Genomic DNA, 55,637 nt, shown 5'->3' with positions numbered 1-55,637 from the left:
CGAAGCCGGCGAGCGCCTGCTGCCGCATGCCGAACGCTTGCTGGATGTGCAACGCGATGCTGCCGATGAGCTGGCAGCGCTCAGCGGCAGCGCCCAGGGCTGGATCCGCTTCGCGGTGCCGCAGCTGCTCGCCGAGCATGTGCTGCCCGGCATGCTGGCGGCCTTTTCCCAGCGCCACCCGCAGGTGACGCTGGACGTGCAGTACCGTGACGAGGCCATCGACCCGTTGCAGGGCAAGCTCGATTTCGTGGTGCGCGGCGCATTCCCGCAGTCGAGCGAGTTGATCGGCTACCCCTTGTGGCGCTACCGCCGGCATCTCTACGCCAGCCCCGGCTACCTGGCCCGCACCGGCATACCCCAGGAACCGGAGCAGCTGGCGGACCACGCGCTGATCCTGCACACCGCGCCGCGCATCCTCAAGGCCTGGCACTTCAGCCGTGACGGGCGCATCACCAGCTTGCGCCCGCACCCACGCCTGCGCCTGAACTCGGGCGTTGCGGTCTACCACAGCGCCCTGGCCGGGGCCGGCATTGCGCGCCTGGCGGATTGGGTGGGCGAAGCCCAGGTAAAGGCCGGGCGCCTGGTACGGGTGTGCGCCGATTACCGGCTGACCTCCAGCACCGGGCAAGACCCACAGATGCACGCGGTGTACCCCGCCGGCGAGCTGCCGGCGCGCGTGCGTGAACTGTTGCTGGCCCTGCGCCAGGCCGGTGAGGCGGCCAGTGAACAGCCCTGATATTGGCTGTTCAAATTCTGTTCAATTTAACAGAGCCCGCCGCCCGCCTGGCCTACAGCGTTTTATCCACAGACCTACCCACGTTTTTTGTGGACAGATTTCCTCATGCAAAGAAGGACTTATCTCACCGCCAGCAACGCCGCATTCGCAGCCCGCACCAGCTCGATCCAATCACCCGCGCTGATCACCCCCGCATGCTCCAGCGCTTCGGCGCTGCGCAAGGCCTGATCGTACTCATCCTCGTCGAGAATGCCGTTGGCGAGAAAACGGCTACGCCACTCCAGCATGGCTGAAGTGGCCTTCTTGCATTCCATCTATGTATTGGCTCCCAGGCAAATGGCCGGCTCGCTGTCGCGACCCATTGTGACGCGGGAGACTACACGAGCCATTTGCACTTGAGAACGACTTGCAGCGACCACCGGTCCAGTGGTGCAACCGGGTAGCACTGCCCTCAGCTTGGCGGAATGGTGCCGAGCAAGCCAATCAGAATGGTCAGCAGCAGAAAGCCACCCAGAAACAGTGCGAGCTTGCCCATCGGAACCTCTTCAAAGTGATGTTGGGACAAGCACATTGTCGACGTCAGGCTGATACGGTTACAGATTCAGGTTCGACGAAAAAAAGCGGATCAGATGGGTTGGCGAGCCAACGGATCGGGGCCTGGGCATTGGCCGCACGGCGGGGGACACTGGGGCGGATGCCGGAGCAATTGCTACATAAGGTTTCCATCAGCAATGAAACACCTGTTTGGCCAACGCCAGCGCGCCGGCCTGCCACTGCACGCCTGCAACCCCCGCCCTGCACGGGCCGGGCCTGCAAGTACGCATTAACGATCAGAAACATCTGCCGTGCAGATTTGTAGGAAAGTTTTCTCGTGACTGTAGGAAAAAGGCAGGTAACTGCCTTCTCCTGTATGAACGCCCAGTTTGATCAGGGTTTTCGAGCTGCTACGGTCCTTTTTCCTACAACGGCAAGGACGCCTACCGCGCTTGAGAAACATATGGATACGTACACAGCCGCTGCCCTGAAACTGCAAAAGACCCTCCTCACCCTGCGCCAGACCCGTGACCGGCTGCGAGCCGCAGGCAACGACGAAGAAGCCGACGAGCTTGCACTGAAAATCGCCCGCGTCGAGGAAACCCTGGCGCAGCTCCCGGCCGCGCTGCAATCGCCCACCCTGCAGTGAAAGCCTGCAGGGGCTTGCGCAGCCAGCCCCTGCTCTGCTGACGATGAAGGCCCTTCAGCTCACCCGACGCGCAGGCGCGTGGCTGCGTTGCTTCTGCTCCCAGTCACCCACCAGCCCTATCGCGACCTCGGCAGCTGCCAGTGGCGTGCGCCCGCGCACCAGGTCTGCGGCGCGTTCGGCGAGCATGATGGTCGGTGCGTTGAGGTTGCCGTTGGGTTCGCTGGGGAACACCGACGAATCGATCACCCGCAGGCCTTGCAGCCCATGCACGCGCAACTGCGAATCGACCACCGCCATGTCGTCCTCGCCCATGCGGCAGGAGCCGCACGGGTGCATGGTGCTTTCCATGTTGGCGCGCACGAAGGCGTCGATCTGCTCGTCGGTCTGCACATGCGCCCCTGGCGCCAGCTCCTCGCCACGGAACCGGTCCATGGCCGGCTGGCCGATGATTTCGCGGGTCAGGTGCACGCAGCGGCGGAAGCCTTCGCGGTCTTCTTCGCGCTCCAGGTAGTTGAAGCGGATTTCCGGGTGCTGGTACGGGTCGCCCGACAGCGCCCGCACGTGGCCGCGGCTCTTGGGCTTGTTGGGCCCGGTGAGCACCATGAAGCCATGCCCCTTGAACGGTTTGTTGCCGTCATAGCGCATGGCCGCCGGCAGGAAGTGGAACTGGATATCAGGCCAGCGCAGGCCCTTGGCCGAGCGGATGAACCCCCCCGCCTCGAAATGGTTGCTGGCGCCCAGGCCGTCCTTGAACAACAGCCAGCGCAGGCCGATCAGCGCCTTGCCCAGCAGGCTCATCTTGCCATTGAGGGTGACCGGCTCCTTGCAGGCGTACTGGATGTAGATTTCCGAATGGTCCTGCAGGTTTTCACCCACCCCCGGCAGGTCGTGGCGCACCTCGATGCCGGCCTTGCGCAATACCGCCTCGGGGCCTATGCCTGAGCGCTGCAGCAGGTGCGGCGAGCCGATCGGGCCGGACGCCACCAGCACCTCGCGGTTGCAGTACACCTTGTGGGTCTGCCCGCCTTCGTCGTATTCCACCCCCACCGCACGCTTGCCCTCGAGCAGGATGCGCCGGGTCATGGCGTGGGTGACCACGGTCAGGTTGGGCCGGCTCATGGCCGGGCGCAGGTAGGCGTTGGCCGTGGACCAGCGCACGCCGTCCTTGACCGTCATGTGCATGGCGCCGAAGCCTTCCTGCATGTAGCCGTTGCAGTCGTCGGTCTTGATGTAGCCGGCCTCGGCGCCGGCCTCGATCCAGGCGCCATACAGCGGGTTCTGCATGTTGTTGCCGTTGTTGGTGGCCAGCGGGCCGTTGGCGCCGCGGTAGTCGTCGCCGCCGAACTTGTACTGCTCGGCACGCTTGAAATACGGCAGGCAGTTGCGATAGCCCCAGCCCTTGGCTCCCAGGCTTTCCCACTCGTCGAAGTCATGGGCATGGCCGCGGATGTACACCAGGCCATTGATCGACGACGAGCCACCCAGCACCTTGCCCCGCGGGCAATGCAGGCGGCGGCCGTCCAGGTGCTGCTCGGAGGCGGTCTCGTAGTGCCAGTTGTACTTCTTGGTGTTCATCGGCAAGGAGAAGGCGCTGGGCATCTGGATCAGCACGCTGCGGTCGCTGCCGCCGTATTCGAGCACCAGCACCGAGGTGCTGGCATCCTCGCTCAGCCGGCTGGCCAGGACACAACCGGCAGACCCGGCACCGATGATGATGTAGTCGTATTTTTTAGTCATTGCTGTAGCCCTTGGCACCCAGGCCCGCTGCCTCGACGGTGCGTTCATTGCGCGGTGGATAGCCGCCCCAGCCCAGGCGAGCGGCCACCGCACGGGTCAACCCGTAGTGGACCAACCCGGCCAGCAGGCAGGACGGCAAGGAAGCGGTGATGAAGCTGAAGTAAGGGGTATGGGCCAGCGTCTGCGGGTTGAACACCACCACGTAGATGGCAAAGCCCGCCACCAGCGCGAGCAGCGCGATGGGGTTGAAGCCCTTGAAGAAGCGCAGCGGCGAAGCGTGCTGCGCGGCGTACAAGTGGCGCAGGTTCAGGCGCTGGCGGCGCAGGAAGAAGTAGTCGGCAATGCCGATGCCGGCCAGGGCGCTGTTGAGCGCGGAGGTCCACACCAAAAAGATGAAGAAGCCGTCGTAGATGCCCGGCAGCAACAGCACGATGCCCACCGGGATCACGCAGAACAGCGCGATCAGCAAACCCCAGCGCATCGCCCGCATCCGCTCACCGGCCAGTTGGCGCAAGCCGATTACCGCGGTGTAGAGGATATTGACCATGCCGGTGAGGTTGGCCAGCGCCAGGAAACTCAGCGCTACCACGCCAAAACCAAGGCCGCCGGCCAGGCGCATCCAGGTGGTGGGGTCGCTGCTGCCCAGGGTCGAGGCGGCGAACAGGCTGACCGTCTCGCCCAGCGAGGCTGCGCCGAAGATGCCGACCAGGTTGGGCCAGAAGGCGGTGCGCTGGTTGCGGCACAAGCGCGACAAATTGCCCAGGTAAGGCCACCAGGAAAAGCCCGCGGCGATGTTGATTTCCACCGCGATCATGAAGTTGACGTGGGGGTCTTCGAACGGCGGCTGCAAGGGCGGCATGGCCAGCAGCTCAGCGATGCTGAAGCGCTGGGCGATCAGGTACATCAGCGCCAGCATGATCAGGATCAGGCTGGGCGCGATCACCGCGCTCAGGCGCCGGATCATGTCCGGCCCGCGCATGGCCACCGCCGCTGCCAGCACGATCGCCAGCAGGCCGCCAGCGGTGACGATCCAGCCATCGCCCGCAGCGGCCGGGCGCTGTTGCACCAGGGTGTCGAGGTTGTCCAGGGCACGCCCGCACATCAGGCCCAGCACCGCCAGCCAGCCCATGGTCAGCACCACCACCGACAGCACATACACCAGCCGGCTGCCATTGATGCCGAACATGCTGCGCAGGAAGGTGAACTGCTCCAGCCCATACTTGCCGCACGGCAGGCTGGTGGAACTGGCCGCGAGGATCACCCCGATGATGTTGCCGATGACCACCGCGCAGATGCCCTGGCGCGGCCCGACGAACAACGCGGTGGCGCCGCCGATGAGAAACACCCAGGTGGCCACGGCCAGCGCCGAATTGGCGTAGGCGAACCCCCAAAAACCCCAGACCCGCTCGCTGGGCAACAAGGGCGTGTCGCCACGCTCGGCGCCCAGGCGAAATTCCGCTTCACGGGAGCTGCTCATGGCCGGCCTCCCCACAGGTAGAAGCCGATGATCACGGCCAGTGCCAGCAAGGCCACCAGCAGGGCGTCGGTCGCGGTCAACGCCCCCGGCCAGCGCGGGCCGGCCTGCAGTTCTTCATAGGCGCGCAGGCGCCTGTCCAGGTCTTGCGCACGCTCCACATCGACTTCGCTGCTCATGGGCATCACCTCGTAGGTTCTTGTTCTTGGAATATGATGCAAGCCGATTCGGCCGCGCCGCCGCCTCAAGGCAACGGCGCTGGCCGCCCTGTCGCTAGGGCAAGGTGATCCACACGGCTTTGGTTTCCAGCAGGAACTCCAGCTGCTCGGCGCCCATGTCCTTGCCGTAGCCCGATTGCTTGTAGCCACCGAACGGCATGGACGGGTCCAGGGTGCTGTGCGCGTTGACGTACACGGTGCCGGCGCGCAGTTGCGGGATCAGGCCATGGACGCGGCCCAGGTCATTGGAATACAGCGCCGCCGCCAGGCCGAACGCCGAGTCGTTGGCCAGGGCCAGCGCCTCTTCCTGGCTGTCGAACGCCTGGGTGACCAGCACCGGGCCGAAGATTTCTTCCTGCACCACGCGCATGTCGTTGCGGCAGTTGGCGAAGATGGTCGGCTGCACATAGAACCCCGGGCCCGCGACAGGCTCGCCGCCGTAGTACAGCTGCGCACCCTCGGCCTGGCCCAGGGAAATGTAGCCGAGCACGCTTTGCTGCTGCTTGCGCGACACCATCGGGCTGATGAAGCAGTCCGGATCGAGGCCGGGGGCGATCTTCAGGGTGGCGGTGTAGTCGGCCAACGCCTGCAAAAATTGTGGGTAGATGCTGCGCTCGATGTAGGCACGGGTGCCGGCATCACAGACCTGCCCGGAGTTGAAGAACACGCCGTTGGCCACCGCCTGCGCCGCCGCCGGGATATCGGCATCGGCGAACACGATCACCGGCGATTTGCCGCCCAGCTCCAGGGTCAGGCGCTTCATCTGGTCCATCGACGCCTTGCCCACCGAGCAGCCGACCGGGGTCGAGCCGGTGAAGCTCAGCTTGTCGATGCCCGGGTGGCTGGTCATCGCCGTGCCGACCACGCTGCCGCGCCCGGTGACGATGTTGATCACACCGGCGGGGATGCCGGCCTCCTCCACCAGCTCGGCGAAGCGCAAGGCCGACAGGGAGGTCAGCTCGGCCGGCTTCACCACCACGGTGCAGCCGGTCGCCAGCGCGGCGCCGAGCTTCCAGGCCATGGTCTGCAGCGGGAAGTTCCAGGGCACGATCACGCCCACCACGCCGACCGGCTCTTTGCGGGTGTAGGCCAGGTAGTTGCCCGGCAGCGACGGCTCCACGGTGCGCCCGTGGATCTTGCTGGCCCAGCCGGCGAAGTAGCGGAAGGTGTCGAGGGTGCCCTGGATGTCCACGGCCCGCGCCTGCTCCACCGACTTGCCCATGTCGATCGATTCGATCTGCGCCAGCTCGTCGCCATTGCGTTCGACCAGGTCCGCCAGGCGATGCAGCAGGCGTTCGCGTTCCAGGGGCTTGAGCTGGCTCCAGGGGCCGCCGTCGAACTGTGCACGGGCGGCCTGCACTGCGCGGTCCAGGTCTTCGACGGTGCCCATGGGAATGTGGGTAAGTACCCCTTCGGTCGAGGGCTCGATCACCTCGCTGGTGGCGCCGTCGCTGGCCGCAAGCCAGGCGCCGCCGATGAACTGGCGCTGGGGTTTGGAAAGGAAGCGCTGGGTCGCCTCCAGCACACCGAATGCCTGCAGATAGTCTTTAACCTTGTTGTCCACGGTGTGTCCCCGGTCAGCGAGCGCGGGCGCGCTCATGGAAGATGAAGCCGATGCTGTTCATCAGCAGTTGCGCGGCGAGGATCGAGGTGACACCGGCCGGGTCGTAGGCCGGGGCCACTTCCACCAGGTCCATGCCGACCACCCTGCCCTGGCTGCGGCGTGCCAGCGCCTGGATGATCTCCAGCACCTCGTAGTAGAGGAAACCGCCGTGGCTCGGGGTGCCGGTGCCGGGGGCGATGGAGGGGTCGAAGCCGTCGATGTCGATGGTGATGTAGTAGTCGCGGCCTTGCGGGATCTTCGCCAGCACACCTTCCGGGCCGAGGCGGCGCACGTCGCGCACCGAGAGGATCTGCGAACCGGCGTCGCGGGCAGCGTCGTAGTCGTCGCGGTTGGACGAGGACACGTTGCGGATGCCCATCTGGGTCATGCCGACGATGTGGTCCAGCTCCGAGGCGCGGCGCAGCGGGCTGCCGTGGCCGTAGCGCACGCCGTGGCGCTCGTCGACGAAATCAAGGTGGGCGTCGAAGTGAATGATGTGGATCGGCCCGCGCCCTTCGAAGGCCTTGATCACCGGGGCGTGGATCGAGTGGTCGCCGCCCAGCACCACCGGCATGGCGCCCGAGGCGAGGATCTGGCGCACGGCCGCTTCGATGTTGGCGTTGCTGCTGGCCATGTCGGTGTGGACGATGTCGGCATCGCCCACATCGACCATGCGCACCTGCTCCTGGGTCAGGTAGGTGACGTCATCTTCGTGGTCGTAGGCGCCACTGTGGCCGAAGGAGAACAGCGTGGATGCCTCGCGAATGCCCCGCGGCCCGAAGCGTGCGCCAGAGCGCCACTGGGTGCCCATGTCGTTGGGCGCGCCGAGGATCGCGACATCGGCGTCGATGGCGTCCCAGTCGGTGCAGATGGGCGATTTGGCGAAAGTGCAATGCCCCACGAAGGGCAGGTTCAGGCGGCCGGATTCATAACCGTGCTTTGCCATGTTCGGGCTTCTCCACTTCTTGTTCTATTCAGGAGACGGCGCCCGCACAGGGCCGCCGTTGCAGCCACTATGGGCGCAGCCCGGCAGTGGAAAAATGCGCAACTGCAGATGCATAGATCGGCGAACCCGAAGTATTCGAAGCTTTTGAAAGCCGCAGGAACCCGGCGTTGCGGGAAAGCGCCCTGGCGTGCTTACCTTGGCAAAAAACAATCGATCGGCTGCTCATATCAGCTTCACCGATGTGACGCACCGACAGGAGGCCAGGCGTGATCCAGCTCCACGATGTCGATCTCAAGCTGCTCAGGGTATTTGCCACCATCGTGCGCTGCGGCGGCTTTTCTGCGGCGCAGGCCGCGCTCAATGCCGGCCAGTCGACCATCAGCGAACAGATGACCCACCTGGAAACGCGGCTGGGCGTGAAGCTGTGCCAGCGCGGGCGCAGCGGCTTTCGCCTGACCGAACAAGGGGTGGCGATCCATGAAGCGGCGCTGCGCCTGCTGGGCGCGGTAGAAAGCTTCTGCCTTGACGCCGACGTGCTCAAGCAGCACATCAGCGGCAAGCTCAACCTGGGCATCATCGACTCCACCCTCACCGACCCCGACTCGCCGGTGCCGCGCACCACCCAGCGCTTCGTTTCGCGCGGCCACGACGCCCACCTCAACGTCTACATCGGCACACCTGCCGAGCTTGAAGAACGCGTGCTCGACGGCCGCCTGCACCTGGCCATCGGGCACTTCCCCCTGCGAGTGCCGGGGCTGTCCTACCTGCCCCTGTACGACGAGGCGCTGGGCCTGTACTGCGGCCGCCGCCACCCCTTGTTCGCCAGCAAGGCCAGCAACGGCCGCCTGCTGGAGGAGGTGCGCGCCTGCCGCCTGGTCGCCCGCGGCTACATGCAGCAGTACGACCTCGACCAGTTGGGCATGAGCAAGGCCGCCGCCACGGTCGAGAACATCGAGGCGGCGGCGATCCTGATCATTTCCGGGGCGTATGTCGGTTTCTTGCCGGTGCACTTCACCGAGCAGTGGGTCAAGAGCGGCGAGATGTGCCGGTTGGGGGCGAACACGCTGGACCTGAGTTCGCCGTTTGATGTGATTACCCGCCGCGGGGTGGCGGCGCCGCCGATATTGCAGGCGTTTCTCGAGGATCTAGGGGCGTGCATGCAGCCGGTGGGGCTGCCTTGAGCCCCGGGAACAGGCTCAATTCGGTGCCGGCAACACGCTCATCGGATCCACCGGCTTGCCGTTCTGGCGGATCTCGAAGTACAGCTGCGTGCGGTCGGTATCCAGGTCGCCAGCCTCGGCGATCTTCTGGCCCTTGCTGACGGTCTGGCCTTCCTTGACCAGCAGCTTGCTGTTGTGGCCGTAGACACTGGCGTGCGCAGGCCCGTGCTGGAGGATGATCAGGTTGCCGTAGCCGCGAATGTTGGTGGCGAAAGCCACCTTGCCGCCGAGGCTGGCGAACACCGGCTGGCCTGGGCTTGCGGCGATGCGGATGCCCTTGCTGAGCTTGTCGGCCGGTGCGTAGCGGCCGATGACCACGGGGTTCTTGATCGGCCAGTCCCAGCCACGCAGGGTCACCTTGGTGGTTGGCGCGGCGGCGCCTTTAGCCGTCGTGGCGGTGCCGTTGCCTGGGCCGAAGCGAATGCTCTGGCCCACGTTCACCGCGTAAGGGGCGCTGATGTTGTTGTAGCGCGCCAGCGCCTTGAAGTCCCAGCCGTGGCGCGTGGCGATCGAATAGAGGGTATCGCCGCGCTTTACCTTGTAGACGCCACTGACGACCTTGTTGGCAGAAGCGCTGGAGCTTGGGGGTTGGGAACTGCACGCGGAGATCGACAGCAGGACAGCGATCAGAATGAACCTGAGAAACACACCACATCCTTTGAGCGGAGACGCGATTGATTGAGGCGGCCACTATAAAGCACTGCGCGCGGCGTGCATGCCTGGGCATGGCAAGAAATCAGCGCTATTTCTTTATCTGGCAGATGCCGTTGGCGCGGTTCTTACCGGTGTAGGACACGTCAGGGGAGCCATCGGGGTTGATCGACAACGAGATCGTCACGTTGCTGCCTTTGGCTTCGAAGTAGTTGTCGTTGAATTTCTTCAGCTTCGCTTCCTTGCCGTTGATGTAGATCGGGCCGCCCTTGTCGGCATGGACCTCGATGTTGCCGGGGCAGGTGGCGTTCAGAAGAGGGATCTGGGCTTGGGCCAGGCTGGAAAAGGCGACCAGAAGGCCTGATAGTAGTTTCTTCATCTCACGCGCCTTGATGGAGTTGTTCAGGAAGGGAGCGCAATAGTTTAGGCCGGCTCGTCGTCGAGCGCTCGTTGTGGGTTGAGCATTTCAAGGAGAGCAAGGAATGAGTATTCGCAGCTTGGCGAAAAACCTTCCGCCTGACCCTGATAACGAGGGCTGGGTGCTAGGGTGGGGCGTGCTGCGGGATCGACATCCGTGGCACTTTGTCGACGTGTATGCGGACCGTAATACCGCCAAGGTAGAGGCAGAGCGCCGTGGTGAAGGGTACGTGGTGGAGTACGGCTCGCACCGGCTGGGATCGGATGAATTCGTCAGCGGTGCAGCGCTGCCGGAAGGCTAGCAGCAGGTGGTATTCCCAAAATGTTCCCATTAGGCTTTTTTTTGGGACCTCAGAAACGCAAAAAGCCCTGAATAATCAGGGCTTTGAATATGGCGGAAGCGTAGAGATTCGAACTCTAGGATAGTTGCCCATCGACGGTTTTCAAGACCGTTGCCTTAAACCACTCGGCCACGCTTCCAGCTCGTTTTGCGGCGGCCATAATACCGTAATGAAACACGCTGTCAAACTCTCTATGACGCCGGTTACAGAACCTCTGATAGACTCCTTTGAATCAGAACGTTTCAAAACCACAGGTTTACCAAGGAGTGTCGCCATGCGCGAACAGGATTATGCCGTACACAACGGCCAGCAGGTCGAGCAGCGCGAGGTCAGCAAGGTCCTGCGCAACACGTACAGCCTGCTGGCACTCACCCTCGCCTTCAGCGGTGTGATGGCCTACATCTCCCAGCAGATGGGCGTGCGCTACCCCAACGTATTCGTGGTGCTGATCGGCTTCTACGGCCTGTTCTTCCTCACCGCCAAACTGCGTGATTCGGTCTGGGGCCTGGTGTCCACCTTCGCCCTCACCGGTTTCATGGGCTTCATTCTCGGCCCGATCCTCAACCGTTACCTGGGCATGAGCGGCGGCGCCGAAGTGGTCAGCTCGGCCTTTGCCATGACCGCGCTGGTGTTCGGTGGTCTGTCGGCCTATGTGCTGATCACCCGCAAGGACATGAGCTTCCTCAGCGGCTTCATCACCGCAGGCTTCTTCGTGCTGCTGGGCGCCGTGGTGGCCAGCTTCTTCTTCCAGATCAGCGGGCTGCAACTGGCGATCAGCGCGGGCTTCGTGCTGTTCTCTTCGGTCTGCATCCTGTTCCAGACCAGCGCGATCATCCATGGCGGTGAGCGTAACTACATCATGGCTACCATCAGCCTGTATGTATCGATCTACAACCTGTTCATCAGCTTGCTGCAGCTGTTCGGCATCATGGGCCGCGACGACTGATTCGATCGGTAAGAGAAAACCCGCTTCGGCGGGTTTTTTCATGGGCGGAAATTGACTTAAAGGTCAGCTTATTCAGCGATTCACCGCCGATCGTGCAGGTATCGTGCTTGCCACTACCCCAATCCCGCTTCATTCCGTAGAATGCGCTCCTTTTTTCATCCGGGGCAGCAACCTGCAATGAGCACACACGAACACAGCCCAGACGCGGCAGCGCCTGCCAACGAACTGGTGCTTGGCCTCGAAGACAAGCCGCGGCTGCTGATCGGCCTGCTGGCAGCGCTGCAGCATTTGCTGGCGATCATCGTACCGATCGTCACCCCAGGCCTGCTGATCTGCCAGGCGCTGGGCGTGTCGGCGCGCGACACCAACCTGATCGTGTCCATGTCGCTGGTGATTTCCGGCATCGCCACCTTCGTCCAGTGCAAACGCTTCGGCCCGTTCGGCGCCGGGCTGCTGATCGTGCAGGGCACCAGCTTCAACTTCGTCGGGCCGCTGATTGCCGGTGGCGCTTTGATGGTCAAGCAGGGTACGCCAGTGGAAAGCGTGATGGCGGCGATCTTCGGCGTGGTCATCGCCGGCTCGTTCGTGGAGATGGGTGTGTCGCGCATCCTGCCGTTCGTCAAACGGCTGATCACCCCGCTGGTAACCGGCATCGTCGTGCTGATGATCGGCCTGACCTTGATCAAGGTCGGCCTGATCAGCATGGGCGGCGGCTTCGGCGCGATGGCCGATGGCACCTTCGCCAATGGCGAGAACCTGCTGCTGTCGGGCGTGGTGCTGGCGATCATCGTGATCCTCAACCGCATCCCGGTGGTGTGGATGCGCAGCTGCGCCATCGTCATCGCCCTGGCCGTGGGCTATGCCCTGGCCGGCTACCTGGGCCGCCTGGACTTCACCGGCATGCACCAGGCCGCATTGTTCCAGGTGCCGACGCCGCTGCACTTTGGCCTGAGCTTCTCCTGGGCGCTGTTCATTCCAATGCTGGTGATCTACCTGGTGACCTCGCTGGAAGCCATCGGTGATGTCACCGCCACCAGCAAGGTCTCGCGCCAGCCGGTCGAAGGCCCGGTGTGGATGCAAAGGATCAAGGGTGGCGTGCTGGTCAACGGCGCCAACTCGCTGCTGGCTGGCCTGTTCAACACCTTCCCCAGCTCGATCTTCGCCCAGAACAACGGCGTGATTCAGCTGACCGGCATCGCCAGCCGCCATATCGGCATCTGGATTGCCGTGATGCTGGTGCTGCTGGGCCTGTTCCCAAGCGTTGCCGGGGTGATTCAGGCGGTGCCGGAGCCGGTGCTGGGTGGTGCGGCGATGGTCATGTTCGGCGCCGTAGCGGCATCGGGCATCAACATCCTGGCCAGCACCCGCCTCGACCGCCGCGCCTTGCTGATCATCTCGGTGTCGCTGGCGCTGGGCCTGGGCGTGGCCCAGGTACCCGAGTTCCTCGCACACATGCCCGCGGCGATTCGCCATGTGCTGGAGTCGGGCGTGGCCACCGGTGGCATCTGCGCCCTGCTGCTCAACTGGTTCCTGCCGGAGAGCAAGGAACACGCCTGACGCAGCCTGCTTCAGCCGACAAAGCCCGCGCCTGCCTGCGCGGGCTTTTTGCTTTATCATGGCCGCATTCCTTTGCATGAGTTGTCCATGAAATTCGCCATCGCGGTTTTTTCCCCGGCCCATGCGCCCTCCTCGCGCCGCGCCTTGCGCTTCGCCGAGGCGGTGCTGGCCGACGGGCATGAGATTGCCCGGCTGTTCTTCTACCAGGACGGGGTTCACAGCGCCTCGGCCAACATCGTCGCCCCCCAGGACGAGCTGGACGTGGCCGCGCAATGGCGCGCCTTCATCGAAAACCAGAAGCTCGACGCCGTGGTGTGCATTGCCGCCGCCTTGCGCCGTGGCGTGCTCGACCAGGCCGAAGCCGCGCGCTATCAGCGCCCGGCGGTGAACCTGCCCCAGCCCTGGGAGCTTTCGGGCCTCGGGCAGTTGCATGAGGCCGCGCAGGTTGCCGACCGCCTGGTCTGCTTTGGAGGCGATTGAAATGGCCAAGTCCTTGTTGATCATCAGCCGCCAGGCGCCGTGGAACGGCCCCGGCGCACGCGAAGCGCTGGACATCGCCCTTGCCGGCGGCGCCTTCGACCTGCCGCTGGGCATGCTGTTTCTCGATGACGGCGTCTTCCAGCTGGCGCCCGGCCAGCAACCTGCGGCCGTGCAGCAGAAAAACCTCGGCGCCAACCTGCAGGCACTGCCGATGTTCGGCGTCGAAGCCCTGTACGCCTGCCAGCACAGCCTGGCCCGCCGCGGCTTGCCCGCCGACACCCTGGAACTGGCGGTGGAGGTGCTGGACGATTCGGCGCTCAAGGCGCTGATTGCCCGTTACGACCAAGTGGTGACGCTCTGATGCCGACCTTGCACGTGATTTCCCATTCCCCGTTCGGCGATGAGCGCCTGGGCAGCTGCCTGCGCCTGCTGGGCAACGACGATGCCTTGCTGCTGTGCGGCGATGCGGTGTACGCCCTGCGCGAGGGCAGCGACAGCCTGCGCCAGCTGCAGGCCACCGGCCTGGAGCAGCGCCTGTTCGCCCTCGACGAAGACCTGCAAGCCCGCGCCATCACCAGCGAGCTGGCCAAGGCGGTGGATTACCCGGCCTTCGTCGCGCTGTCGCTGCACCATGACAAGGTGAACAGCTGGCTATGAACACTCTGACCGTTGGCGATCAGGCGATCGCCCTGGACAAGGACGGCTTCCTGGTCGACCTGCAAGACTGGTCCCATGAAGCCGCCGAGGCACTGGCCGCGCGCGAAAGCATTGCGCTAACCGCCGAGCACTGGGAAATCCTCGAGCTGCTGCGCCAGTTCTACGCGGAGTATCAGCTCTCCCCGGCCACTCGCCCGCTGATCAAGTACACCGCGCTCAAGCTGGGCGTGGAAAAGGGCAACAGCCCGCACCTCAACCGCCTGTTCAATGGCACCCCCGCCAAGCTCGCTGCCAAGCTCGCGGGCCTGCCCAAGCCGACCAACTGCATATGACCGACGCCCGCCCGCTGACCCTGGAAACCCCGGCCGAACACCCCTTCGCCGCCTTCGTGCGCATCCTTGGCAAGGGCAAGCGCGGCGCGCGCGGCCTGACCCGCGAAGAGGCCCGCGCCGCCATGACCCTGCTGCTCGAAGGCAAGGTCGAAGACACCCAGCTCGGGGCCTTCCTGATGCTGCTGCGGCACAAGGAAGAAAGCGCCGAGGAACTGGCCGGCTTCACCGAAGCCGTGCGTGCCCACCTGCAGGCGCCGCGTATCGCGGTCGACCTCGACTGGCCGAGCTATGCCGGCAAGAAGCGCCACCTGCCGTGGTACCTGCTGGCGGCCAAGTGCCTGGCCAACAACGGCGTGCGGATTCTTCTGCACGGAGGTGGCGCGCACACGGCCGGGCGCCTGTACACCGAGCAGTTGCTGGCCCTGCTGGAGATTCCGCTGTGCCGTGACTGGCCGGCGGTCAGCCAGGCCCTGGACCAGCATCACCTGGCCTTTGCGCCGCTGCACGACTGGGCGCCGCAGCTGCAGCGGATGATCGACCTGCGCAACACCCTCGGCCTGCGCTCGCCCATCCACTCCCTGGCCCGGGTGCTCAACCCATTGGGCGCCCGCTGCGGCCTGCAGAGCATCTTCCACCCCGGCTATCAGGCCGTGCACCGCGAAGCCAGCCGCCTGCTCGGCGACCATGCCGTGGTGATCAAGGGCGACGGTGGCGAGATCGAGGTCAACCCTGACGTGATCAGCCACCTGTATGGCACCAGTGCAGGGCAAAGCTGGGACGAGGAATGGCCGGCGCTCAGCGAACGCCGCCATGTGAAGCCGCCAAGCCTGGAGCCGGAGCAGCTGCTGGCCGTCTGGCGCGGCGAGGCCGAGGACAGCTACGGTGAGATGGCCGTGGTCGCCACCATGGCGCTGGCCCTGCGCGGCCTGGGCCAGGACCGCGAACAGGCATTCGCCACCGCACGCGGCTACTGGAGCGCGCGCAACCAATCGAATAAGTAGATAGCTACCCCGCAGTCTTTGCGCTAGTTGTTCGAACGATATCCCCTAGACTGGGCTCCAACGACAAACGACTTTGTTCCGAGGAGCTCACCATGGGCCTTTTGATCGACGGCCGCTGGCATGACCAGTGGTACGAAAACGGCAAGGACGGCGCCTTCAAGCGCGAGAACGCCCAACGCCGCAATCAACTGCCCGCCGCCGAGGCTGGCCGCTATCACCTGTATGTGTCGCTGGCGTGCCCCTGGGCCCACCGCACCCTGATCGTGCGCGCGCTCAAAGGCCTGGAGCCGTTGATCGATGTGTCGGTGGTGAGCTGGCTGATGCAGGAGAACGGCTGGACCTTCGACCAGCAGCAAGGCTCCAGCGGCGATCACCTCGACGGCCTCACCTACCTGCACCAGCGCTACACCCAGGACGACCCGCACTACACCGGCCGCGTGACCGTGCCCGTGCTGTGGGACAAGCAGGACAAGCGCATCGTCAACAACGAGTCGTCGGAGATCATCCGCATCTTCAACAGCGCCTTCAATGCGCTGACCGGCAACCACCTGGACCTGTATCCCGAGCCGCTGCGCCCAGCCATCGAGGCGCTTAACGCCCGCATCTACCCGGCGGTGAACAACGGCGTGTATCGCGCAGGCTTCGCCACCACGCAGGAGGCCTATGAGGCCGCGTTCGACGAAGTGTTCGATGAGCTGGATCATCTGGAAGGGTTGCTGGATCGCCAGCGCTACCTGGCCGGGGAATACCTGACCGAGGCTGATGTGCGGCTGTTTACCACGCTGGTGCGCTTCGATGCGGTGTACCACGGGCACTTCAAGTGCAACCTGCGCCGCCTGAGCGATTACCCGAACTTGTCGAACTGGCTGAGGGAGCTATATCAGTGGCCGGGGGTGGCGCAGACGGTGGATATGGAGCACATCCAGAAGCACTATTACATGAGCCACAAGACTATCAACCCGAATGGGATTGTGCCCAAGGGGCCGCTTCAGGACTTCAACGAGCCGCATGATCGGGAGCGATTGGCGGGCAAGGGGATCTGGCGGGGCTGAGACAGCTGGGGCTGCTTTGCAGCCCTTTCGCGACACAAGGCCGCTCCTACAAAGACCCCATGGTGTCCTGTAGGAGCGGCCTTGTGTCGCGAAAGGGCCGCAAAGCGGCCCCAGCTATTCCTAGTCCTGCTGCGCCCCTTCGAACCAGGCCAGCTTCTCGCGCAACCGCACCACTTCCCCGACGATCACCAAGGTCGGCGCATGCACCTCATGCCGAGCCACCAGCGCCGGCAAGTCCGCCAGGGTACCGGTGAACACCCGCTGATTGCGCGTCGTCCCCTGCTGCACCAGCGCTGCCGGCGTGCTGGCCGCACGCCCATGGCGAATCAGCTCGGCACAAATGGTCGGCAACCCCACCAGGCCCATGTAGAACACCAGGGTCTGCGCCGGCGCCACCAGGTCATCCCAAGGCAGGTTGCTGGTGCCGTCCTTGAGGTGGCCGGTCACGAAGCGCACCGACTGGGCATAGTCACGGTGAGTCAGCGGAATCCCGCCATAGGCGGAACAACCACTGGCCGCCGTAATGCCCGGCACCACCTGGAACGGGATGCCCTGCTCGGCCAGCTCTTCGATCTCCTCGCCACCCCGGCCGAAGATGAACGGGTCACCGCCCTTGAGCCGCAGTACGCGCTTGCCTTGCTTGGCCAAATCGACCAGCAGGCGGTTGATCTGGTCCTGCGGCACGGCGTGGTCGGCGCGGCGCTTGCCCACGTAGATACGTTCGGCATCGCGCCGGCACATCTCGATGATCGCAGGCGCCACCAGGCGGTCGTACAGCACCACGTCGGCCTGCTGCATCAGGCGCAAGGCACGGAAGGTCAGCAAGTCCGGATCACCCGGGCCCGCCCCCACCAGATACACCTCGCCGCCCTGCTGCACCGGCGCGCCGTCGACCATTGCCTGCAACAGCTTCTCGGCCTCGGCGCCCTGCCCGGCCAGCTGGCGCTCGGCAATCGGGCCCTGGAAAACGGTTTCCCAGAAGCCGCGGCGCTGGTTGACGTCGGGGTACAACGCCTTGACCCGGTCGCGAAAACGCGCGGCCAGGCCGGCCAGTTCACCATAGGCAGACGGAATCCAGGCCTCCAGCTTGGCGCGAATCAAGCGCGCCAGCACCGGGGCGTCTCCGCCACTGGACACCGCCACCACCAGGGGTGAGCGGTCGACGATGGCCGGGAAGATCACCGTGCACAAGGCCGGCGCATCCACCACGTTGACCGGCAGGCTCAGCGCCTGCGCATCGGCCGACACCTGGGCATTGAGCCCAGGGTCGTCGGTGGCTGCGATCACCAGCCGGCAACCGGCCAGGTCGCCTGCCTGATAGCCACGCACCAGCACCTCGCCGCCACCTTCACGGGCCAGCGCAGCCAGCTGGCCGTCGACGTCGGGCGCTACCACCCGCAGCGCGGCGCCGGCATCGGCCAGCAGGCGCGCCTTGCGCAAGGCGATTTCACCGCCGCCGACGACCAGCACGCGGCCGCCCTGCAGCTTGTGGAACAGCGGCAGGTAATCCATTTAGCGGATGACCTCGACACCACCCATGTACGGCTTGAGCACGTCCGGCACGCGGATCGAGCCGTCGGCCTGCTGGTAGTTCTCCAGCACCGCAACCAGGGTGCGGCCTACCGCCAGGCCGGAGCCATTGAGGGTGTGCACCAGTTCCGGCTTGCCGGTTTCCGGGTTGCGCCAGCGCGCCTGCATGCGGCGGGCCTGGAAGTCGCCGCAGTTGGAGCAGGAGCTGATCTCGCGGTACTTGTCCTGGCTCGGCACCCACACTTCCAGGTCGTAGGTCTTCACCGCGCCAAAGCCCATGTCGCCGGTGCACAGGGCCAGCACGCGGTACGGCAGCTCCAGCAGCTGCAGCACGCGCTCGGCGTTGGCGGTCAGGCCTTCCAGGGCTTCCATCGACTTGGCCGGCTCGACCACCTGGACCATCTCGACCTTGTCGAACTGGTGCTGGCGGATCATGCCGCGGGTGTCGCGGCCCGACGCACCGGCTTCGCTGCGGAAGCACGGGGTGTGGGCAACCAGCTTGAGCGGCAGCTGCTTGGCGTCGAGGATCTCGCCCGCCACCAGGTTGGTCAGCGACACTTCGGCGGTCGGGATCAGGTAGAAGTCGGCTTCGCCTTCGCGGCTGATCTTGAACAGGTCTTCCTCGAACTTCGGCAGCTGGCCAGTGCCCTGCAGGGCCGGAGCCTGTACCAGGTACGGGGTGTAGTGCTCCTCGTAGCCGTGCTCGCCGGTGTGCAGGTTGATCATGAACTGCGCCAGGGCGCGGTGCAGGCGGGCGATTGGCCCACGCAGCACGGCAAAGCGGGCGCCAGACAGCTTGGCAGCGGCTTCGAAGTCCAGGCCACCGCTGATCTCGCCCAGGGCGACGTGGTCCTTGATCTCGAAATCGAAGGTGGCCGGGGTGCCCCAGCGGCGCACTTCGACGTTGTCGTCTTCGCTGGCACCGACCGGCACGCTGGCGTCCGGCAGGTTCGGGATGGTCAGCAGAATGCCGTCCAGCTCGGCCTGGATGCCGTCCAGCTCGACCTTGCCAGCGGCCAGTTCATTGGCCATGCGCTCGACGTCGGCCATCAGCGGCGCGATGTCTTCGCCCTTGGCCTTGGCCTGGCCGATGGACTTGGAGCGGGCATTACGCTCGGCCTGCAACTGTTCGGTACGGGTCTGTACCGCCTTGCGGCGCTCTTCCAGTGATTCGATGCGCGCGACATCCAGGCTGAAGCCACGGGAGGCGAGGCGGTCAGCCACTTCCTGGAGTTGGCCGCGTAACAGTTTGGAATCGAGCATGTCGTTCTCTCGTTATGTATAGAGGTTGGTTCAGAGTCGGGTCAGGGACAGGCCGGCCCAGGTGGCCAGGAGCCCGCCCATCACGCTAATACCGGTATAGCCCACGGCCAGGGGCACTTGCCCACTTTCCATGAGGCGCACGGTATCGAGCGAAAAGGAGGAAAAGGTCGTCAGCCCGCCCAGGAAGCCGACGATCAGGCCGGCGCGCAGCTCCACCGGGGCCATTGGTTTGTGCAGGAACAGGCCGTAGAGCAGGCCGATCAGCAGGCAGCCGACCAGGTTGACCGCCAGGGTACCGAGGTAGAAGTGCCGCGGCCAGTTGGCCGCCACCCAGTTCGAGGTGGCGAAACGCAGCAAGGTACCGGCAATGCCACCTGCGCTGACGGCGGCGATGAGTGCGATCACGGTTTTCTCCGTTGGCGGGGGCTGTTGCGGTCGAGTTCGTGCAGGTGGCGCAACTTTTCGCCGATCTTCAGCTCCAGGCCGCGCGGCACCGGCTGGTAATAAGGGCGCGGTTCGAGCTGGTCGGGGAAGTAGTCTTCACCGGCAGCGTAGGCGTCGGGCTCGTCGTGGGCGTAGCGGTATTCATCGCCGTAGCCCAGTTGCTTCATCAGTTTGGTCGGTGCGTTGCGCAGGTGCAGCGGCACTTCCAGCGAGCCATGCTCGGCGGCCTCGCGCAGGGCGGTCTTGAAGCCCATGTACACGGCGTTGCTCTTCGGTGCGCAGGCGATGTAGGTGATGGCCTGGGCCACTGCCAGCTCGCCCTCGGGGCTGCCCAGGCGCTCCTGCACGTCCCAGGCCGCCAGGCACAGGCTCAGGGCGCGCGGGTCGGCGTTGCCGATGTCTTCGCTGGCCATGCGCACCACGCGGCGGGCGATGTACAGCGGGTCGCAGCCGCCGTCGAGCATGCGCGCGAACCAGTACAGCGCAGCATCCGGGTTGGAGCCGCGCACCGATTTGTGCAACGCGGAAATCTGGTCGTAGAAGGCCTCGCCGCCCTTGTCGAAGCGCCGACGGCTGTCGCCAAGCAGGCTCTGCAGCAGCTCGACGGCGATCTCGCCACCGTCCTCGGCAAGGTCGGAGGCGTTCTCGAGGAAGTTGAGCATGCGCCGGCCATCGCCGTCGGCGGCGGCCATGAGCATCTTGAAGGCGTCGTCACCGACCCGCAGGTTGCGCTTGCCCAGGCCCCGCTCTTCGCTGAGGGCCCGGTCGACCAGCTTGCGCAGTGCAGGCTCGTCGAGGCTCTTGAGCACGTATACCCGGGCCCGCGAGAGCAAGGCGTTGTTCAGCTCGAAGGACGGGTTTTCAGTGGTGGCGCCGATGAAAATCAGCGTGCCGTCTTCCACGAACGGCAGGAAGGCATCCTGCTGCGACTTGTTGAAGCGGTGCACCTCGTCGACGAACAGGATGGTGCGCCGGCCGTACTGGGCGGCCTGCTGCTTGGCCACCTCCACCGCCTGGCGGATCTCCTTGACCCCGGCCAGCACCGCCGACACCGTTTCGAAGTGGGCATCGCAGAACTGTGCCAGCAGCCGCGCCAGGGTGGTCTTGCCCACCCCCGGCGGGCCCCAGAAGATCATCGAGTGCAGCGCACCCTGCTCCAGCGCCTCGCGCAGCGGTTTGCCGCGCGCCAGCAAGTGCTCCTGGCCGACGTACTCATCCAGGTTGGACGGGCGCAGTCGGGCAGCCAGGGGCTGGGCAACAGGTTCGCTTCGAAACAGGTCCATGACGAGCTCCGCTTACTCCTTGATCACGTCAGCGCCTTTGGGGATGTCGAACTTGAACTGGCTGTCCGGCACCGCCTGGTTGGCCTTGACCCCGTTGAACAGGATGTTGGTGCGCTGGCCGACGCTGTCGACCAGTTGCATGTCGTTGATCAGGCCCTTGCGGAACGACACGCGCAGCGAGTCGAACAAGGTGTCCTTGGTTTTCGGCTTGAGAGTGAAGTCCATCACTTCGCCCTGCTCCTTGGAGGTGATGTCGAAGCTCTGGCTGATTTTCGACACGTCGCCGGAGAGCAGCAGCGCCGGGGTCTGGTTCAGGCGCACGTCGAGCTTCTTGATGGTCGCCTGCTCAAGGTCCGGGTCCCACAGGGTGACGTTCTTGCCGTCGGAAACCACCACCTGCTCCTGCGGCGCATTGGTGTGCCAGTAGAACAGGCCCGGGCGCTTGACGGTCATCTTGCCGGACGTTTCCTGCAGGCTGGTGCCGCCGGCATCCAGGGTCAGCTGGGAGAAATTGGCTTCGATGGTCTGGGACTTTTCCAGCAACTGGGTCAGGCGCTGTACGTCCTGTTCGGCGGCGTGGGCCGAGACAGACGCCAGGGTCAGGGCAGAAACCAACAGCATGCGAATCGCGCGCATGTTAATCCTCATTGAGCATTGAAGGAGCCCGGCGCCACCGTTGGCGCCGGGCAAGGTGTTCATCAGTCGCGTGGGCCGCCTGGGGCGATCACTTCTCGCGAGCCGTTGCTGTTCATTGGCGTGACCACGCCGGCCATCTCCATCGCCTCGATCATGCGGGCGGCGCGGTTGTAGCCGATCTTCAGCTTGCGCTGCACCGCCGAAATCGAGGCGCGGCGGCTTTCGAGCACGAACTGCACGGCCTCATCATACAGCGCGTCGCTTTCCGAATCTTCGCCATCGCCACCACCGCCGCCGCCTTCGAAGCCGCTGCCGGCCTCTTCCACGCCGTTGAGGATGTCGTCGTTGTAGTCCGGTGCGCCACGCAGCTTCCAGGCTTCCACCACGCGGTGCACTTCATCGTCGGAGACGAACGCGCCGTGCACGCGGATCGGCAGGCTGGTGCCCGGCGGCATGTAGAGCATGTCACCGTGGCCCAGCAACTGCTCGGCACCACCCTGGTCGATGATGGTCCGCGAGTCGATCTTGCTCGACACCTGGAACGCCATGCGGGTCGGGATGTTGGCCTTGATCAGGCCGGTGATCACGTCCACCGACGGGCGCTGGGTGGCGAGGATCAGGTGGATACCGGCTGCCCGCGCCTTCTGCGCGATACGCGCGATCAGCTCTTCGACCTTCTTGCCGACGATCATCATCATGTCGGCGAACTCGTCGACCACCACCACGATGGTCGGCAGGGTCTTCAGCGCCGGCGGCTCGTCGTCCATGCTTTCGCGGCGGTACAGCGGGTCGTGGATGACCTCGCCCGCTTCCTGGGCGTCCTTGATCTTGCGGTTGAAGCCGGCCAGGTTGCGCACGCCCATCGCGGCCATCAGCTTGTAGCGCCGCTCCATCTCGGCCACGCTCCAGCGCAGGGCGTTGGCGGCGTCCTTCATGTCGGTGACCACCGGGCACAGCAGGTGCGGGATACCTTCGTAGATCGACAGCTCGAGCATCTTCGGGTCGATCATGATCAGCCGCGCGTCTTCCGGGCTGGACTTGAACAGGATCGACAGGATCATCGCGTTCACGCCCACCGACTTACCGGAACCGGTGGTACCGGCCACCAGCAGGTGCGGCATCTTGGCAAGGTCGGTGATCACCGGCTTACCGCCGATGTCGTGGCCCAGGGCCAGGGTGACAGGCGACTTCTGCTCATCGTACTGCGGGGTCGCCAGCACTTCGGAGAAGCGCACCATCTGGCGGTTCTCGTTGGGGATCTCGATACCCACGGTGGTCTTGCCGGGGATGACTTCGACCACACGCACGCTGGTCACTGCAATCGACCGCGCAAGGTCCTTGGCCAGGTTGGCGATACGGCTGACCTTGACCCCGGCCGCCGGCTGGATCTCGTAGCGGGTGATCACCGGGCCCGGGTGGATGGAGTCCACCGTGACTTCCACGCCGAATTCCTTGAGCTTGATTTCCAGCAACTGGCCGACGCCGGCCAGGGATTCTGGCGAGTACTCGATCTTCTTCTCTTCGGCCGGGTCGAGGATCGAGATCGACGGCAAGGTGCCTTCCACGGCGCTGTCGATGAACAACGGCGCCTGCTTCTCTTTCATCACCCGCTTGCTGGGCTCCGGCGCCTTCACCGCAGGCGGCATGATCACCGGGGCGGCCACGGGCTGCTCGCGCGGGATTACCGTCTCGCGGGGCACCACGGGCTCACGCTGCACGACCGCCCGGGCTGGCGGCTCTTCGCGCTCGACAACGCGCTCACGCGGCTGCGGCTTGATCGGTTCGCGCTTTTCGGCTGCCATGGGCGCTGCGTCGAAGTTCGGCTCGTCCACTTCACGCAGCTGCGCCACCAGGCGCTTGCGCTCGTTGCGCGCTTCCCACCAGCGGTTGGCCGCGCCTTGCACCAGCTCGAACAGGTCGAGGGTGATCTTGCCGGTCATGTCCATCACCTTGAACCAGGACAGGTCGGTGAACACGGTCAGGCCGAACAGGAACAGGGCAATGAACATCAGCGTGCTGCCCTGCACGTTGAGCAGGTTGCGCGCCAGGTCGCCCAGGCTTTCGCCCAGGGCGCCGCCGGCGGAGAACGGCAGGCTGGCTGCAGGGTGGAAATGGATATGCGCCAGGGCGGCGCCGGACAGCACCAGGAACACCAGGCCAATCAGCCGCCAGGAGAACAGCCAGCCGCTCCACTGCCAGGGCTGGTGACGCTCGCGGAAGATCTGCCAGGTCTTGATCGCCAGCAGCAGCGGGAATATGTAGGCGAAGTAGCCAAGCACCATGAACAGGATGTCGGCGAAATAGGCACCGGCGCGCCCGGCGGCGTTCTGCACCTGGTCGACGTTGCTGGTGTGGCTGAAGCCTGGGTCGGAGGTGTCGTAGGTCAGCAGTGCCATCCACAGGTACAGGCACAGTGCGCCGACAGCGATCAACGCACCTTCCTTGAGGCGGTAATGCAGCTGCTGCCGCCACTGGGGCACAGGCAAAGGAGCTGGAGTTGCGGTGGATTTCTTCAAAACGCGTCTATTCCTGCGCGGTGCTGCGCGTCCAGTAGTGATCGGCCGGTGTCTGGCCAATGAACCCCTACTTTTAACATTACTGCCCGCCGGCCGCTATGGCGGCACGCCGTATGGAGCTTGGCTGGGGGCGACTTTCGTGTAGGTGCAATTTGAGCATGCATTTTCTTTTGTGACAAAGGCTTATGCTGTGTTTTTGCACAGGTGTGACAGCAAATGTGCCAGATGGTGCCTGCGGCTGCATGAATGTGTAGGAAATTGCCTATATGGCGGCCAGCCATGGGGCCAAAGAGATTGACCCTGCCTGGCACCCGCGCCATGCTGGCCTCTCCCCTCCCCCACCGCACGATAGACCATGCTCACCTGGCTGACCCGCGACTCGCTGACCTTCCCGCCCCTGGAAAAGGCCCTGCACGACCCCAACGGGCTGCTGGCGGCCGGTGGCGACCTGAGCCCCGATCGCTTGGTGCAGGCCTATCGCCATGGCTGCTTCCCCTGGTACCAGGACGGCCAGCCGATCCTCTGGTGGTCGCCTGACCCGCGCACGGTGCTGCTCCCGAACGAACTGCACGTTTCGCGCTCGCTGGCCAAGCTGATGCGCCAAGGCCGCTACCAGGTCAGCTTCGACACCGACTTCCCTGCCGTGATCGCCGCCTGCGCCGCACCCCGCGACTATGCCGACGGCACCTGGATCACCGACACCATGCGCGATGCCTACTGCGAGCTGCACCGGCGCGGCATCGCCCACTCGGTGGAAGTGCGCCAGGACGGCGAGCTGGTCGGCGGGCTGTATGGCCTGGCCATGGGCCGGCTGTTTTTCGGCGAGTCGATGTTCAGCCGCGCCGACAACGCCTCCAAGGTCGGTTTCGTGACCCTGGTCGAGCACCTGCGCGAGGCCGGCTTCGTGCTGATCGACTGCCAGATGCCGACCAACCACCTGCACAGCCTCGGCGCCCGCGCCATCAGCCGGGCAGACTTTGCCGGGTACCTCGGGCAGTACCTCGACCAGCCCAACAGCGCCAGTTGGCGGACCTAGGCGAGTTTTGCCAGCTGGCTTACACTTAAAGCAAAGTCTCACCGAAGGGGTCGATCATGACAGAGTTGGCGCGTTTGAAGTTCTATGCCACTCAACCCCACTCCTGCAGCTACCTGCCGGACGAGCAGGCCACCACCCTGTTCCTCGACCCCAGCCAGCCGATGGACGTGCATGTGTATGCCGACCTGTCGGAGATGGGTTTTCGGCGCAGTGGCGACCACCTGTACCGCCCGCATTGCCAGAACTGCAACGCCTGCGTGCCGGCGCGCATCCCTGCGGCGCGCTTCATCCCCAACCGCCAGCAACGGCGCATACTCAAGCGCAATGCCGACCTGACCGTGACTGCCGCGCGCCCGGCCTTCAAGGAAGAGTACTTCGACCTGTACCGACGCTACATCGAGACCCGCCACGCCGATGGCGACATGTACCCGCCCAGCCGCGATCAGTTTTCCACCTTCCTGGTACGCGACCTGCCGTTCTGCTGGTTCTACGAGTTTCGCCTGGCCGGGCGCCTGCTGGCGGTGGCGGTGTGCGACCTGCTGCCCAACGGCCTGTCGGCGGTGTACACCTTCTACGAGCCGGACGAGGAACGGCGCAGCCTGGGGCGTTTTGCCATCCTCTGGCAGATCACCGAGGCCCTGCGCCAGGATCTGGAGGCGGTATACCTTGGTTACTGGATCAAGAACTGCAAGAAGATGAACTACAAGACGCAGTACCGGCCCATCGAATTGCTGATCAACCAGCGCTGGGTCACCCTCAATTGAAAGCATTGGCTTGAAACACCTTTTTCCGGCATAATCCACGCCACTTTTTTGCCCGGTGCGGTTATGCGTCGGGCCAACACTGGATACCGAGGGCTCAACTGCATGTCGAAAGAAGACAGCTTCGAAATGGAAGGTACTGTCGTCGACACCCTGCCCAACACCATGTTCCGCGTGGAGTTGGAAAACGGGCACGTCGTAACCGCGCACATCTCCGGAAAGATGCGCAAGAACTACATCCGCATTCTCACTGGCGACAAGGTCCGCGTCGAGCTGACGCCTTATGACCTGAGCAAGGGCCGCATTACTTATCGTGCGCGCTAAGCTTAAGCCATGAAAAAGCCCGGCCAAGTGCCGGGCTTTTTTGTGCCTTCAACATTGTGAGGGCTGCCTTGCAGCCCATCGCCGGCAAGCCGGCTCCTACAGCCGTGGGAGCCGGCTTGCCGGCGATGGGCCGCAAAAGCGGCCCCTTGTCACGCAACTTCTGCCGTGGTCTCGAAATCGAACACCAGTTCGCCATCGCGCAGGTCGATGTGCACCACACCGCCATGCTCGGCCAGCTCGCCAAACAGGATCTCCTCGGCCAATGGCCGCTTGATCTTGTCCTGGATAAGCCGCGCCATCGGCCGCGCCCCCATCTGCACATCGTAGCCCGACGCCGCCAGCCAGCCGCGAGCATCGTCGCTGACTTCCAGCAGCACGCGCTTGTCTTCCAGCTGGGCCTGCAGTTCGATGAGGAACTTGTCGACGATGCTCTTGATCGTCTCGTGGCTCAGGCGGCCGAACTGGATGATGGTGTCCAGGCGGTTACGGAACTCCGGCGTGAAGCTCTTGCGAATGACTTCCATTGCATCGGACGCGTGGTCCTGATGGGTAAAGCCGATCGACGCCCGTGCCGCGGTTTCAGCCCCGGCGTTGGTGGTCATGATCAGGATCACGTTACGGAAGTCGGCCTTGCGCCCGTTGTTGTCGGTCAGGGTGCCGTGGTCCATCACCTGCAGCAGCAGGTTGAAGACTTCCGGGTGGGCCTTCTCGATTTCGTCGAGCAGCAACACGCAATGCGGCTGCTTGGTGATGGCCTCGGTCAGCAGGCCCCCCTGGTCGAACCCGACATAGCCTGGAGGCGCACCGATCAGGCGCGACACGGTGTGCCGCTCCATGTACTCGGACATGTCGAAGCGCACCAGCTCAACCCCCAGGGCCTTGGCCAGCTGCCGCGCGGCCTCGGTCTTGCCGACGCCGGTCGGGCCGGCGAACAGGAACGAGCCGACCGGTTTGTCCGGCGCCTTGAGGCCGGCACGCGACAGCTTGATGGCCGTGGCCAGCGAGTCGATGGCAGCATCCTGGCCGAACACGGTCAGTTTCAGGTCGCGCTCCAGGTTACGCAGCAGCTCCTTGTCGGAACTGGTGACGTGCTTTGGCGGAATCCGCGCGATCTTGGCGACGATGTCCTCGACCTGCGGCACTTCGATACGCTTGACGCGGTTGGCCTCAGGCTGCAGGCGCTGGTAGGCACCCGCCTCGTCGATCACGTCGATGGCCTTGTCCGGCATGTGGCGATCATTGATGTAGCGCGAGGCCAGCTCTGCCGCTGCACGCAGCGCTTCGTCGCTGTACTCGATGTTGTGGTGGCTTTCGAACCGCCCCTTCAGGCCGCGCAGGATGCCGACGGTGTCTTCCACCGATGGCTCGCTGACATCGACCTTCTGGAAACGCCGCGCCAGGGCCCGGTCTTTCTCGAAGATGCCGCGAAATTCCTGGAAGGTGGTCGAGCCGATGCAACGGATCTCACCGGACGACAGCAGCGGCTTGAGCAGGTTGGACGCATCCATCACGCCACCGGAGGCCGCACCGGCACCGATGATGGTGTGGATCTCGTCGATGAACAGAATCGCCTGCGGGCGCTTGCGCAGCTCACCGAGCAGCGCCTTGAAGCGCTTTTCGAAGTCGCCGCGGTACTTGGTGCCGGCCAGCAGTGCGCCAAGGTCCAGCGAGTACACCACGCTCTGCGCCAGCAGGTCGGGCACCTGGCCATCGACGATGCGCTTGGCCAGGCCTTCGGCGATGGCGGTCTTGCCGACACCGGCCTCGCCCACCAGCAGCGGGTTGTTCTTGCGCCGCCGGGCTAGGATCTGCGCAACGCGCTCGACCTCCTGCTCGCGGCCTACCAGCGGGTCGATCCGGCCGGCACGGGCCAGCTCGTTGAGATTGCTGGCATAGGCATCCAGGGGGTTGCTCGAAGAGGAGGTTTCAGCACCGTCCTCGTCCTGCATTTCCTGGTCGTTTTCACTGTGCGGGCCATGGCCCGGCACCTTGGAGATGCCATGGGCGATGTAGTTGACCACGTCGATACGGGCCACGCTCTGCTGCTTGAGCAGGAACACGGCCTGGCTTTCCTGTTCGCTGAAGATCGCCACCAGCACATTGGCGCCGGTCACTTCGCGCTTGCCGGAGCTTTGCACGTGGAACACGGCACGCTGCAGCACACGCTGGAAGCCCAGGGTCGGCTGGGTTTCGCGGTCTTCGTCATTGACGGGAATAAGGGGTGTGGTGGAATCGATGAACTCTTGCAGGTCGTGCTTGAGTTTGTCGAGATTGGCGCCACAGGCGCGCAGAACGGTCGCGGCAGCCTCATTGTCAAGGAGTGCCAGCAGCAGATGCTCGACGGTCATGAACTCATGACGCTTCGAACGAGCCTCCTTGAAGGCAAGATTGAGGGTGACTTCGAGCTCGCGGTTTAACATAGCTTCACCTCATACCCAAGTGGTCGGCGATTAACCGTCCTTCTCGATTTCACAGAGTAGCGGATGCTGGCTTTCCCTGGCGTATTGGTTGACCTGCATGGCCTTTGTTTCGGCGATGTCACGGGTAAACAATCCGCACACTGCCCGCCCTTCGGTATGGACGGTCAGCATGATCTTGGTCGCCAGCTCGCGGTTCAAACTAAAGAACGTTTCGAGCACTTCGACGACGAAATCCATCGGCGTGTAGTCATCGTTGAACAAAACCACCTTGTACATCGGTGGCGCCTGCAGGATCGGCTTGGCTTCCTGTACCGCAAGACCTGAGCCGTCGTCCTCGTTCGTTTGCGGGCGATCCTGATTGAATGTTAGTCGAATCTCGCTTGGTGCATGCATGGAAAGAATTTCATCATGATCGACAAGTTAAGGTTGTGGGTTGACCGCACAGGCCACTGCCGGCGCTGGCGCCGGGCGACCTTGACTATCGGCAAAACGGTGTTACAACCAATAAGAACCCACCGTGGTCGATAAAGATCCGCGCAGTCAACCAGATTTTTCGCATGGTTCGTATGCGGATGAAGTGGATGATACTCCAGTGATGGAGTCCTTTGCAGAGGGACATAGGGATGGCAAGCGGTAAAGTCAAGTGGTTCAACAATGCCAAGGGCTACGGATTCATCAACGAGGAAGGTAAATCCGATGACCTTTTCGCTCATTATTCGGCCATTCGCATGGACGGATACAAGACCCTCAAGGCTGGCCAGGCCGTAGTGTTCGACATCGTCCAGGGCCCCAAAGGCCTGCACGCCGTCGAAATCAAGGATGCCGCCGCGGCAGCTGCAGAGGTCGCCAATGCCCAGGGCGAACCCCAGAGCGAAACCGCCAAAGCCTGACCCCTGCTCTGTGCCGGTACACGAAAAACCGGCCGCCTCTTCACGAGACGGCCGGTTTTGCTTTGCCTCACATGTGCTTGATCATCTCGTCGCCGAAGCCTGAGCTGCCCACAAGCTTGGCCCCTTCCATCAGCCGCTCGAAGTCGTAGGTCACGGTCTTGGCCCCGATCGCGCCATTGGTGCCCTTGATGATCAGGTCGGCCGCCTCGGTCCAGCCCATGTGCCGCAGCATCATTTCCGCCGAAAGAATCACCGAGCCCGGGTTCACCTTGTCCTGCCCGGCGTACTTGGGCGCGGTGCCGTGGGTCGCCTCGAACATGGCCACGGTGTCGGACAGGTTGGCCCCCGGCGCGATACCGATGCCGCCCACTTCCGCCGCCAGGGCGTCGGACAGGTAGTCACCGTTGAGGTTGAGCGTGGCGATCACATCGTACTCGGCCGGGCGCAGCAGGATCTGCTGGAGCATGGCGTCGGCAATGGCATCCTTGACGATGACCTCGCGCCCGGTCTTGGGGTTCTTGAACTTCATCCACGGGCCGCCATCGAGCAGCTCGGCGCCGAATTCATCGCGAGCCACCTCGTAGCCCCAGTCCTTGAAGGCACCTTCGGTGAACTTCATGATGTTGCCCTTGTGCACCAGGGTCAGCGATTCACGGTCGTTGTCCACCACATATTGCAAGGCCTTGCGCACCAGGCGCTTGGTGCCCTCGCGCGAGACCGGCTTGACGCCGATGCCGCAGTCCTGGTCGAAGCGGATCTTGGTGACGCCCATTTCCTCCTTGAGGAACTTGATCACCTTGTTCGCCTCGGGCGAGCCGGCTTTCCACTCGATGCCGGCGTAGATGTCTTCGGAGTTCTCGCGGAAGATCACCATGTCCACATCGCCTGGCTTCTTGACCGGGCTCGGCACGCCCTTGAACCACAGCACCGGGCGCAGGCACACATACAGGTCGAGCTGCTGGCGCAGGGCCACGTTGAGCGAACGGATGCCACCGCCCACCGGCGTGGTCAGCGGCCCCTTGATCGACACCACGTAGTCCTTCACCGCATCCAGGGTTTCCTGGGGCAGCCAGGTGTCCTGGTCGTACACCTGGGTGGCCTTCTCCCCGGCATACACCTCCATCCAGTGGATCTTGCGCTTGCCGCCGTAGGCCTTGTGCACGGCCGCATCGACCACCTTGATCATCACCGGCGACACATCGACGCCAATCCCATCGCCTTCGATATAAGGAATGATGGGGTTGTCGGGCACATTGAGCGAATGGTCTGCATTGACGGTGATCTTGGCGCCGTCGGTCGGAACCTTGATTTTCTGGTATCCCATGCTTGCACTACTCCGCTTTCGGGTGTGATTGGACATCATGCGATCCCACTGAGCCTAAACCACATCCGCCGACCTGCAAGCGGCGCACCTTGCATCGGCTGCGCCCACCCTTTGCCAGCGCCCGCCCTGCGGCAATCCACCACATTGCCCCTACGTCTTTGGTCTTATAAATGGCGCCGATGCCACTTCACCTTGCTGATTAGCCCGATTGGTTTGATATACTGCGCCGCGACCGAAGGGTCATCGGGGCGAATCCCAGGAAAATGCGGCTCGCCCTCGGCCAGGCACGACGCCTGGCCACGAAGCCTGGGCTGTTACCGCAGCTCAGCACTTGACGCTCGACTGATGCATCCACCATCACCGCTCGCAGCCTCTCGACTTTCCGCCTATGGCATCGCCTGGGCGAAGCGCCTACCCTGCGCACCACGAGACTCGAGTACGCTCAGCACATAGAGAGTTAACCCGCATGCCCACCCGTTCCAAGATCATCTATACCTTCACCGACGAAGCCCCCGCCCTCGCCACCTACTCGCTGCTGCCGATCATCGAAGCTTTCACCGCTTCGGCTGACATCGCCGTAGAAACCCGCGACATCTCCCTGGCTGGCCGCATCCTCGCGGCATTCCCGGAGCAACTGGGCGCCGAGAAGCAGGTAGGCGATCACCTGGCGGAACTGGGCCAGCTGGCTACCACCCCCGAAGCCAACATCATCAAGCTGCCGAACATCTCGGCCTCGGTCCCGCAATTGAAAGCGGCGATCAAGGAGCTGCAGGGCAAGGGCTACAACATCCCTGACTACGCCGACGAGCCGGCCAGCGCCGAAGAGAAAGAATCGCGCGCACGCTACGACCGCATCAAGGGCAGCGCCGTGAACCCGGTACTGCGCGAAGGCAACTCCGACCGCCGCGCCCCGCTGTCGGTCAAGAACTACGCACGCAAGCACCCGCACAAGATGGGCGCCTGGGCCGCCGACTCCAAGTCGCACGTTTCCCACATGAACAGCGGCGACTTCTACGGCAGCGAAAAAGCCGCCCTGATCGAAGCTGACGACAGCCTGCGCATCGAGCTGGTCGGCAAAGACGGCAGCACCACCGTCCTGAAGGAAAAGACCGCCGTCAAGGCCGCCGAGATCATCGACTGCGCGACCATGAGCCGCAAGGCCCTGAAAGCCTTCATCGCCGAGCAGATCGCCGATGCCAAGGCCTCCGGCGTACTGCTGTCGGTGCACCTGAAAGCCACCATGATGAAGGTGTCCGATCCGATCATGTTCGGCGTCATCGTCGAAGCCTTCTACGGTGAAGTACTGGCCAAGCACGCCGCCGCCCTGACCGAAGTCGGCTTCAACGCCAACAACGGCATCGGCGACCTGTACGCCCGCATCAAGGACCTGCCAGCCGACAAGCAGGCCGAAATCGAAGCCGACATCCAGGCCCTGTACGCCGAGCGTCCGGCCCTGGCCATGGTCAACTCCGACAAGGGCATCACCAACCTGCACGTGCCGAGCGACGTCATCGTCGACGCCTCGATGCCAGCGATGATCCGCGACTCGGGCAAGATGTGGAACACCGCCGGTGAACTGCAGGACGCCAAGGCGATCATCCCGGACCGCTGCTACGCCGGCATCTACCAGGCCACCATCGAAGACTGCAAGGCCAACGGCGCCTTCGACCCGACCACCATGGGCAGCGTGCCGAACGTTGGCCTGATGGCGCAGAAAGCCGAAGAGTACGGCTCCCACGACAAGACCTTCCAGGTCAAGGCCGACGGCGTCGTGCGCGTGGTCGATGGCAAGGGCAAGGTCGTTCTGGAGCAGAACGTCGAAGCCGGTGACATCTTCCGCATGTGCCAGACCAAGGACGCGCCGATCCAGGACTGGGTCAAGCTGGCCGTCAACCGTGCCCGCCTGAGCAACACCCCTGCGGTGTTCTGGCTGGACCCGGCCCGCGCCCACGACGGCGTGATGATCGAGAAGGTGCAGACCTACCTGAAGGATCACGACACCGCTGGCCTGGACATCCGTGTCCTGGCGCCGGTCGACGCCATCAAGTTCTCCCTGGCCCGCATCCGCGAAGGCAAGGACACCATCTCGGTGACCGGCAACGTGCTGCGCGACTACCTGACCGACCTGTTCCCGATCATGGAGCTGGGCACCAGCGCCAAGATGCTGTCGATCGTGCCGCTGATGAACGGCGGTGGCCTGTTCGAAACCGGCGCCGGCGGTTCGGCACCCAAGCACGTGCAGCAGCTGGTGGAAGAGAACTTCCTGCGTTGGGACTCGCTGGGTGAATTCCTGGCCCTGGCCGCTTCCCTGGAGCACCTGGGCAACACCTACGACAACCCACGCGCCAAGGTCCTGGCCAACACCCTGGACCAGGCGACCGGCAAGTTCCTCGACACCAACAAGTCGCCTTCGCGCAAAGTCGGTGGTATCGACAACCGCGGCAGCCACTTCTACCTGACCCTGTACTGGGCCCAGGCCCTGGCTGCCCAGAGCGACGACGCCGCCCTGCAGGCGCGCTTCGCACCGCTGGCCAAGACCCTGGCAGAGAACGAGGCGACCATCGTTGCCGAGCTCAACGCCGTCCAGGGCAAGCCAGCCGACATCGGCGGCTACTACGCCCCGGATGCCGAGCTGACCGCCAAGGTGATGCGCCCAAGCCAGACCCTGAACAGCGCCATTGCCGCCCTGTAAGGTTCGCTTGAAGTAACAGCACAAACCCCGGCCACGCACCGGGGTTTGTGCTTTCTGAAAGCGCCCCTTGTAGGAGCGGCCTTGCGTCGCGAAAGGGCTGCGAAGCGGCCCCGGCGGTTTTTGCTGCGAAGCTGATAACCTGGGGCCGCTTTGCGGCCCTTTCGCGACGCAAGGCCGCTCCTACAGGGGCCGCGCCAACCATAGGAAATGCTCATGACCTGGCAACCCCACATCACCGTCGCCACCATCGTCGAGCACGAAGGCAAGTTCCTCTTCGTCGAAGAATTCAAGGCCGGCCAGCACGTCTTCAACCAGCCCGCCGGCCACCTCGAACCCTTCGAGACCCTGCCCCAGGCCGCCCTGCGCGAAACCCTCGAGGAAACCGCCTGGGAAGTCGAGCTCACCGGCGTGGTCGGCATCTACCTGTACACCGCCCCAAGCAATGGCGTGACCTACCAGCGCATCTGCTTCGCCGCCCGCCCCGTGCGCCACCACGCCGACCTGGCACTGGACAGCGACATCGTCCGCGCCGTCTGGCTCAGCCGCGAAGAACTGCTGGCCGACCCCAGCCGCTGGCGCAGCGAGCTGGTGCCACGCTGCCTGGACGACTACCTGCAGGGCCCGCTGCACAGCCTTGCCCTGCTGCGCGACTGACGCGCCGCGCCGGGTTTGATAGAATCGACGTTTTTCCCCCTTGATACACATCGGTAGCCATGACCAGCCCAGCACTCAAAGACCCCGCCAAGACCCGCGTCATCGTCGGCATGTCCGGCGGCGTGGACTCTTCCGTCTCCGCCCTTCTGCTCATGGAGCAGGGCTACCAGGTGGAAGGGCTGTTCATGAAGAACTGGGAAGAGGACGACGGCACCGAATACTGCACCGCCCGTGAAGACCTGGCCGACGCCCAGGCCGTGTGCGACCGCATCGGCATCAAGCTGCACACCGCCAACTTCGCCGCCGAGTACTGGGACAACGTGTTCGAGCACTTCCTCGAGGAATACAAGGCCGGCCGCACGCCGAACCCGGACATCCTCTGCAATCGCGAAATCAAGTTCAAGGCGTTCCTCGACTACGCCCTGTCGCTGGGCGCCGACCTGATCGCCACCGGCCACTACGTGCGCCGCCGCGACACCGGCGAGCTCACCGAACTGCTCAAGGGCCTGGACCCGAACAAGGACCAGAGCTACTTCCTGCACGCCGTCGGCGGCAAGGAAATCGCCCGCACGCTGTTCCCCGTGGGCGAGCTGGAAAAGCCCGAAGTACGTGCCATCGCCGAGAAACACGGCCTGGCCACCGCCAAGAAGAAAGACTCCACCGGCATCTGCTTCATTGGCGAGCGCCGCTTCAGCGACTTCCTCAAGCAGTACCTGCCCGCGCAACCAGGCAACATCGAAACCACCGAAGGTGAAGTGATCGGCCGCCACCACGGCCTGATGTACCACACCATCGGCCAGCGCCAGGGCTTGGGCATCGGCGGCCTGAAGGACGCCGGCGACGAGCCGTGGTACGTGCTGCACAAGGACCTGGTGCGCAATGTGCTGGTGGTCGGCCAGGGCAACGAACACCCGTGGCTGTTCTCCCGCGCCCTGCTCGCCTCGCAGATCTTCTGGGTCAACCCGATCGACCTGAGCAGCCCGCGCCGCCTCACCGCCAAGGTGCGCTACCGCCAGAGCGACCAGCAATGCACGCTGGAGCTGACCGAAAGCGGCTACCGCGCCGTGTTCGACGAGCCGCAGCGCGCGGTCACCCCCGGCCAGTCGGTGGTGTTCTACGACGGCGAGGTGTGCCTGGGCGGCGGCGTGATCGAAAGCGCCGAGCCGTGGAGCCCGCGCGCATGAGCGACCTGCGCGAGCAATTGGTAGCGTTGGGTGGTGTATTCCAGGCCGCCGTGCTGGTCGATCGCATCGCCCGCACCGGCCAGGCCAGCGAGGCCAATATCGGCTGCATGCTGGGCAGCCTTCTGGTGCGCGACCCCAAGGACACCCTGGAGGTGTTCGGTGGCGACGACCTCAACCTGCGCGACGGCTACCGGGCGCTGGTCGGTGCCCTGGAGCGCGACCCCAACAGCCTGCAGCGCGAGCCCCTGCGCTATGCCCTGTCGATGCTGGGCCTGGAGCGCCAGCTGAACAAGCGCGGCGACCTGCTCGAGACCATCGGCAACCGCCTGCCGCAGATCCAGTCGCAGGCCGAGCATTTCGGCCTGGTTCACGAAAACGTCATCGCTTCCAGTGGAGCCTTGTACCAGGACACCCTGAGCACCCTGCGCCAGCGCATCCAGGTGCATGGCGACATGCGCTTCCTGCAGCAGGCCAGCAACGCCTCGAAGATCCGCGCCCTGCTGCTCGCCGGCATCCGCGCCGCGCGCCTGTGGCGCCAGCTGGGCGGGCACCGCTGGCAGCTGGTATTCAGCCGGCGCAAGCTGCTCAACGAACTGTACGACATGATGCGCAACGCTTCCTGAGAAATGCGCACAACCTTTGTAGGAGCGGCCTTGTGCCGCGAAAGGGCCGCAACGCGGCCCCAAGGCCTTTGCAAGCACCCTAATTGCCGGGGCCGCTGCGCGGCCCTTTCGCGACGCAAGGCCGCTCCTACAGGCATTTTTCATGTATGATATGCGCCCTTCCAAAAGCCTGACTGTCCGAGAACACCCCATGCAGCTTTCTTCGCTCACTGCGGTTTCCCCTGTAGACGGCCGTTACGCCGGCAAAACCCAGGCCTTGCGCCCCATCTTCAGCGAATTCGGCCTGATCCGTTTCCGCGCCCTGGTCGAAGTGCGCTGGCTGCAGCGCCTGGCCGCTCACCCACAGATCGGCGAAGTGCCGGCGTTTTCCGCCGAAGCCAACGCCGTGCTGGACAGCCTGGCCACCGACTTCAAGCTCGAGCACGCCGAACGCGTGAAAGAAATCGAGCGCACCACCAACCACGACGTCAAGGCGATCGAATACCTCCTCAAGGAGCAGGCCGCCCAGCTGCCTGAGCTGGCCAAGGTCAGCGAATTCATCCACTTCGCCTGCACCAGCGAGGACATCAACAACCTGTCCCACGCCCTGATGCTGCGCGCTGGCCGTGACGACGTGCTGCTGCCGCTGATGCGCCAGATCGCCGAGGCCATCCGCGCCCTGGCCCACGCCCACGCCGACGTGCCGATGCTCTCGCGCACCCACGGCCAGCCGGCCTCGCCGACCACCCTGGGCAAAGAGCTGGCCAACGTCGTGTACCGCCTGGAGCGCCAGATCGCCCAGGTTGCCGCCGTGCCGCTGCTGGGCAAGATCAACGGCGCCGTGGGCAACTACAACGCCCACCTGTCGGCCTACTCGCAGATCGACTGGGAAGCCAACGCCCGCGCCTTCATCGAAGACGAGCTGGGCCTGGTGTTCAACCCCTACACCACCCAGATCGAGCCGCACGACTACATCGCCGAGCTGTTCGACGCGATCGCCCGCTTCAACACCATCCTCATCGACTTCGACCGCGACGTCTGGGGCTACATCTCGCTGGGCTACTTCAAGCAGAAGACCGTGGCCGGCGAAATCGGCTCCTCGACCATGCCGCACAAGGTCAACCCGATCGACTTCGAGAACTCCGAAGGCAACCTGGGCATCGCCAACGCGCTGTTCCAGCACCTGGCCAGCAAGCTGCCGATCTCGCGCTGGCAGCGTGACCTGACCGACTCCACCGTGCTGCGCAACCTGGGCGTGGGCTTCGCCCACAGCGTCATCGCCTACGAAGCCAGCCTCAAGGGCATCGGCAAGCTGGAAGTCAACGCCGCACGCATCGCCGCCGACCTGGACGCCTGCTGGGAAGTCCTCGCCGAGCCGATCCAGACCGTGATGCGCCGCTTCAACATCGAGAACCCCTACGAGAAGCTCAAGGAGCTGACCCGTGGCAAGGGCATCACCCCTGAAGCGCTGCTGACCTTCATCGACGGCCTGGACATGCCAGCCGACGCCAAGGCCGAACTGAAGCTGCTGACCCCCGCTACCTACATCGGTAACGCGGCAGCCCAGGCAAAACGCATCTAAGCTGACCGTCGCGTTCAACGCCCGGCCTAGCCGGGCGTTTTTATTCCCGGACGAAAATTACGTTTTTTCAATAGGTTGAACATGAATCCTGATACTCCACTGCAGCTGCTCGGCGGCATCTCGGCCCGCGAATTCATGCGCGACTACTGGCAGAAAAAGCCCCTGCTGGTGCGCCAGGCCTTCCCGGACTTCGAAAGCCCGATCGACCCCGACGAGCTGGCCGGCCTGGCCCTGGAAGAGGAAGTCGAGTCGCGCATCGTGCTCGAGCACGGCGCCCACCCGTGGGAACTGCGCCGCGGCCCGTTCAACGAAGAGACCTTCGCCGAGCTGCCGGAAAAGGACTGGACCCTGCTGGTGCAGGCCGTCGACCAGTTCGTGCCGGAAGTGGCCGAGCTGCTCGAGCAGTTCCGCTTCCTGCCAAGCTGGCGTATCGATGACGTGATGATCAGCTTCGCCGCCCCCGGTGGCAGCGTCGGCCCGCACTTCGACAACTACGACGTGTTCCTGCTGCAAGGCCACGGCCAGCGCAACTGGAAAGTCGGCCAGATGTGCAACAGCGACAGCCCGCTGCTGCCCCACGCCGACCTGCGCATCCTCGCCGAATTCGAACAGAGCGGCGAATGGACCCTGGAGCCCGGCGACATGCTCTACCTGCCGCCGCGCCTGGCCCACTACGGCGTGGCCGTGGACGATTGCCTGACCTACTCGGTCGGCTTCCGCGCGCCAAGCGCCGCCGAAGTGCTGACCCACTTCACCGACTTCCTCGGCCAGTTCCTGCCCGACGAAGAGCGTTACAGCGATGCCGACGCGCAGCCGGTCAGCGACCCGCACCAGATCCAGCACGACGCCCTCGACCGCCTCAAGGCGCTGCTCGACAAGCACATGAACGACAAGGACCTGCTGCTGACCTGGTTCGGCCAGTTCATGACCGAGCCACGCTACCCGGAGCAGGTGGTCGGCGAAGAGCTGAGCGAGGAAGAGCTGGTCGAGGCCCTCGAAGATGGCGCGATCCTGATCCGCAACCCAAGCGCACGCATGGCCTGGTCCGAGCTCAACGACGACCTGATGCTGTTCGCCAGCGGCCGCAGCTGCCCGCTGCCTGCCAAGCTGCGCGAACTGCTGAAACTGGTGTGTGCCGCCGACGCCCTGCACATCGACAACCTCGGTGAATGGTTGCAGGATGAAGATGGCCTTATGCTGGTACAGCAACTGATCAAACAAGGAAGCCTGGGATTCGCCAATGAATAAGATTCGTGTGCGCCTCGCCGACTGGCAGAAAGACAACGCGGACATCCGCCGCATTCGCGAAGCCGTGTTCGTCGCCGAACAGCACATTCCGCCGGAGCTTGAGTTCGACTCCGAAGACCAGGACGCCCTGCACTTCCTGGCCCTGGAAGGTGACTACCCGATCGGCACCGCGCGCCTGCTGGCCGACGGCACCATCGGCCGCATCTCGGTGCTCAAGGATTGGCGCGGGTTGAAGGTCGGCGACACGCTGGTCAAGGCGGTGATCGTCGAGGCGCAGAACCGCGACCTCAAGCAGCAGATGCTCAGCGCCCAGGTGCATGCCACGCCGTTCTACGAGCGCCTGGGCTTTCGCGTAGTCAGCGAAGAGTTCCTCGAAGCCGGCATCCCGCATGTGGACATGGTCCGCGACTCCCGCGAGACCGCTTGATTCACGCCCCCTGTAGGAGCGGCCTTGCGTCGCGAAAGGGTTGCGAAGCAGCCCCAGGTTTTCAGCTTCGCAGCAAAAACCGCCGGGGCCGCTTTGCGGCCCTTTCGCGACGCAAGGCCGCTCCTACAGGAACTGCGCCAATCCGGCACATGACCCAGCAACCTGTACATCCATCCAGATAAAACTTGCCTCTGCGCCCCCGCTTGCGCATCCTAGTGCCCATCATTCCCGATGAAGCGTCCCCGGCCATGCGCCTGTTCCTCTGCGAAAAACCCTCCCAGGCCAAAGACATCGCCAAGGTCCTCGGCGCCCAGCGCAAGGGCGACGGCTGCTGGCAAGGCACCGACGTGTGCGTGACCTGGTGCATCGGCCACCTGCTCGAAACCGCCCCGCCCGACAGCTACGACGAACGCTACAAGCGCTGGAACCTGGCCGACCTCCCGATCATCCCGCAACAGTGGAAGATGCAGGTCAAGCCCAAGACCGCCAGCCAGTTCAAGGCCGTCAAGCGCCTGCTCGGCGAGGCCCGCGAGCTGGTGATCGCCACCGACGCCGACCGCGAGGGCGAGATGATCGCCCGCGAGCTGGTCGAGCACTGCCGCTACCGCGGGCCGATCCAGCGCCTGTGGCTGTCGGCACTGGACGACGCCTCCATCCGCAAGGCCCTGGCCCGCCTGCTGCCGGGCCAGCAAACCTTCAACCTCTACCACTCGGCGCTCGGCCGTTCGCGCGCCGACTGGCTGATCGGCATGAACATGAGCCGGCTGTTCACCCTGCTGGGCCGCCAGTCCGGCTACCAGGGCGTGCTGCCGGTGGGCCGGGTGCAAACCCCGACCCTGCGCCTGGTGGTGGACCGCGACCGCAGCATCGCCGACTTCGTACCGGTGCCGTTCTGGGCCATCGAGGTGCAGCTTGCGCAGGCCGGCCAAGCCTTCAACGCCCAGTGGCGCGCCCCGGAAGATGCCTGCGACGACCAGGGCCGCTGCCTGAACCAGGCGCTGGCGCAACAGGCCGCCAGCGATATCGGCAGCGCCGGCACGGCGCGGGTGCTCAAGGTTGCCACCGAGCGGGTGCGCGAGGCCGCGCCGCTGCCCTTCGACCTGGGCACCCTGCAGGAGCTGTGCTCGAAGAAGTTCGGCCTCGGCGCCCAGGAAACCCTCGACATCGCCCAGGCCCTGTACGAAACCCACAAGCTGATCACCTACCCGCGCAGCGACTGCGGCTACCTGCCCGTCAGCCAGCACAGCGAGGCGCCGGGCATTCTCGCCGCACTGCAGCGCGCCGACGCCAGCCTTGCGCCCTTGCAGGCGCACCTCGAGCCCCAGCGCCGCTCGCGGGCCTGGAACGATGCCAAGGTCAGCGCCCACCACGGCATCATCCCCACGGCGGCGGCCAGCGACCCGGCGCGCCTGCCGTCCAAGCACAAGGCCGTGTACACCCTGATCCGCGCCCGCTACCTGGCGCAGTTTCTGCCCAACCACGAATACGACCGCACCCAGGCCGATTTCGACTGCGCCGGCCACGCCCTGCGCGCCGTCGGCAAGCAGATCGTCGAGCCCGGCTGGCGCCGCGCCCTGCCTGAGGCGCTGGCCCCCGCCAAAGGCCGCGAGGCAGCGCCAGCCCAGGTGCTGCCCGCCTTGCGCGAGGGCCAGGATTGCAACGTGCAGGGCCTGCAACTCAAAGACCTGTGGACCCAGCCGCCCAAGCCGTTCACCGAAGGCGACCTGATCAAGGCCATGAAGAACGTCGCCAAGCTGGTGGACGACCCGCGGCTGAAACAGAAGCTCAAGGAAACCACCGGCATCGGCACCGAGGCGACCCGCGCCAGCATCATCCAGGGCCTGCTCGACCGCGGTTACCTGGTGAAGAACGGCAAGGCCCTGGCCGCCACTGCGGCGGCGTTCAGCTTGATCGACGCAGTGCCGCGTGCCATCGCCGACCCCGGCACCACCGCCATCTGGGAGCAGGCGCTGGACATGGTGCAGAGCGGGGAAATGAGCCTGGAAGCGTTCGTGGCGCGCCAGTCGGCGTGGATGGGCAAGCTGGTGGAGCGCTGCCGGGGGATGCGCATGAGCATCACCGGGCCGGCGGTGGGCAAGGCGGCGCCTTGGAAGAAGAAGCGCAGGGGCAAGGCTGCCAGCGCGGGAAGCAAAACAGCCGGAAGCAAACCGAAGCAGGCTCGGCGCAAGACCTCCAGTTGAAGGTGCCAATACGGGCCCCATCGCCGGCAAGCCGGCTCCCACAAGTAGCCCCTCAATGACGCGATTTCTGTGGGAGCCGGCTTGCCGGCGATGGGGCCCTCACGGCCTAAGTCCCGCTCTTCAACCGGCTGAACGCCCGGGTAAGCTCCCGGTTGAAAGCCTTGCCATTGTCATTCTTGCCATACAACCGCGCCTTCACGTCCTCCGGCGGATAAGTCCCCGGCGCATTGCGAATGCTCGCCTCCACCAACCCGTCCGCCGCCGTGATCGCATTGGCGTAATGAATGGTGTCGGTGATCGGCGCAATCACCTCCGGCCGCATCAGGTAATCCATCAGCTGCCACGCCGCCTGCGGATGCGGCGCATCCTTGGGCACCACCAGCGCATCGAGCCAGATCAGCGTGCCCTCCCGGGGGATGCGGTAGTCCAGCGCAAACGCCTTGCCCGCCTGCTGCGCCTGGCCCTGGGCAATCGCCACGTTGCCATTCCACGACATCGCCACGCAGGTCTCGCCATTGGCCAGGTCGTTGATGTTGCGGTCATTGTCGAAGTAGCGGATGTACGGGCGGATCTTGCGCAGCTGCACCTCGGCGGCCTTGAGGTCTTCGAGGCGTTGCTGGTTGATGTCCAGGCCCATGTAGCGCATCACCGCGGCGAACACCTCGTTGGGGTCGTTGAGCAGGCTCACCCCGCAGTCGGCAAATTTCGCCACCACCTGCGGGTCGAACAGCATCGCCCAGCTGTCCACCGGCGCATCGGCCATGCGCGCGGCCACCGCCTGCTGCTGGTAACCCACGCCGGTGGTGCCCCAGGCATAGGTGCCGGCATAGCGGTTGCCCGGGTCGAACAAGGCCATGTGCTGGCGAAACTCCTCGCCCACCCCCGCCAGGTGCGGCAGCTGGGCCTTGTCCAGCGGCTGCAGGGCGCCGCTGGCGATGGCCCGGCTCAGGTGCTGGCCGGCGCTGAGCACCACGTCGTAGCCGCTGCCGCCGGTCAGCAGCTTGGTCTCGGCGGTTTCCAGCGAGTCGAAGTGGTCGGCGACCACGCGGATACCGGTTTCCTTCTCGAAGTTGCTCAAGGTGTCCGGGGCCAGGTACTCGCCCCAGATGTACAGGTTCACGGTCGGCTGTTGTGCGTCGGCTGCCAGGGCCCCCGCCGCCGCGCAGCCCAGGCCGAGCGCGGCGGCCAGCAAGGTGAGCTTCATCAGCGACGACCTCCGGCGTATTGCGGCATGGTGATGCAGGCGACGTTGCCGCCACCGAGCAGGATCTCGCGAGAGTTCTCGATGCCGATGATGCGGTGCTCGGGGAACAGTTCGGCCAGGGTCGCCTGGGCCACCTGGTCATTGCGGTCGCCGAACAGCGGCACGACGATGGCCGAGTTGCCGGCGTAGTAGTTGATGTACGAGGCGCAGATGCGGGTACCGGCCTCGCGCAGGTGCGTACCCTCGACCTGGTCCAGCCCGGCGGCCTCCTCGGCGGTCCACTGCAGCACATCGGGCTGCGGCAGCTTGTGCACCTTCAGCTCGCGGCCCCGGGCATCGCGGGTGCTGCGCAGGATGTCGTAGGCCTCCTGGTAGATTTCCCACTGTGGGTCGTCGCGGTTGTCGGTCCACTGCAGCACCACTTCACCGGGGCGCACGAAGCAGGCCAGGTCATCGACATGGCCGTCGGTTTCATCGAACTTGCAACCCCGGGGCAGCCAGATCACCTGGTCGGCGCCCAGGTAGTCCTCCAGCCGGCGGGTGACCTCCTGCTTGCCCAGGTGCGCATTGCGGTTGCGGTTGAGCAGGCACTGCTCGGTGGTCAGCAGGCTGCCCTGGCCATCGCTCTGGATGCCGCCAAGCTCGGCGATCAGCGGCGCGCGGTAGCGGTCCAGGCCTTCGATTTCGAGGATCTTCTGCGCGATCTGGTCGTCCTTGTCCCACGGGTAGTAGAGGCCGCCGTCCAGCCCGCCGTAGGCGTTGAACTCGAAATCCACACCGCGCACTTCGCCGCTGGCGTCGTTGACCACGAAGCACGCGCCGCTGTCGCGAAACCAGGTGTCGTTGCAGGTCATTTCCACCACCCGCACCTGCGCCGGCAGCAAGCGCCGGGCGTTGGCGTACTGGGCGGCGGAGGCGCACACGGTGACCGGCTCGCTGGAGGCGATGGCGGTGACGATCTCCACCCAGACCTTTTGCGCAGGCTTGGCGCCGTTGCGCCATACGTCCGGCCGCTCGGGCCAGCCGAGCCAGCAACCGGCCTTGCGCTCGAATTCGCCGGGCAGGCGGAAGCCATCGGCTTTTGGGGTGGTGGTCAGCGAACGTGCCATGGGTCAACCTCGTGTCGGTGAGTGATGACTGCACGCTACGCCGGGGCGTTGGCCAGTTCCAACGATGAAAACTCAGCGATAGGTGAATTGAATTCAGCTATCGCCCAGCTGTTCGATGAACCATTCGATGAATTGCGCCACCGCAGCGCGCTCCAGGCGCAGCCGCTCGCACACCAGCGCGTATTGCCCCTGGGCGGTGACCGTGGCCGCGAACGGCCGGATCAGCCGCCCGCTCTGCAGGTCGGCCTGGCAGGTCAGGTTGTCGCCCATGGCCACCCCCTGCCCCAGCAACGCCGCCTCCAGGGCCAGGGCCGCGTGGGGGAAGTACAGCTGGCGCGAGGGCAAGGCGTCTTCGGCATGGGTGGCCAGCCAGGTGGTCCAGGTGCGGCCGTCCTGGTCGTCATGCAGCAGGCAGTGGCGCACAAGGTCGCGCGGGCGCTTGAGGCTGCCCTGGTTGAACAGGCTGGGGCTGCACACCGGGAAGAACTGCAACAGCGGCAGCGGCCGCACGAAGTGGGTACTGGCATCCAGCGCACTGGTGCCATAGGTGATGGCCAGGTCCACATCCAGCGCCGGGGCGCCGGCATCGATGGGCTGATCGTGCAGGTGCAGGGTGATGTGCGGGTAGCGGCTGCTGAAGTCGGCGAGCCTGGCCACCAGCCACTTCTGCGCCAGCTCCGCGGTCACGGCCACCCGCAGCACGGCCTGGGAAGAGGGGTCGCGCAGTTCGTCGCAGGCCTTGCCGATCAGCTCGAAGGCCTGCTGCAGGTGATGCAGCAGGCGCTCGGCCTCGACACTGGGGCGCACCTGGCGGCCGACGCGCTCGAACAGCGCCACCCCCAGTTGCTCTTCGAGCTGGCGGATCTGGTGGCTGACGGCGCTGTCGGTGACGCACAGCTCGGCGGCGGCGCGGCCGAAGTGGCCGTGGCGGGCGGCGCACTCGAAGGTGCGCAGGGCAGTCAGGGAAGGCAGGCGGCGCATAGGGTTTCCTGTCAGGTACATGAGCCGCACAGCGGCCCCAGGATCATACAGCCAACAAAACCCTGCTGGCAGCGTGAAAAATTCATGCTAAGTTTTCATGAAAATAATCAAAACAAATTTCACGAGGACCTTGCATGTTCAAGCAATCCGCCCAGCACGTCGCCAGCTACTACGCCCAGACCTACCCCGCCAGCATCCCCCTGCGCCCCACCCTGCAAGGCCCTGAGCATACCGACGTGCTGATCGTCGGGGCCGGCTTCAGCGGCTTGCACACCGCCTTGCGCCTGGCCCTGGCCGGCAAGCGCGTGACCCTGCTGGAAGCCAGCCGGGTGGCCTGGGCGGCGTCCGGGCGCAATGGCGGCCAGGCCCTGCTGGGTTGGTCGTGCGACATGCCGCCGCTGGAAAAGGCTCTGGGCGTGGAGCGCACCCGGCGCCTGTGGCAAAGCATGTGCTGGGCTGCCGATGAGCTGCGCGAATTGCCCCAGCGCCATGGCTTCGACATCGACTACCGCCTGGGCAGCCTGTGGACGGCGGTGCTGCCACGCCGGGTGAAGATGCTCGAAGAAGCCCTGCACGAGGCCGAACACAAATGGGGCTACGACGCGCTGCGCCTGATCGGCCGCGACGAGATGCGCCAGTGGATCGACAGCCCGCGCTACCAGGCAGCGCTGTATGACGCCAAGGGTGCGCACCTGAACCCGCTGAAACTGGCCCAGGGCCTGGCCGCCACGATCGAAGCCCATGGCGGGCGCATCTTCGAACAGAGCCAGGTGCTCGAACTGCACAAGACCGCCAACGGCCATGTCGCCCGCACCGCTCACGGCGAAGTACATGGCGAGGTGCTGGTGCTGGCCTGCAACGCCTACATCGACCGCCTCGACCGCAGCCTCTCGCGGCGCCTGCTGCCGGTCGGCTCGTACCAGGTCGCCACCACCCCGCTGGATGCCGAAGTCGCCCACTCGCTGCTGCCGCGCAACAGCTGCGTGATCGACAACCAGTTCGTGCCCGACTACTTCCGCCTCACCCCGGACCACCGCCTGCTGTTCGGCGGGGGCTGCACCTACCTGGGGGGTATCCCCAAGGATGTCGCCAGCGCCACCCGGCCGTTCCTTGAGCGGGTCTTCCCGCAACTGGCCGGGGTGGCCATCGACTACGCCTGGGGCGGGCACATCGACTGCAGCATGCAGCGCACCCCGGACGTTGGCCGCGAGGGGCAACGTTACTGGCTGCAGGGCTTTTCCGGCCATGGTGTGCTGCCGACCCTGGCCGCGGCGCGGGCGGTCAGCGATGCGATCCTGGGCGACGACGAACTGCTGAGCCTGTACCAGGGCATCGACAACGGGCGGTTCCCGGGCGGCGACCTGCTGGCTGCGCCGCTGGAGGCGGCGGCCAAGGCGTGGTACCGGATGCGTGATCGTGCCTGAGGGCGCTTAGGGGACTGTTTCGGCCCTATCGCCGGCAAGCCGGCTCCCACAGGTATGGAGTGCCCCACCAATCCAACCCTTGGGGTCAGTCCAGGTAATCCACTGACAGTGTGGGAGCCGGCTTGCCGGCGATAGGGCCGGAACTGACAACCCAGCAATCTCTCCTATTCTCAATAGCTCACTTGGTAATCCCCCCGCACAGAGGAGACGCGTCCATGAGCTACGTGACCACCAAAGATGGCGTTCAGATCTTCTACAAGGACTGGGGCCCGCGCGATGCGCCGGTCATCCACTTCCACCACGGCTGGCCGCTCAGCGCCGACGACTGGGACGCGCAGATGCTGTTCTTCCTCGGCCAGGGCTTTCGCGTAGTCGCCCACGACCGCCGCGGCCATGGCCGCTCCAGCCAGGTCTCGGACGGCCACGACATGGACCACTACGCCGACGATGTGGCCGCGGTGGTCGAGCACCTGGGCACCCAGGGTGCGGTGCATGTGGGCCACTCCACCGGCGGCGGCGAAGTGGTGCGCTACATGGCCCGCTACCCCAACGACAAGGTGGCCAAGGGCGTACTGATTGCCGCAGTGCCACCGCTGATGGTGCAAACCCCGGGCAACCCCGGCGGCCTGCCAAAGTCGGTGTTCGACGATTTCCAGGTGCAAGTGGCGACCAACCGCGCGCAGTTCTATCGCGATGTGCCGAGCGGGCCGTTCTACGGCTACAACCGCCCGGGCGCCAAAGCCTCGGAAGGCGTCATCGGCAACTGGTGGCGGCAGGGCATGATCGGCAGTGCCAAGGCCCATTACGATGGGGTGGTGGCGTTTTCCCAGACGGACTTTACCGAAGACCTGAAGAAAATCCAGCAGCCGGTGCTGGTGATGCATGGCGACGATGACCAGATCGTGCCGTATGAAAATTCCGGGCCGTTGTCGGCCAAGTTGCTGCCCAATGGCACGTTGAAGACCTACAAGGGCTTCCCGCATGGCATGCCGACCACCCATGCCGATGTGATCAATGCGGATTTGCTGGCGTTCATTCGTAGCTGAGGGTTTTTCATACTGGCCCTATCGCCGGCAAGCCGGCTCCCACAACGCTCACCTGTGGGAGCCGGCTTGCCGGCGATAGGGCCAACACTGACAACACCCCCCTCCCGGCATTACCATGCCAACCTCTAGCGCGGCAGTTTGCCGCACCCCTGCCTTCCAGCCTGCCAGACGCCAATGCCCTTCGAACTCACCGTAGAACCCCTTACCCTGCTGATCCTCGCCCTGGTCGCCTTCGTCGCCGGTTTCATCGACGCCATCGCCGGCGGTGGCGGCCTGCTCACCACCCCGGCATTGCTCACCGCCGGCATGCCGCCGCACCTGGTCCTGGGCACCAACAAGCTCAGCTCCACCTTCGGCTCGGCCACCGCCGGCTTCACCTACTACCGGCGCAAGCTGTTCCACCCCGCGCAGTGGCGCCTGGCGGTGCTGGGCACGCTGATCGGCGCCCTGCTCGGTGCGACCATCGCCCACTACCTGCCAGCCGAGTGGCTGAACAAGATGCTGCCGGTGATCGTCTTCGCCTGCGGCGTCTACCTGCTGTTCGGCGGCACGCCCAAGGCGCCGCTGGATGCCGACGCGCCGATCAAGAAGAAATGGCAGTTCCCGCAGGGCTTCAGCCTGGGCTTCTACGACGGCGTGGCCGGCCCCGGCACCGGCGCGTTCTGGACCGTGAGCACGCTGCTGCTCTACCCCATCGACCTGGTGCGCGCCAGCGGCGTGGCGCGCAGCATGAACTTCGTCAGCAACATCGCGGCGCTGACGGTGTTCATCATTTCCGGGCAGGTGGATTACATCGTCGGCCTGTGCATGGGCCTGTCGGTGATGGTCGGCGCCTTCTTCGGCGCACGCACGGCGATCAGCGGCGGCAGCAAGTTCATCCGCCCGGTGTTCATCACCGTGGTGCTGGCGTTGACCGTGCGCCTAGCGTGGCAGCACTGGTTCGGGCAGGCCTAGGCGGCGAGCCACATACAAGTCGATCAGGTAACGGGCAATGGAACGCCCGGCCGGCAGCGGCGGCAGGTCGTGCACGCTGAACCACTTGGCGTCCTCGATCTCGTCCGGCTGCATGACGATATCGCCCCCGGCGTACTCGGCATGGAAGCCCAGCATCATCGAATGCGGGAACGGCCAGCACTGGCTGCCCACGTACTGGATGTTGCGCACCTCGATCGCCACCTCTTCGCGCACCTCGCGCACCAGGCAGTCCTCGGCCGATTCACCCGGCTCGGCAAAGCCGGCCAGGGTGCTGTAGACACCGCTGACGAAGCGCGGCGAGCGCGCCAGCAGCACCTCGTCGCCGCGGGTCACCAGCACGATCATGCTCGGCGAGATGCGCGGGTAGCTGCGCAGCTCGCAGGGCTGGCAGTACATCGCCCGCTCCCAGCGGATCTGCGTCATCGGCTGGCCGCAGCTGCCGCAGAAGCGGTGCTCGCGGGCCCAGGTGCCAATCTGCGCGGCGTAGCCAAGCACCTTGTAGGTGTCGAAGTCGCCTTCGAGCATGAAGCTGCGCAGGCCGCGCCAGCTGCAGCCTGGCAGCGCGGCGGCGCTGCGCAGTTCGAGCAGGAACACTGGCTGGCCATCGAAGTGGCCGATGCCGTGCTCGCACAGCACGTCCAGGTCCTGGCGCTTGAGCCAGTCGCGAGCGAACAGCGCGCCGTTGGCGTCCACCAGAAACCCTTCCGAGCTGCGGGCGACGGCCCAGCCACCGGTGATCTGCGGGTCGAGTACTGCGGTAGTCCAGCGTGCTGACATGTCGGGGGTTCCTTGACTGCGCGTCCCCCGCCCGGTCAGTCGGCGAACGTCGGTTTCTGTTTGCTCATGTGCGCCGCCACGGCCACGCGCAGGTCTTCGGACTGCAGCATCGCGGCGTTCCAGGTGGCGATGTAGTCCAGGCCATCATCGATGCTGTGGTCCCGCATGTAGCTGAGCATCTGCTTGGTGCCGGCCACGGCGATCGGCGATTTTGCGGCAATTTCCCGGGCGATGGCAAAGACCGCGTCGAGCAAGGCGGCCTGATCATCATAGACCCGGTTGACCAGGCCGATGCGCAGCGCTTCCGCCGCCTCGACATGGCGCCCGGTGTAGGCCAGCTCGCGCATGATGCCGTCGCCGATGATGCGTGGCAAACGTTGCAGGGTGCCGACATCGGCGGCCATGCCCATGTCGATTTCCTTGATCGAGAACTGCGCGTCGGCGCTGCAGTAACGCATGTCGCAGGCCGAGACCAGGTCGATGGCGCCGCCGATGCAATAGCCCTGGATGGCGGCCAGCACCGGCTTGCGGCAGGTGTCCACGGCATTGAACGAGGCCTGCATGCGCAGGATGGTGCGCCGCAGCAGGCGGGCGTTGCGGCCCACGTCCTTGCCCATCTGGCCGGCCAGCGAGGCCAGCATCATCAGGTCGATGCCCGAGGAGAAATGCTTGCCCGCCCCGCTGATGACCACCGCGCGCACGGCATCGGTGTCGTCGATCCATTGGAAGATGGCGACGATCTCCTCCCAGAACGCGGCATTCATCGCGTTGATCTTTTCCGGGCGGTTGATCTGGACGTGGGCGATGTTGTCGGTCAGTTCGACCTTGAATGCGCTGTACTCGGTCACGGGCGGCACTCCTGTGGGCAAATGGGTTGTCAGCGCAGGATGGTAACCCAGCCAGGTGCCCGCACTTGTGCCAAAAACGGGACTGCCGGCCTTGCCTCCTGCGCCTCGATGGGGCACCTTGCGCGCTCGCCGAATCATAAGGATACAAATTACATGTCACGCTCCCTGACCGGCGCCCTGGCCCAAGGCTTTCTCGGCCAGTCGCCGCTTTGGTACAAGGCGGTCATCTGCCTGTTTCTGATCCTCAACCCCTTGCTGCTGGTCAGCGTCGGCCCGGTAGCCGCGGGCTGGGCCCTGGTGATCGAGTTCATCTTCACCTTGGGCATGGCCCTGAAATGCTACCCGCTGATGCCGGGTGGCCTGCTGCTGGTCGAAGCCTTGCTGCTCAAGATGACCACGCCCCAGGCCCTGTACGACGAGCTGCTGCACAACTTCCCGGTGATCTTGCTGCTGATGTTCATGGTGGCCGGCATCCACTTCATGAAAGAGCTGTTGCTGTTCCTGTTCTCGCGAATTCTTTTGGGGGTGCGTTCCAAGGCGCTGCTGGCCTTGCTGTTCTGCGTGCTGTCGGCGTTTCTCTCGGCGTTTCTCGACGCCTTGACCGTGACGGCGGTGATCATCAGCGCGGCCGTGGGCTTCTACGCGGTCTACCACCGCGTCGCCTCCAACGCCAACCCGCGCGAGGACAGCGCGCTGGACAGCGACCAGCAGATCGAGCAACTGCACCGCGCAGACCTCGACCAGTTCCGCGCCTTCCTGCGCAGCCTGCTCATGCACGGCGCGGTGGGCACCGCCCTGGGCGGTGTGTGCACCCTGGTGGGCGAGCCGCAGAACCTGCTGATCGGCCACGAGATGGGTTGGCACTTCGCCGACTTCTTCCACAAGGTCGCGCCGGTGTCGCTGCCGGTGCTGGTCGCCGGCCTGGTGACCTGCGTGCTGCTGGAAAAACTGCGCCTGTTCGGCTACGGCACGCTGATGCCCGAGCGCGTGCGCCAGGTGCTGGCCAGCTACGCCGCCGAGGATGATGCCGCGCGCACCCAGGCGCAGCGGGTGGCGCTGTGGGTGCAAGGCATCGCCGCATTGATCCTGATCGTCTGCCTGGGCCTGCACATCGCCGAGGTCGGCCTGATCGGCCTGCTGGTGATCGTGCTGATCACCGCTTTTACCGGCATCACCGACGAGCACCGCCTGGGCCGGGCATTCCAGGACGCCATGCCGTTCACTGCCCTGCTGGTGGTGTTTTTCGCGGTGGTCGCGGTCATTCACCAGCAGCAGCTGTTCAGCCCGCTGATCGCCTGGGTGCTGGCCCTGCCTGCCGAGCAGCAGCCGGGCATGCTGTACCTGGCCAACGGCCTGCTCTCGGCCATCAGTGACAACGTGTTCGTCGCCACCATCTACATCACCGAGGTCAAGCAGGCGTTCGTCAACGGCGGCATGAGCCGCGAGCACTTCGAGACCCTGGCGGTGGCGATCAACACCGGCACCAACCTGCCCAGCGTGGCAACGCCCAATGGCCAGGCGGCGTTCCTGTTCCTGCTGACCTCGGCGATCGCGCCGCTGATCCGCCTGTCGTATGGCCGCATGGTGTGGATGGCCCTGCCCTACACCGTGGTCATGGGTGGCCTGGGCTGGTGGGCGGTGACCTACTGGCTGTAAATGCGCCGGCGCTGTCGAAACGGCGCCGCGCCGTTCGACCAGGGACAAGGCCTGCGCACTGCAGGCCACCCCTGGAGCACCCACCATGCGCAAGCTCATCGTTGCCGCCTTCATCAGCCTAGACGGCGTCATGCAAGCCCCCGGCGGCCCGCAGGAAGACACCCGCGGCGGCTTCAGCCATGGCGGCTGGATCGTGCCCTACGCCGACGAAGTGTTCGGCCAGGCCATGCAGGCACTGTTCAGCCAGCCCTTCGCGCTGCTGCTGGGGCGGCGCACCTACGACATCTTCGCCGGCTACTGGCCGAAGGTGAAAGACGACGGCGAAGACTTCTCCATCGCCAACCTGTTCAACAGCGTGCCCAAGTACGTCGCCACCCACTCGCCTGACACCCTCGCCTGGCACCACAGCCACGCCCTGGGCAGCGATGTGACCGGCGCCGTGCGCGCGCTCAAGCAGCAGGACGGCCCGGTGCTGCTGACCCAGGGCAGCGCCGAGCTGGTGCAGCAACTGCTGGCGGCAGGCCTGGTGGATGAACTGCAACTGCTGACCCACCCACTGCTGCTCGGCCACGGCAAACGCCTGTTCGGCAGCGATGCCGCCGCCGCGGCGTTCACCTTGCAACACGCCCAGGTTTCCCCCAAAGGCGTGCTGATCGCCCGTTACGTGCGTGCCGGCGAAGTGCAGACCGGGTCGTTCGAGCTGCCGCCCGAGCAGGCCTGATCCGATACAACTTTTGCCGCGGCCGCGCATCGAAACACAGGTAAGCCCACATCCGCTTCCAGGAGGTTTGCCATGGTGCTGCGCACAGCCCTGATCGTTTCCTGCATGACCCTGGCCATTGCCGGCTGCGCCGGGTCGGGCGATGAACACCGCTCGCCCCCCGCCACCGAGCAGGTCGACCTGCAACGCTACCAGGGCACCTGGTACGAGCTGGCGCGCCTGCCGATGTTCTTCCAGCGCAACTGCGTGCAGTCCGAGGCGCACTATGGCTTGCGCGAGGATGGCCGCATCGACGTGACCAACCGCTGCAAGGAAAAGGACGGCCAGTGGAACGAGGCCAAAGGCATCGCCGAAGCACAACAGCCGGGCAAGACCGACAAGCTCTGGGTGCGCTTCGACAACTGGTTCAGCCGCCTGGCGCCCGGGCTGACCAAGGGCGAGTACTGGGTGCTGTACCACGACAAGGATTACCGCGTGGCGCTGGTCGGCCACCCCAACCGCGAGTACCTGTGGCTGCTGTCGCGCACCCCGGCGATCACCGACCAGACACGCGAGCAGTTGCTGGCCATCGCCCACAAGCAAGGCTACGACACCAGCAAGCTGATCTGGCGCCAGGATGACCTCGCCAAGCCCTGACAACCGGGCTACTGTGTAGCCCCCAAAATCTCTGGAGCCCGGCTTTGGACCTGCAGTTTCTAGGCACCTCGGCCGGGGTGCCGACCAAGGCGCGCAACGTCAGCGCCACCGCCGTCATCGAAGCCAGCGGCAGCCACTGGTACCTGGTGGACTGCGGCGAAGGCACCCAGCACCGCTTGCTGCACACCTCGCTGTCGGTGCGCGATTTGCGCGCCATCTTCATCACCCACGTGCACGGCGACCACTGCTTCGGCCTGCCGGGGCTGCTGGCCAGCGCCGGCATGAGCGGGCGCCAGCAACCGCTCGAGCTGATCCTGCCGGCTGCGCTGCATGAGTGGGTGCGCCTGGGCCTGGCCGCCAGCGACACCTTCCTGCCGTTCGAGCTGCGCCTGCACGCCGTGGAAACCTTCCAGGGCTGGGCCAGCGACAGCGTCAGGGTCGACAGCGTAGCCCTGTCGCACCGGGTGCCGAGCGTGGGTTACGTGTTCAGCGAGATCAACCCCGAGCCGCGCCTGGACGTGCCGCGCCTGGAGGCCGAAGGCATCCCCCGTGGGCCGCTGTGGGGCGCGCTGGCCAAGGGCGAGGCGGTGGAACATGGCGGCCAGCTGCTGCACGGGCGCGACTACCTGCGCGCCTCGCGGCCGGCGCGGCGGGTGATCGTCTGCGGCGACAACGACAGCCCCGAGCTGCTGGCCGAGGTGGCCAGGGACGTGGACGTGCTGGTGCATGAAGCGACATTCACCCAGGCGCTCATCGAGCGCACCGGGGCCACGTTCGGCCACAGCAGCGCCGCGGCGGTGGCGCGCTTCGCCGAAACGGCAGGTGTGCGCAACCTGGTGCTGACCCACTTCAGCGCCCGCTACCAGCCCGACCCACGGCGCAGCCCTTGCATCGAGGACCTGCGCGTGGAAGCGCAGGCCCACTACAGCGGCCACCTGACCCTGGCCCAGGACCTGCAGCGTTACCACATCGGCCGTGACGGGTGCCTGCAGCCGGCCTGACCCGGCACCCGTCACCCCCTGGCGCTACGCCGCCAGGCGCCCGCTGGCGATCGCCTCGGAGGCCGCCAGCATCGCCCGCAGCAACACCGCGCAACCGGCCGCCAGGTCTTGCGGCGTGGCGTTCTCGATCTCGTTGTGGCTGATGCCGTTCTCGCACGGCACGAAGATCATCCCCGCCGGCCCGAGCTCGGCCAGGAAGATCGCGTCGTGCCCGGCGCCGCTGACGATGTCCATGTGCGCCAGGCCCAGCGTGCGCGCCGAGTCGCGCACGGCATCGACGCAGCCACGGTCGAAGTACAGCGCCGGGAAATCGGCCGTGGGCACCAGTTCATGGCTCAGGCCGTGCTTGGCGCAGGTGGCTTCGATCACCGCGCGCACGTCGGCGATCATCGAATCCAGCCGTTCGCCTTCCAGGTGGCGAAAATCCAGGGTCATGCGCACCTCGCCGGGGATGACGTTGCGCGAACCCGGGTAGGCCTGCAGGCAACCGACGGTGCCACAGGCATGCGGCTGATGGCCGAGCGCGGCCTTGTTGACCGCCTCGACCACCGCGGCGGCGCCGACCAGGGCGTCCTTGCGCAGGTGCATCGGCGTCGGGCCGGCATGGGCCTCGACACCGCGCAGGGTCAGGTCGAACCACTTCTGGCCCAGCGCCCCCAGCACCACGCCGATGGTCTTGGCCTGGTCTTCAAGGATCGGGCCCTGCTCGATGTGCGCTTCGAAATAGGCGCCCACCGGGTGCCCGAGCACCGCCCGCTGGCCGGCGTAGCCGATGGCGTTCAGCGCCTCGCCCACGCTCACGCCCTGGGCGTCGCGCTTGGCCAGGGTCTGCTCCAGGGTGAACTTGCCGGCGAACACCCCCGAACCCATCATGCAGGGGGCAAAGCGCGAGCCTTCTTCGTTGGTCCACACCACCACTTCCAGCGGCGCTTCGGTTTCGATACCGAGGTCGTTGAGGGTGCGGATGACTTCCAGGCCCGCCATCACGCCGAAGCAGCCATCGAACTTGCCGCCGGTGGGCTGGGTGTCGATGTGGCTACCGGTCATCACCGGGGGCAGCTTGGGGTTGCGGCCCGGGCGGCGGGCGAAGATGTTGCCGACGCCGTCGACGCTGACGGTGCAGCCGGCGGCCTCGCACCAGCCGACGAACAGGTCGCGGGCCTGGCGGTCGAGGTCGGTCAGGGCCAGGCGGCAGACCCCGCCCTTGGCCGTGGCGCCGAGGCGCGCCAGGTCCATCAGCGATTGCCACAGGCGGGCGCTGTCGACGTGCTGGTCGGTGGATTGCAGGACGTTCTGGGCGGGGGTCATTGGGGTTTCTCCTCAGGCGTTTTTGTTATCTGCATGCAGGTTGAGTCTTGCGCTGTCGGGTCGGGCCTCATCGCCGGCAAGCCGGCTCCCACAGGCCTGTGTGTGTACCTGTGGGAGCCGGCTTGCCGGCGATGAGGCCAGCGCGGTATCAGGGCAACGGCTTGGCCAGCCGCGCCGCCCCACGCACCGCTACACCCCCGAGGGCGTAGTACAGCGCGCCACCGAGCAGCGAGCCGGTGAACCAGCCATAGTCGTAGAACCAGCTGAAACTGCTGTTGCCAATCGCCATCACGGTCAGCGCCACGGGCACCGCGAAGGCGCCAAAGCCGGCCCAGTTCCACGCCGGGTACACGTCGTCACGGTACAGCCCGGCCAGGTCGAGC

The 55,637-nt window shown here is 65.2% G+C and carries 55 protein-coding genes and 1 tRNA gene (2 of these 56 running past the window's edge); 31 read left to right on the top strand and 25 right to left on the bottom strand.

Annotation, left to right across the window (positions count from 1 at the left end; all coding sequences use genetic code 11):
* Positions 1-736, top strand: the 3' portion of a protein-coding gene (locus ACIPG5_RS02215; protein WP_401373097.1) for a LysR substrate-binding domain-containing protein. It extends 182 nt beyond the left edge of the window; the window shows 736 of its 918 coding nt (coding positions 183-918); the start codon falls outside the window, past its left edge; its stop codon occupies positions 734-736.
* A 119-nt stretch (positions 737-855) separates the two neighbouring features.
* Here the strand turns inward: ACIPG5_RS02215 and ACIPG5_RS02210 are convergent, their stop codons facing one another.
* Positions 856-1,050: a hypothetical protein gene (locus ACIPG5_RS02210; RefSeq protein WP_176515113.1), complete on the bottom strand. Its 195-nt coding sequence runs from the start codon at positions 1,048-1,050 to the stop codon at positions 856-858.
* 683 nt (positions 1,051-1,733) lie between these two features.
* Here ACIPG5_RS02210 and ACIPG5_RS02205 point away from each other — a divergent pair.
* Positions 1,734-1,919: a hypothetical protein gene (locus tag ACIPG5_RS02205; RefSeq protein ID WP_176515115.1), complete on the top strand. Its 186-nt coding sequence runs from the start codon at positions 1,734-1,736 to the stop codon at positions 1,917-1,919.
* Between the two features lie 54 nt (positions 1,920-1,973).
* Here ACIPG5_RS02205 and betA read toward each other — a convergent pair whose 3' ends face one another.
* The 5 genes from betA to speB all read right to left on the bottom strand — a co-directional run bounded on the left by betA (position 1,974) and on the right by speB (position 7,897).
* Positions 1,974-3,656, bottom strand: a complete 1,683-nt coding sequence (betA, locus tag ACIPG5_RS02200) for a choline dehydrogenase (protein ID WP_176515117.1) — start codon at positions 3,654-3,656, stop codon at positions 1,974-1,976.
* A complete protein-coding gene (locus ACIPG5_RS02195; RefSeq protein WP_401373093.1) occupies positions 3,649-5,133 on the bottom strand; it encodes a purine-cytosine permease family protein in 1,485 nt (494 codons plus the stop codon). Before ACIPG5_RS02195 ends, betA begins: the two co-directional genes overlap by 8 nt.
* A complete protein-coding gene (locus ACIPG5_RS02190) occupies positions 5,130-5,309 on the bottom strand; it encodes a hypothetical protein (protein WP_176515119.1) in 180 nt (59 codons plus the stop codon). Before ACIPG5_RS02190 ends, ACIPG5_RS02195 begins: the two co-directional genes overlap by 4 nt.
* A 94-nt stretch (positions 5,310-5,403) precedes the next feature.
* On the bottom strand, positions 5,404-6,912 hold the full coding sequence (locus ACIPG5_RS02185) for an aldehyde dehydrogenase family protein (protein WP_401373091.1): 1,509 nt from the start codon (positions 6,910-6,912) through the stop codon (positions 5,404-5,406).
* A 13-nt stretch (positions 6,913-6,925) separates the two neighbouring features.
* Entirely contained in the window at positions 6,926-7,897 is a 972-nt protein-coding gene (gene speB, locus ACIPG5_RS02180) for an agmatinase (RefSeq protein ID WP_176515120.1), read from the bottom strand.
* A gap of 266 nt (positions 7,898-8,163) precedes the next feature.
* Between speB and ACIPG5_RS02175 the strand changes: the two genes are divergently transcribed.
* Positions 8,164-9,078, top strand: a complete 915-nt coding sequence (locus tag ACIPG5_RS02175) for a LysR family transcriptional regulator (RefSeq protein ID WP_176515121.1) — start codon at positions 8,164-8,166, stop codon at positions 9,076-9,078.
* Positions 9,079-9,093: 15 nt separating this feature from the next.
* Here ACIPG5_RS02175 and ACIPG5_RS02170 read toward each other — a convergent pair whose 3' ends face one another.
* Positions 9,094-9,765, bottom strand: coding sequence for a peptidoglycan DD-metalloendopeptidase family protein (locus tag ACIPG5_RS02170; protein WP_176515122.1), 672 nt, complete (start codon positions 9,763-9,765; stop codon positions 9,094-9,096).
* A gap of 94 nt (positions 9,766-9,859) precedes the next feature.
* Complete coding sequence (locus ACIPG5_RS02165; protein ID WP_176515123.1) at positions 9,860-10,147, bottom strand: hypothetical protein; 288 nt, start codon at positions 10,145-10,147, stop codon at positions 9,860-9,862.
* 103 nt (positions 10,148-10,250) lie between these two features.
* Between ACIPG5_RS02165 and ACIPG5_RS02160 the strand changes: the two genes are divergently transcribed.
* Positions 10,251-10,487 carry a hypothetical protein gene (locus ACIPG5_RS02160; RefSeq protein ID WP_176515125.1) on the top strand — a complete coding sequence of 79 codons (237 nt, stop codon included), beginning with the start codon at positions 10,251-10,253 and terminating at the stop codon, positions 10,485-10,487.
* A 90-nt stretch (positions 10,488-10,577) separates the two neighbouring features.
* Here the strand turns inward: ACIPG5_RS02160 and ACIPG5_RS02155 are convergent.
* Positions 10,578-10,665 (bottom strand) — tRNA-Ser (locus tag ACIPG5_RS02155).
* 135 nt (positions 10,666-10,800) lie between these two features.
* Here ACIPG5_RS02155 and ACIPG5_RS02150 point away from each other — a divergent pair.
* The 8 genes from ACIPG5_RS02150 to ACIPG5_RS02115 all read left to right on the top strand — a co-directional run bounded on the left by ACIPG5_RS02150 (position 10,801) and on the right by ACIPG5_RS02115 (position 16,551).
* Entirely contained in the window at positions 10,801-11,472 is a 672-nt protein-coding gene (locus ACIPG5_RS02150) for a Bax inhibitor-1/YccA family protein (RefSeq protein ID WP_008094725.1), read from the top strand.
* Between the two features lie 177 nt (positions 11,473-11,649).
* On the top strand, positions 11,650-13,029 hold the full coding sequence (locus ACIPG5_RS02145) for a nucleobase:cation symporter-2 family protein (protein WP_176515129.1): 1,380 nt from the start codon (positions 11,650-11,652) through the stop codon (positions 13,027-13,029).
* A gap of 87 nt (positions 13,030-13,116) precedes the next feature.
* On the top strand, positions 13,117-13,509 hold the full coding sequence (gene tusD / locus ACIPG5_RS02140) for a sulfurtransferase complex subunit TusD (RefSeq protein ID WP_401373087.1): 393 nt from the start codon (positions 13,117-13,119) through the stop codon (positions 13,507-13,509).
* A gap of 1 nt (position 13,510) precedes the next feature.
* Positions 13,511-13,870 carry a sulfurtransferase complex subunit TusC gene (tusC, locus tag ACIPG5_RS02135; protein ID WP_176515134.1) on the top strand — a complete coding sequence of 120 codons (360 nt, stop codon included), beginning with the start codon at positions 13,511-13,513 and terminating at the stop codon, positions 13,868-13,870.
* The gene (gene tusB / locus ACIPG5_RS02130) at positions 13,870-14,166 is read left to right on the top strand and encodes a sulfurtransferase complex subunit TusB (protein ID WP_401373084.1); all 297 of its coding nucleotides are present in this window, start codon (positions 13,870-13,872) and stop codon (positions 14,164-14,166) included. Before tusC ends, tusB begins: the two co-directional genes overlap by 1 nt.
* On the top strand, positions 14,163-14,498 hold the full coding sequence (locus ACIPG5_RS02125; RefSeq protein WP_176515138.1) for a TusE/DsrC/DsvC family sulfur relay protein: 336 nt from the start codon (positions 14,163-14,165) through the stop codon (positions 14,496-14,498). Before tusB ends, ACIPG5_RS02125 begins: the two co-directional genes overlap by 4 nt.
* A gap of 14 nt (positions 14,499-14,512) precedes the next feature.
* Positions 14,513-15,499 (top strand): glycosyl transferase family protein, encoded by a 987-nt coding sequence (locus ACIPG5_RS02120; RefSeq protein WP_401373355.1) that lies wholly within the window; start codon positions 14,513-14,515, stop codon positions 15,497-15,499.
* Positions 15,500-15,591: 92 nt separating this feature from the next.
* Positions 15,592-16,551 carry a glutathione S-transferase family protein gene (locus ACIPG5_RS02115; protein WP_401373082.1) on the top strand — a complete coding sequence of 320 codons (960 nt, stop codon included), beginning with the start codon at positions 15,592-15,594 and terminating at the stop codon, positions 16,549-16,551.
* A 120-nt stretch (positions 16,552-16,671) separates the two neighbouring features.
* Here ACIPG5_RS02115 and cysG read toward each other — a convergent pair whose 3' ends face one another.
* The 6 genes from cysG to ACIPG5_RS02085 all read right to left on the bottom strand — a co-directional run bounded on the left by cysG (position 16,672) and on the right by ACIPG5_RS02085 (position 24,223).
* Positions 16,672-18,063, bottom strand: a complete 1,392-nt coding sequence (gene cysG / locus ACIPG5_RS02110; protein WP_176515144.1) for a siroheme synthase CysG — start codon at positions 18,061-18,063, stop codon at positions 16,672-16,674.
* The gene (gene serS, locus ACIPG5_RS02105) at positions 18,064-19,344 is read right to left on the bottom strand and encodes a serine--tRNA ligase (RefSeq protein ID WP_176515146.1); all 1,281 of its coding nucleotides are present in this window, start codon (positions 19,342-19,344) and stop codon (positions 18,064-18,066) included.
* Positions 19,345-19,374: 30 nt separating this feature from the next.
* Positions 19,375-19,749 carry a fluoride efflux transporter CrcB gene (gene crcB, locus ACIPG5_RS02100; RefSeq protein WP_176515148.1) on the bottom strand — a complete coding sequence of 125 codons (375 nt, stop codon included), beginning with the start codon at positions 19,747-19,749 and terminating at the stop codon, positions 19,375-19,377.
* A complete protein-coding gene (locus ACIPG5_RS02095; protein ID WP_176515150.1) occupies positions 19,746-21,071 on the bottom strand; it encodes a replication-associated recombination protein A in 1,326 nt (441 codons plus the stop codon). Before ACIPG5_RS02095 ends, crcB begins: the two co-directional genes overlap by 4 nt.
* 12 nt (positions 21,072-21,083) lie before the next feature.
* A complete protein-coding gene (lolA, locus tag ACIPG5_RS02090) occupies positions 21,084-21,707 on the bottom strand; it encodes an outer membrane lipoprotein chaperone LolA (protein ID WP_176515152.1) in 624 nt (207 codons plus the stop codon).
* A gap of 62 nt (positions 21,708-21,769) precedes the next feature.
* The gene (locus tag ACIPG5_RS02085) at positions 21,770-24,223 is read right to left on the bottom strand and encodes a DNA translocase FtsK (protein ID WP_401373079.1); all 2,454 of its coding nucleotides are present in this window, start codon (positions 24,221-24,223) and stop codon (positions 21,770-21,772) included.
* Between the two features lie 355 nt (positions 24,224-24,578).
* Here ACIPG5_RS02085 and aat point away from each other — a divergent pair, with 355 nt between their 5' ends.
* The 3 genes from aat to infA all read left to right on the top strand — a co-directional run bounded on the left by aat (position 24,579) and on the right by infA (position 26,344).
* On the top strand, positions 24,579-25,259 hold the full coding sequence (aat, locus tag ACIPG5_RS02080) for a leucyl/phenylalanyl-tRNA--protein transferase (protein WP_176515156.1): 681 nt from the start codon (positions 24,579-24,581) through the stop codon (positions 25,257-25,259).
* Positions 25,260-25,315: 56 nt separating this feature from the next.
* On the top strand, positions 25,316-26,023 hold the full coding sequence (locus ACIPG5_RS02075) for an arginyltransferase (RefSeq protein WP_008097741.1): 708 nt from the start codon (positions 25,316-25,318) through the stop codon (positions 26,021-26,023).
* Positions 26,024-26,125: 102 nt separating this feature from the next.
* Positions 26,126-26,344: a translation initiation factor IF-1 gene (gene infA / locus ACIPG5_RS02070; protein ID WP_002553999.1), complete on the top strand. Its 219-nt coding sequence runs from the start codon at positions 26,126-26,128 to the stop codon at positions 26,342-26,344.
* A 149-nt stretch (positions 26,345-26,493) separates the two neighbouring features.
* On the opposite strand, the gene clpA is transcribed toward infA, so the two are convergent.
* Together clpA and clpS are read right to left on the bottom strand one after the other, a co-directional pair.
* Positions 26,494-28,764 (bottom strand): ATP-dependent Clp protease ATP-binding subunit ClpA, encoded by a 2,271-nt coding sequence (gene clpA / locus ACIPG5_RS02065; protein ID WP_176515158.1) that lies wholly within the window; start codon positions 28,762-28,764, stop codon positions 26,494-26,496.
* Between the two features lie 30 nt (positions 28,765-28,794).
* Positions 28,795-29,157 carry an ATP-dependent Clp protease adapter ClpS gene (clpS, locus tag ACIPG5_RS02060; protein ID WP_016488124.1) on the bottom strand — a complete coding sequence of 121 codons (363 nt, stop codon included), beginning with the start codon at positions 29,155-29,157 and terminating at the stop codon, positions 28,795-28,797.
* A gap of 230 nt (positions 29,158-29,387) precedes the next feature.
* On the opposite strand from clpS, the gene cspD reads away from it, so the two are divergent.
* A complete protein-coding gene (cspD, locus tag ACIPG5_RS02055; RefSeq protein WP_176515160.1) occupies positions 29,388-29,654 on the top strand; it encodes a cold shock domain-containing protein CspD in 267 nt (88 codons plus the stop codon).
* A 67-nt stretch (positions 29,655-29,721) separates the two neighbouring features.
* Here cspD and icd read toward each other — a convergent pair whose 3' ends face one another.
* On the bottom strand, positions 29,722-30,978 hold the full coding sequence (gene icd / locus ACIPG5_RS02050) for an NADP-dependent isocitrate dehydrogenase (protein ID WP_176515161.1): 1,257 nt from the start codon (positions 30,976-30,978) through the stop codon (positions 29,722-29,724).
* Between the two features lie 466 nt (positions 30,979-31,444).
* Between icd and ACIPG5_RS02045 the strand changes: the two genes are divergently transcribed.
* The 8 genes from ACIPG5_RS02045 (at position 31,445) to ACIPG5_RS02010 (ending at position 41,568) form a co-directional block, all read left to right on the top strand.
* A complete protein-coding gene (locus ACIPG5_RS02045; RefSeq protein ID WP_176515163.1) occupies positions 31,445-33,670 on the top strand; it encodes an NADP-dependent isocitrate dehydrogenase in 2,226 nt (741 codons plus the stop codon).
* A 213-nt stretch (positions 33,671-33,883) separates the two neighbouring features.
* On the top strand, positions 33,884-34,324 hold the full coding sequence (locus tag ACIPG5_RS02040) for an NUDIX hydrolase (RefSeq protein ID WP_176517349.1): 441 nt from the start codon (positions 33,884-33,886) through the stop codon (positions 34,322-34,324).
* Between the two features lie 59 nt (positions 34,325-34,383).
* A complete protein-coding gene (gene mnmA, locus ACIPG5_RS02035) occupies positions 34,384-35,508 on the top strand; it encodes a tRNA 2-thiouridine(34) synthase MnmA (protein WP_176517350.1) in 1,125 nt (374 codons plus the stop codon).
* A complete protein-coding gene (gene hflD, locus ACIPG5_RS02030) occupies positions 35,505-36,131 on the top strand; it encodes a high frequency lysogenization protein HflD (protein WP_176517351.1) in 627 nt (208 codons plus the stop codon). Before mnmA ends, hflD begins: the two co-directional genes overlap by 4 nt.
* 190 nt (positions 36,132-36,321) lie before the next feature.
* Positions 36,322-37,692, top strand: coding sequence for an adenylosuccinate lyase (gene purB / locus ACIPG5_RS02025; protein ID WP_176517352.1), 1,371 nt, complete (start codon positions 36,322-36,324; stop codon positions 37,690-37,692).
* Between the two features lie 81 nt (positions 37,693-37,773).
* A complete protein-coding gene (locus ACIPG5_RS02020) occupies positions 37,774-38,940 on the top strand; it encodes a cupin domain-containing protein (protein ID WP_176517353.1) in 1,167 nt (388 codons plus the stop codon).
* Positions 38,933-39,367 (top strand): GNAT family N-acetyltransferase, encoded by a 435-nt coding sequence (locus ACIPG5_RS02015; RefSeq protein WP_176517354.1) that lies wholly within the window; start codon positions 38,933-38,935, stop codon positions 39,365-39,367. Before ACIPG5_RS02020 ends, ACIPG5_RS02015 begins: the two co-directional genes overlap by 8 nt.
* 248 nt (positions 39,368-39,615) lie before the next feature.
* A complete protein-coding gene (locus ACIPG5_RS02010; protein ID WP_401373353.1) occupies positions 39,616-41,568 on the top strand; it encodes a DNA topoisomerase III in 1,953 nt (650 codons plus the stop codon).
* 106 nt (positions 41,569-41,674) lie between these two features.
* Here ACIPG5_RS02010 and ACIPG5_RS02005 read toward each other — a convergent pair whose 3' ends face one another.
* From ACIPG5_RS02005 to ACIPG5_RS01995, 3 genes are all read right to left on the bottom strand, one after another.
* The gene (locus ACIPG5_RS02005) at positions 41,675-42,772 is read right to left on the bottom strand and encodes an extracellular solute-binding protein (RefSeq protein ID WP_401373072.1); all 1,098 of its coding nucleotides are present in this window, start codon (positions 42,770-42,772) and stop codon (positions 41,675-41,677) included.
* Positions 42,772-43,881, bottom strand: a complete 1,110-nt coding sequence (gene aguA, locus ACIPG5_RS02000) for an agmatine deiminase (protein ID WP_176517356.1) — start codon at positions 43,879-43,881, stop codon at positions 42,772-42,774. Before aguA ends, ACIPG5_RS02005 begins: the two co-directional genes overlap by 1 nt.
* A 93-nt stretch (positions 43,882-43,974) precedes the next feature.
* Complete coding sequence (locus ACIPG5_RS01995; RefSeq protein WP_286915375.1) at positions 43,975-44,862, bottom strand: LysR substrate-binding domain-containing protein; 888 nt, start codon at positions 44,860-44,862, stop codon at positions 43,975-43,977.
* Positions 44,863-44,996: 134 nt separating this feature from the next.
* Between ACIPG5_RS01995 and ACIPG5_RS01990 the strand changes: the two genes are divergently transcribed.
* The 3 genes from ACIPG5_RS01990 (at position 44,997) to ACIPG5_RS01980 (ending at position 48,286) form a co-directional block, all read left to right on the top strand.
* Complete coding sequence (locus ACIPG5_RS01990; RefSeq protein ID WP_401373069.1) at positions 44,997-46,286, top strand: NAD(P)/FAD-dependent oxidoreductase; 1,290 nt, start codon at positions 44,997-44,999, stop codon at positions 46,284-46,286.
* 215 nt (positions 46,287-46,501) lie between these two features.
* Entirely contained in the window at positions 46,502-47,332 is an 831-nt protein-coding gene (locus tag ACIPG5_RS01985) for an alpha/beta fold hydrolase (protein ID WP_176517359.1), read from the top strand.
* Positions 47,333-47,506: 174 nt separating this feature from the next.
* On the top strand, positions 47,507-48,286 hold the full coding sequence (locus ACIPG5_RS01980; protein ID WP_236193563.1) for a TSUP family transporter: 780 nt from the start codon (positions 47,507-47,509) through the stop codon (positions 48,284-48,286).
* Here ACIPG5_RS01980 and nudC read toward each other — a convergent pair.
* Together nudC and ACIPG5_RS01970 are read right to left on the bottom strand one after the other, a co-directional pair.
* Positions 48,254-49,084, bottom strand: a complete 831-nt coding sequence (gene nudC, locus ACIPG5_RS01975; protein WP_314619997.1) for an NAD(+) diphosphatase — start codon at positions 49,082-49,084, stop codon at positions 48,254-48,256. The two genes, ACIPG5_RS01980 and nudC, sit on opposite strands and share 33 nt — an antisense overlap.
* A gap of 35 nt (positions 49,085-49,119) precedes the next feature.
* Positions 49,120-49,932: a crotonase/enoyl-CoA hydratase family protein gene (locus ACIPG5_RS01970; protein ID WP_314619998.1), complete on the bottom strand. Its 813-nt coding sequence runs from the start codon at positions 49,930-49,932 to the stop codon at positions 49,120-49,122.
* Positions 49,933-50,085: 153 nt separating this feature from the next.
* Here ACIPG5_RS01970 and nhaB point away from each other — a divergent pair, with 153 nt between their 5' ends.
* The 4 genes from nhaB to ACIPG5_RS01950 all read left to right on the top strand — a co-directional run bounded on the left by nhaB (position 50,086) and on the right by ACIPG5_RS01950 (position 53,946).
* Positions 50,086-51,588 (top strand): sodium/proton antiporter NhaB, encoded by a 1,503-nt coding sequence (gene nhaB / locus ACIPG5_RS01965; protein WP_236235462.1) that lies wholly within the window; start codon positions 50,086-50,088, stop codon positions 51,586-51,588.
* Between the two features lie 85 nt (positions 51,589-51,673).
* A complete protein-coding gene (locus tag ACIPG5_RS01960; RefSeq protein ID WP_401373065.1) occupies positions 51,674-52,309 on the top strand; it encodes a dihydrofolate reductase family protein in 636 nt (211 codons plus the stop codon).
* Positions 52,310-52,381: 72 nt separating this feature from the next.
* Positions 52,382-52,945: a lipocalin family protein gene (locus tag ACIPG5_RS01955; protein WP_176517308.1), complete on the top strand. Its 564-nt coding sequence runs from the start codon at positions 52,382-52,384 to the stop codon at positions 52,943-52,945.
* Positions 52,946-52,989: 44 nt separating this feature from the next.
* Positions 52,990-53,946 (top strand): ribonuclease Z, encoded by a 957-nt coding sequence (locus ACIPG5_RS01950; RefSeq protein WP_176517307.1) that lies wholly within the window; start codon positions 52,990-52,992, stop codon positions 53,944-53,946.
* 24 nt (positions 53,947-53,970) lie between these two features.
* Here the strand turns inward: ACIPG5_RS01950 and ACIPG5_RS01945 are convergent, their stop codons facing one another.
* Both ACIPG5_RS01945 and ACIPG5_RS01940 read right to left on the bottom strand, forming a co-directional pair.
* Positions 53,971-55,254, bottom strand: coding sequence for a Zn-dependent hydrolase (locus tag ACIPG5_RS01945; RefSeq protein WP_176517306.1), 1,284 nt, complete (start codon positions 55,252-55,254; stop codon positions 53,971-53,973).
* A 148-nt stretch (positions 55,255-55,402) separates the two neighbouring features.
* Positions 55,403-55,637: the end of an NCS1 family nucleobase:cation symporter-1 gene (locus ACIPG5_RS01940; protein WP_176517305.1), read on the bottom strand. 1,256 nt of this gene lie beyond the right edge of the window; 235 of the gene's 1,491 nt are visible here — the last part of the coding sequence; its start codon lies beyond the right edge, outside the window; it ends in the stop codon at positions 55,403-55,405.

This window comes from Pseudomonas sp. NPDC087029 (assembly GCF_044745345.1).
Classification (GTDB): domain Bacteria; phylum Pseudomonadota; class Gammaproteobacteria; order Pseudomonadales; family Pseudomonadaceae; genus Aquipseudomonas; species Aquipseudomonas faucium.
The sequence above is the reverse complement of the archived record's forward strand: the minus strand, read 5'-3'. Positions and strand labels throughout refer to the sequence as shown.

Excerpts from the sequence above, each read along its gene's own strand:
- ACIPG5_RS02205 (WP_176515115.1), top strand. The coding sequence starts at position 1,734 with ATGGATACGTACACAGCCGCTGCCCTGAAACTGCAAAAGACCCTCCTC.
- ACIPG5_RS01945 (WP_176517306.1), bottom strand. The coding sequence starts at position 55,254 with ATGACCCCCGCCCAGAACGTCCTGCAATCCACCGACCAGCACGTCGAC.
- ACIPG5_RS01955 (WP_176517308.1), top strand. The coding sequence starts at position 52,382 with ATGGTGCTGCGCACAGCCCTGATCGTTTCCTGCATGACCCTGGCCATT.
- infA (WP_002553999.1), top strand. The coding sequence starts at position 26,126 with ATGTCGAAAGAAGACAGCTTCGAAATGGAAGGTACTGTCGTCGACACC.
- tusD (WP_401373087.1), top strand. The coding sequence starts at position 13,117 with ATGAAATTCGCCATCGCGGTTTTTTCCCCGGCCCATGCGCCCTCCTCG.
- cspD (WP_176515160.1), top strand. The coding sequence starts at position 29,388 with ATGGCAAGCGGTAAAGTCAAGTGGTTCAACAATGCCAAGGGCTACGGA.
- ACIPG5_RS02190 (WP_176515119.1), bottom strand. The coding sequence starts at position 5,309 with ATGAGCAGCGAAGTCGATGTGGAGCGTGCGCAAGACCTGGACAGGCGC.
- hflD (WP_176517351.1), top strand. The coding sequence starts at position 35,505 with ATGAGCGACCTGCGCGAGCAATTGGTAGCGTTGGGTGGTGTATTCCAG.
- ACIPG5_RS02045 (WP_176515163.1), top strand. The coding sequence starts at position 31,445 with ATGCCCACCCGTTCCAAGATCATCTATACCTTCACCGACGAAGCCCCC.
- ACIPG5_RS02075 (WP_008097741.1), top strand. The coding sequence starts at position 25,316 with ATGACAGAGTTGGCGCGTTTGAAGTTCTATGCCACTCAACCCCACTCC.
- betA (WP_176515117.1), bottom strand. The coding sequence starts at position 3,656 with ATGACTAAAAAATACGACTACATCATCATCGGTGCCGGGTCTGCCGGT.
- cysG (WP_176515144.1), bottom strand. The coding sequence starts at position 18,063 with ATGGATTACCTGCCGCTGTTCCACAAGCTGCAGGGCGGCCGCGTGCTG.
- ACIPG5_RS02040 (WP_176517349.1), top strand. The coding sequence starts at position 33,884 with ATGACCTGGCAACCCCACATCACCGTCGCCACCATCGTCGAGCACGAA.
- tusB (WP_401373084.1), top strand. The coding sequence starts at position 13,870 with ATGCCGACCTTGCACGTGATTTCCCATTCCCCGTTCGGCGATGAGCGC.
- nhaB (WP_236235462.1), top strand. The coding sequence starts at position 50,086 with ATGTCACGCTCCCTGACCGGCGCCCTGGCCCAAGGCTTTCTCGGCCAG.
- ACIPG5_RS01990 (WP_401373069.1), top strand. The coding sequence starts at position 44,997 with ATGTTCAAGCAATCCGCCCAGCACGTCGCCAGCTACTACGCCCAGACC.
- ACIPG5_RS02115 (WP_401373082.1), top strand. The coding sequence starts at position 15,592 with ATGGGCCTTTTGATCGACGGCCGCTGGCATGACCAGTGGTACGAAAAC.
- ACIPG5_RS02165 (WP_176515123.1), bottom strand. The coding sequence starts at position 10,147 with ATGAAGAAACTACTATCAGGCCTTCTGGTCGCCTTTTCCAGCCTGGCC.
- aat (WP_176515156.1), top strand. The coding sequence starts at position 24,579 with ATGCTCACCTGGCTGACCCGCGACTCGCTGACCTTCCCGCCCCTGGAA.
- speB (WP_176515120.1), bottom strand. The coding sequence starts at position 7,897 with ATGGCAAAGCACGGTTATGAATCCGGCCGCCTGAACCTGCCCTTCGTG.
- ACIPG5_RS01995 (WP_286915375.1), bottom strand. The coding sequence starts at position 44,862 with ATGCGCCGCCTGCCTTCCCTGACTGCCCTGCGCACCTTCGAGTGCGCC.
- ACIPG5_RS02095 (WP_176515150.1), bottom strand. The coding sequence starts at position 21,071 with ATGGACCTGTTTCGAAGCGAACCTGTTGCCCAGCCCCTGGCTGCCCGA.
- purB (WP_176517352.1), top strand. The coding sequence starts at position 36,322 with ATGCAGCTTTCTTCGCTCACTGCGGTTTCCCCTGTAGACGGCCGTTAC.
- ACIPG5_RS02160 (WP_176515125.1), top strand. The coding sequence starts at position 10,251 with ATGAGTATTCGCAGCTTGGCGAAAAACCTTCCGCCTGACCCTGATAAC.
- nudC (WP_314619997.1), bottom strand. The coding sequence starts at position 49,084 with ATGTCAGCACGCTGGACTACCGCAGTACTCGACCCGCAGATCACCGGT.
- ACIPG5_RS01985 (WP_176517359.1), top strand. The coding sequence starts at position 46,502 with ATGAGCTACGTGACCACCAAAGATGGCGTTCAGATCTTCTACAAGGAC.
- clpS (WP_016488124.1), bottom strand. The coding sequence starts at position 29,157 with ATGCATGCACCAAGCGAGATTCGACTAACATTCAATCAGGATCGCCCG.
- clpA (WP_176515158.1), bottom strand. The coding sequence starts at position 28,764 with ATGTTAAACCGCGAGCTCGAAGTCACCCTCAATCTTGCCTTCAAGGAG.
- ACIPG5_RS02145 (WP_176515129.1), top strand. The coding sequence starts at position 11,650 with ATGAGCACACACGAACACAGCCCAGACGCGGCAGCGCCTGCCAACGAA.
- ACIPG5_RS02150 (WP_008094725.1), top strand. The coding sequence starts at position 10,801 with ATGCGCGAACAGGATTATGCCGTACACAACGGCCAGCAGGTCGAGCAG.
- mnmA (WP_176517350.1), top strand. The coding sequence starts at position 34,384 with ATGACCAGCCCAGCACTCAAAGACCCCGCCAAGACCCGCGTCATCGTC.
- serS (WP_176515146.1), bottom strand. The coding sequence starts at position 19,344 with ATGCTCGATTCCAAACTGTTACGCGGCCAACTCCAGGAAGTGGCTGAC.
- ACIPG5_RS02005 (WP_401373072.1), bottom strand. The coding sequence starts at position 42,772 with ATGAAGCTCACCTTGCTGGCCGCCGCGCTCGGCCTGGGCTGCGCGGCG.
- ACIPG5_RS02210 (WP_176515113.1), bottom strand. The coding sequence starts at position 1,050 with ATGGAATGCAAGAAGGCCACTTCAGCCATGCTGGAGTGGCGTAGCCGT.
- aguA (WP_176517356.1), bottom strand. The coding sequence starts at position 43,881 with ATGGCACGTTCGCTGACCACCACCCCAAAAGCCGATGGCTTCCGCCTG.
- ACIPG5_RS02125 (WP_176515138.1), top strand. The coding sequence starts at position 14,163 with ATGAACACTCTGACCGTTGGCGATCAGGCGATCGCCCTGGACAAGGAC.
- ACIPG5_RS02195 (WP_401373093.1), bottom strand. The coding sequence starts at position 5,133 with ATGAGCAGCTCCCGTGAAGCGGAATTTCGCCTGGGCGCCGAGCGTGGC.
- ACIPG5_RS02010 (WP_401373353.1), top strand. The coding sequence starts at position 39,616 with ATGCGCCTGTTCCTCTGCGAAAAACCCTCCCAGGCCAAAGACATCGCC.
- ACIPG5_RS02020 (WP_176517353.1), top strand. The coding sequence starts at position 37,774 with ATGAATCCTGATACTCCACTGCAGCTGCTCGGCGGCATCTCGGCCCGC.
- tusC (WP_176515134.1), top strand. The coding sequence starts at position 13,511 with ATGGCCAAGTCCTTGTTGATCATCAGCCGCCAGGCGCCGTGGAACGGC.
- icd (WP_176515161.1), bottom strand. The coding sequence starts at position 30,978 with ATGGGATACCAGAAAATCAAGGTTCCGACCGACGGCGCCAAGATCACC.
- ACIPG5_RS01980 (WP_236193563.1), top strand. The coding sequence starts at position 47,507 with ATGCCCTTCGAACTCACCGTAGAACCCCTTACCCTGCTGATCCTCGCC.
- ACIPG5_RS02015 (WP_176517354.1), top strand. The coding sequence starts at position 38,933 with ATGAATAAGATTCGTGTGCGCCTCGCCGACTGGCAGAAAGACAACGCG.
- ACIPG5_RS01960 (WP_401373065.1), top strand. The coding sequence starts at position 51,674 with ATGCGCAAGCTCATCGTTGCCGCCTTCATCAGCCTAGACGGCGTCATG.
- lolA (WP_176515152.1), bottom strand. The coding sequence starts at position 21,707 with ATGCGCGCGATTCGCATGCTGTTGGTTTCTGCCCTGACCCTGGCGTCT.